The organism is Methanococcoides seepicolus (assembly GCF_023684405.1).
In the GTDB taxonomy this organism is placed as follows: Archaea; Halobacteriota; Methanosarcinia; order Methanosarcinales; family Methanosarcinaceae; genus Methanococcoides; species Methanococcoides seepicolus.
In genome coordinates this window covers 57672-99121 of sequence record NZ_JAGSOI010000002.1, presented here as the reverse complement: position 1 = coordinate 99121, position 41450 = coordinate 57672, and the positions used below count along the sequence as shown (strand labels likewise).

The following is a 41450-nucleotide window of genomic DNA, read 5'->3' as shown; positions in this document are numbered from 1 at the left end:
AGAATCAAAACCACTTTTTATTTCAGATGGATTAAGATTCTATCCTGAAGCTCTTTTGAAAAAATATGGAAAAAGGAAAGAGTTTCCAAGAACAGGAATAAGAGGAAGACCTAAAATCCCAAAACTTATCCCTGATAATAATCTCAGATATGCTCAGGTTATCAAAAAAAGAGAAGGTGGGAAGCTCCAGAAGGTTGAGAAAAAGATAATCTTTGGAATGAATATAGATCAAAAAGAGATATCAACGAGCTTACTTGAAAGACAGAATCTAACCTTTAGACAGGACAACAATAGAATTTCAAGAAAGACTATAGGATTTTCAAAGAAACTTGGGTGGTTACATAACCAAATAAGATTCTACTGCACCTATTTCAACTTCTGTAGAGGACATGGTGGACTAATGCAAAAAAATAAAAAAGGTGTAAACTATAAAAGAACACCTGCTCAAGAATGCGGGATTGTTGAAGATAAGTGGACATTGAGAGAATTATTGATATTTAACTGTTCAAAAACATCAACCGTTTAATACTGGACTACCACTTTTATAGTAATAATTATAAATCAATATTTGGAATTTGTTATTCTATATTCAAACGCTGTAGCATTTGAGAGGTAATTATCATGACCAATGCTTTAGATACAAATGAAGAAACGATTTTAAAAGTTCTGGAAGATTCCGAAGAGCCATTAAGACCTGGCGATGTTGCAGAAGCTACTGGCATCGATAGTAAGATGGTCAGTAAATCACTCGCCAGTCTCAAGAAAAAAGGTCTTGTATGTTCTCCAAAAAGATGCTATTATGATATTACAAATTAAATAAGATTAATGTTACACGATCATTTGTGTAACATTTTTAACTTTATTCTTTCCTATTTTTGCTGGTTTTGTTGGAATTGCAAAAGTAAATGTACTTCCTTTCTCTAGTTTACTTTTTACCCCAAGGCAACCGCCATGTAATTCTGCAAACTTCTTAATAAGATATAGTCCCACTCCCAATCCACTGTAAATGCGTGTGGATGAAGGATCCAGCTGACTGAATGGCTTGAATAATTTATCTATGTCCTCTTCTGAAATTCCGATCCCTTTATCTGTGACCTTGAATGCTACCATTTCATCGACATACTCTATACGTACTTTTACTGTATTGGTTTTGTCTGAGAATTTAATAGCATTCTCTATCAGATGAAATACGGACTTTTCGACCTTCCTTGTATCAGCTATAATATAGCTTATGTCTGTTAGTATTTCAAAAGATACCATCTCAGCCTGATCAGGCAGGTATTCTTCAATATCCTCTTTAATTTCCTCGACCAGGTCTTCAATACTGCTGGTCTGATATTCCATCTCAAGACTTCCTGATTCTATCTTCGATATCTCGAGTATTGAATTGATAATTTCCAGAAGTTTCTTTCCACTTGTGGAGATATTTCTCAGATACTGATCCTGTTTCTCATTCACATCCCCGAACTTTCTTTCAATAAGGACCTCTGAAAACCCTATCACTGCGTTAAGGGGAGTCCTAAGTTCATGGCTCATATTTGCAATGAATTCGCTCTTTGTCCGACTTGCATCTTCCGCCATATACTTAGCTTTTAAAAGAGCCTCTTCTGCTTCTTTCCGCTCAGTGATATCCTCTCCGGCCAGTATGCAACCTGTATTGTGTCCGTTCTCATCCTTCAATTGTGTACATTTCCAGGAACATAATCGGATTAGATCTTCTTTTGTATTTATAGCACACTCGAATGGAGTTGATGCAATATCTCCGTAACAGGAAAGCATAAATGATTGGGTGACAGATTCACGTATCATTTCTGGAATGATCATCTCAAACCAGTTCGTATTGAACAACTCATGCTCTTTATATCCCAGAAGCTCGCAGGCTTTCTTATTCACCAGTGATATCCTGAAATCATTGTTAATGACGATTATCGCAACTCCGGCCACATCCAGATAGTGCTGAGCTTTTTCCTTCTCTTTCATAAGCTCGAACTCTATCCTCTTAAGTTGGGCAATATTGACCATTATGCCATTGATACCAACTACCTTTCCATCCTTCACAATGCCTTTTGATGAGGTATGGACATAGGTGATACTGCCTGTTTTCGACACTATCCTTAACATATATGGCTTGTGTTCACCCTCAAGCGTGAGGTCAATATCCTGAAGCAGACCTGGAAGATCCTCTGGGTGGATGTACTGCATAAAAGAAGTGCCCATTACTTCTTCGGGGCTATATCCGGTAAAATTTTCAATAGCAGGGCTGATGTATGTGAAATTGCCTTGTTCATTGATGCTGAATATAACATCATTGAGGTTTTCAATGTGTAATTTACAGAACTCTTCTATCTCTTCTATTTTTTCGTTAGCAAGCTTGAGTTTTGTCCTGAGTTCTTCACCTTCATTCTCAAGTTCTGTTATCTCTGAGATATCCATAATATTTACCGCGATTTACTTTAACCTATTATCGTTCTTTCATTGATACTAATGCACATAGATCTCTCAAACTGATAATAATGCATCATGTTCAATTAATACAATTCTATATTAATATGTTCTTTATCATACTATTATATTAATGAACTAATATTGGGTTAGTAAGCTATTCCTTGATGAATTAAATCCATATGGGTCTACTTGTTTCATCTTTATAAATGTGCTGTTATAGAAAACCCGCAGTTTCAAAAAAAATTGATGCATTTTCGTTCAGATCATGCCTCATCTAAACCTATTAGTTAATATAGTTAATTTCACATAATCTAAATCCATTCAAGTGGGCCCGTAGTGTAGTGGATATCACTTTAGCCTCCGGAGCTTAGAACCCGGGTTCGATTCCCGGCGGGCCCGTCATCCATCCTTTTTCTTCCGGAATTTATAATTTATAAAGCTTTTCAAGATAACTTCTGATCCTGCAGTAGATGAAGTTCCTGTATCCTGCACTATCAGGGATATCGAATGTGACTATTCCTTCCACATTCCAGAATACATTTTTGACTATCTTCCTCTCTTCCATATCATCCACAAAGAACCTAACTTTGCTAAAATCATGTACCGCCTGTCTCCAGTCCCCTGCTCTCATTTTAGACGGGTCTTTACTGCAAAGCACTTCAAATTGCTGCAATCCGAACGCATAGGTCTCAAACCATTGTCTGTCTTCCTTTGTCAGTGCAATGATCCCCTGCTTTGCATCATCTGACATCTGTTTAACAAGTAGGTCTATATCCTTACTCGTAAACTCATTCTTGTCAAGTTTCTCAAAGAACACATGTAATTTTTCCACAATTTTTCCCCCTATAGTAAATATTTATGTTCCCTATCAGTAGATAAACATTCCCTTTATTTTTTCACAGATTTATTGGCATCACATATTCTCAAGCTGGTGGTATTATCCAGGTAGATGACAAAACTGGAATTAGAAGAATACGCATTATCTCTAGTTGTCCTTATGTTACCGCTTGGTTGGACGTACATCCACACAGGAACGATTCAGATAGTTATGTGTGGATAAACCAAGGCAATAAAAAAAGGGCAACACATGCAATATATGGGCTGTCTTATGATCCTTAGAAGATTGGCTAAAAGTGCAGGTATAAATAAAAGAATTCATCCACATCTTTTCAGGCATTCAAGAGCTACCGAATTAGCAAACCATTTAACCCAAGCTCAAATGGAATCTCATTTAGGATGGATACACGGTTCGATGATGCCAGCAACCTATATTCATTTATCCGGGGTGCAGGTAGATGATGCCCTTTTGAAAATGCATGGATTAAAACAAGATGATCCAGTTCCTATATTGTCCTATCAGGTATGTGTACGATGTAAACATAAGAATGGTGCAACCTCCGATTTCTGTGCTCAATGTGGTGCAGCTCTCCGGGTAGAAACTGCAATTTCTACTGATGAGAGGCGAGAGGAACTTATGCTTAAGTTGATGGGGCTTGTGGAGAATGATCAGAGTATTGCTAGGATATTGAATGGAATTGAATAATCATCGATACAACTAAATATTTGAATCATATTAAAAATATAGAAATATATAATAAATTATTATGCAGTTTTTTTTCATTTGCATTAAACTAAAATTATGGGGTTACTATGGTAGAACACGAATTTGCATATAGGGATGGATTTATTGTTTCGGCGGAAGATGCAGACAAAGGAGTTGATCATCGTTGTCCTGGTTGCAATGACATTTTGAGGCCTCGTTCCGGTCCAAAAACAACACCTCATTTTTATCATCTAAAAACTAAAGAATGTACTGCTAGCAAAGAATCGATTTTGCACAGCAATAGTAAATATTTGCTATACTTACGACTTCAGAAATATTTACAGAATGGAAAGAACCTGAAGTGCTTTTTAAAATGTATTAGTGATGGAATAGAATATGATTATATTAAATATGGAATTGGTGGAAGTAACGGAGAATATGCACTAAATACACTTGTTCCTAAAAACTTGAAAAAGGAAATTCTTCTTTTAGATAATGTAGATGATATTGAATTAGAAAAAAAGCACGATAATTTAATTCCAGATATTTCATTGCTAAAAAACAAAAATCTTGTAAAATCAATAGAAATTGTGCATACGCATGATGACGACGACTCGAAGAAAGAAGAATATCGAAAAAAGGGAATTGATGTTTTATATGTGTACATAGAGAATAATTTAGATTATGAAATTTTAAAAGAATGTGTAACTTCAATAGATGAATCAATATCAAAATACGTTTTAAATTATGGAAAAGGGTGTGGATATACAGTTGTTACTACTATAGAAATGTTAAATTCAAATTTTGATAAAAAGCAGATAGCTAAATATCGAGAAAATATAAAAAGACAATTAGAAAGTAATAGAGATTTGGAATATAAACAAAAATACCAGGAAATAACAAAGAAAAAGTCGAAATTGAACGAATATACAAACAATTCCTTTTCAATAACTGAACTCCAAAATCGCTATATTGGTCCAAGTTTAACCGATAATTTAAAAAAATACAAATATTTGTTGGACGAAATTGAAAATAATAGTTATGACCATTTTTGGACAATATCTGGAATTGCAAGACAATGTGACATTGGAGGATTTAATGAAAAGGTTACGATTTTAGAGTACTTTATTGATAATGGGCTAATAGCTATAATAAATCATAAATATGTTATTCATAAAAAATTAATTCACAAAATGTTACTATAACCCTGATGGATCCTTAAGTTATTGTCTGGGCGCCGCTAAAGCGGGCGGCGCCTTAAATCGCTTGCCTTTAGCTAAGCGCCCGAAACGACAAATTAAGTTAAAGAATCAAGTTCTTCGGTGGTGTCATAAAAGTCCAGGATCTTTGAGCTTTTCAGAGATCGATACGGACATGCCAGGTAAGCGGATACGCTCACCCACCTGTCTAATGTTGTATTTATTGAAGTCGGACATTTTTTTAAACCTCAAATTCAAGGTTCATTTTGTATCACTTAAACATATAAAATTATTAAAAAAAGTAGGAAGGAAACTTCAACATAAAAGTATACTTTTTTGGGAGCCGGTCAATTGACCGACTAAATTCCTGTGTTTCTCGTTCCTGCGATACTCGGAAATTAGCCTATATTCTACGGCTGGGGCATAATTGCGTGATCTTTGATCACTTAATAATGCCATGTAGAGATCCTTTGCAATAGTGCAACGTGGACGACGGCTGGATTGGACAGCACACAGTTTGCTTTGCTATTGTTCTCCGGGTAAAACCTGCATGCGACCTAATCAAACCTATTGGATTATAGGGATGGTTGCGTGTGGGGTTTCCCGTCTGGTATGATCTCCCTGATGATTATGGGTAAACCCTTGATTTCGCTTGGAGTTTTCAAGGTCAAAAATAGAGGTATTTCAAACCGAATGTCTCAATAGTGAGACATAGTCCTTAAGAGTGTGCCTAAGGGGACGGGGTAAAAAAGCCACATGCGGTACTTTGTACTGCAAACTTTGCTGCAGGCAAGCGGCGAAAATTTAAGATTATTGTATGAATCGATAACAAGGGGTATAATAACATAGTTTGATAAGCGTATTATTATTACAGTTGTTTTAAATAGTTCCACTAGAAGTTAAACTAGATGTCAGTGTATAAAAAAGAAATATGTATATAGTAATCCCTTATTATCATCTCAAAAAGGAAAAGGTGTATTCATGTCTAATAATGTTTTAAATCTCTATCCAATAGATTATCCATTTGAATCTTTAGTTCAAAGAGTTGACAAAAACAAATTAAAATTAGATCCTCATTTTCAACGAGTATATAAATGGAATAAAGATGGTGAAGTAAAAACTTCTAGATTTATTGAATCAGCATTAATGAGGATACCTCTTCCTGCATGTTATTTTGCTGAGGATGATGAGAACAATCACTTAGTAATTGATGGTGTACAAAGAATAACTACAATAGTACGTTTTTTTAAAGATGAATTTGCTCTGAAGGGTTTAACTGCGTATAAAGAATTAAATGGCAAAAAGTTCAGTGAGTTGGGCAAATATAAAAATGAATTAGAAAGTTATACTATCCGTTGTATTATATTGAGAAATGATAATAAACAACAACTAGTTCAAGATATTTTTGCAAGACTCAATCAAGGGGGAGTATCGTTAACACCCCAAGAAATCAGGCATGCTCTTTATCCAGGAAATTTAGATTCATTGTTGTCCAAATTAGCTCAAAATACAAATATTTCAAAGTTTGGACTTGGTAAAAATGGTTCCCGAAAAAAAGATGGTTTACAAAATGAAGAACAAGTTTTAAGATTTTTTGCAATGAAAGGGGATTTGTCTGATTATAATGGAATAATGGACAAATATTTAGATGTTTTTATGATTAATAATCAACACATTAGTGATTCTGATACAGCTTTGTTACAACAACGTTTTTGTGAAACATTAGAAAAATGTATTTTTGTATTTAAGGATGATGTTTTTGTAGATATAAATAAAGAAAAACGCAGGCAGAGTATGGCATATTATGATTTATTAATGTGGAGTTTTGAAAAGCTAGATTTTGAATTTATAAAAAATCACTCTGATGAAATTGTAGAAGCTTTTAATTCAATGTGTTTAATAGAAGACTTCCAAAAAACGGTTTATTCAGGTGTTCAGAAAAAATATGCCATAATAAAGAGAAGGAAAATTTGGGAAGAAAAATTGAGTGGTATCAATGAATGATCATACAATTTTAGAAGAGCATTTAGAATTGTACAATGATTTGTTAACATTTACCCAAAATGCGAATGATAAATTAGTAGCTGGCGATGATGAGTTTATTACTTTAAATATGAACTTTTTTACAAAATCATTAATGGTAATTAGCTGTGCTTACTTGGAGTCATATTTAAAAAAAGCTTCTAATCTTATGATTGATACATTTAATTTAAGGATAAATAATGCTAAAGTTCCACATAATTTGGTTGATTGGTCTTTGAACAAAAAGAAAAGTAAACCAAATGATGAAGTCAGACAATTCTCTTTTGAAATTACTGATGATGATATCGATAGTGAATTATCAGGAAATGTGTATTTAACTTTAGCGTTTTTCAAAAAATTAGGCATTAATTTAGATGCTAATCCTGATTTTTTTGATTGTAAGGATAGGGTTGGATCACTTGTTGATAAAAGAAATAATATTGTTCATCAAAATGACGATGCTTCTGATATTAGTCCACTTGATATAATGGATAACATCACGTTTTTGATGGATTACATTGGTATAATCGATGAAGAAGTTGTAAATAAATTGGCTTTAGAAGAAAATTAAATTGTTTGATTCTCTATAGCTACCGCTCAACCAACAATACCTCATCGTATTGTGAGTAGACAGAACAGAAGCACGCTTGTTAATTCCAAGCTCCTTGAATTCCTTATTCAGCTTTTCAGCTTCCCGTATAGTCTCAACAACTATCTTTTCAAACTTTGGAGTTCTTGATTCTTTTTTCTTTATCGGTTTCAGGTTCTTAGCCCTGTCACGATAACGTCGAATCATTCCGGAATCAATAAATAATTCTCCATAGATCTTCTTAAGACCTATATCCAGAGCTGTGACTATTGCAAGCAATGGGTCCCGGAGATGTTCCCATGCTGAACGTTTCTTGAAGAATACGCACGTATGGTCACTTCTGTTTATGCCTATCAATCCCTGTGTTCTTAGGGAACTGATGTAACGCCAGAGTGTACTTTTGGAAATGTCAAGGTTATCTAAAAGGTCCTGGAAGTCTGCACATCCTTCGGATTGTAATCCGATGTATGCAAGGAGCTTCAAGGCTCTGAATGGATTATCTTCCTGGGCTTTAAACTTGACAAACAAAGTCTATTTATGGGTTTGTTGTTTATCTACCCACTATACTTCATTAGTAAATCAATTCCACTTCAAAGGAGACCAAAATACATGGCAATCCATCCTATCGAATACCGTTATGGTACTGACGAAATGAAATATGTCTGGAGCGAGGCAAACCGCCTTGAAAAGCTCTTAAAGACCGAAGCAGCCCTCTCAAATGCCGAAGCAAAGATCGGTATGGTGCCTGCTGAAGCTGCAGCAGAAATTGAGAAAAGCATAGCTCATGTAAAGATCGAGAGAGTTGCTGAGATCGAGGATGAGATACACCATGACATGATGGCCATTGTTATTGCTATCTCTGAGCAATGCACAGATGACGCTGCCAAGTGGGTGCACTTTGGTGCAACTTCCAACGATATCCTGGACACAGCTACCGCTCTTCAGATGATGGATGCTGTCGCGATCCTTGAGGAAAAGACAAGGACACTTCTCGATGTATTGCTCACAAAGGCGGAAGAGCACAAGAACACTGTTTGTGCCGGCAGGACACACGGTCAGATCGGTGTACCGACCACATATGGCTTGAGATTTGCTATCTGGGCAAGTGAGGTCGCAAGGCATCTCGAACGTCTGGCACAGCTTACACCACGTCTTCTGGTAGGTCAGATGACAGGTGCTGTGGGCACACAGGCAGCATTCGGTAAAGATGGAATAGAGATCCAGGCATATGCAATGGAATATCTCGGTCTTGGCAGTGTTGATGTTTCAAACCAGATCATCCAGCGTGACCGCCACGCAGAATTCGTCATGTGGATGGCAAACACAGTAACCACCCTTGACAAGATCGCCGTTGAGATACGCACCCTCCAGAGAAGCGAGATCGCAGAAGTGGAGGAGAGCTTCCGCAAGAACCAGGTAGGTTCATCCACAATGCCTCACAAGAGGAACCCTATCAAATCAGAACAGATAAGTGGCTTAGCACGTATCGTTCGTTCAATGGTCGAGCCGGAACTTCTGAACAACACTCTCTGGGATGAACGTGACCTCACGAACTCCTCATGTGAAAGGATCGTTTTCCCCGAAAGCTGTGTCCTCACAGACCATCTCTTAAAGCTCGCAATAGGCGTCATCGAGAATCTGAGATTCTATCCTGAGAATATCCGCAAGAACCTCGACCTCTTACGTGGTCTTAACATGGGTGAAGCTATCATGATCGATCTGGCAAAACGTGGTGTTGGCAGGCAGGAAGCCCATGAGATCGTCCGCAGTTCCGCAATGGAAGCTCACGAATCAGGAATGCATCTCAAGGATGTCCTACTCGGTAGACCGGACGTTACAAAGTATTTGACCGAATCCGAGATCAGCGATCTTCTAAATCCTGACAGGTACATCGGTACCGCAGTAGCGCAGGTCGAGAACGTTGTGGCAAAGCTCAGAGCTCAGTTCTAAGGTGGTATAATGGATCTGGAAGACGCAATAGAGTTCCACGGTCACCTTTGTCCGGGAATTGTCATCGGTTACAGAGTAGGCACTTATGCTGCTGAGCAGTTCAAGGACCGTTCAGAGGATGAGGAACTTGTAGTTGTCGTAGAGAACAAATCATGCAGTGTCGATGCTATACAGGTCATAAATGGTTGTACTTTCGGAAAGGGCAATCTTGTCTTTAAAGACCTTGGTAAGCATGTCTACACTTTCTTCAAGAGAGGAGACCGCAATGCTCTGCGAATATCCGTAAATCCCCGCAAAAGGGGCAATGATGAAAAGTACAATGAACTTTTCCCAAAGGTAAGAAATGGGACTGCTACTGTCGAGGAGCTTGAGGAGTTCAGAAAAAGACATGCTGAAAAAGCCTATGCTATCCTTGACATTCCTGATGAGGATTTGTTCACCGTTACGAACGTTGAAACCGAACCGCCCGAAAAAGCAATGGTCTATCGTTCCATCGCCTGTGCGGAATGTGGTGAGGAAGCCATGGAAACACGTTTGCGTGTAAAGGAAGGTAAAATGGTTTGCCTTCCCTGTTTTGAAGGACACGATATCTGACCCGTGGGTCAGATATCAATTAAACTTCATTCTTTTCTTTTTTCTCATTATTTCTTGAGTGCTTTTTTCAGGAATTCTCCGGTATAGGAGCCTTTGACCTTCGAGACCTTCTCAGGCGTTCCCTTTGCGATAACTTTGCCACCACGTTCTCCTCCTTCGGGTCCAAGATCTATGATCCAGTCAGCGGTCTTTATAACGTCAAGATTGTGCTCGATCACAATAACAGTGTTCCCTGTTTCCACTAATCTTTGAAGCACGTCAAGCAGTTTGTTCACGTCATCAAAATGAAGTCCTGTGGTCGGTTCATCAAGGATAAATACTGTTTTTCCGGTGGAACGGCGACTAAGTTCGGTCGCAAGCTTTACACGTTGGGCTTCTCCACCCGATAACGTTGTTGAAGATTGTCCCAGTTTTATATATCCCAGCCCGACATCGAAAAGGGTTTGCAGTTTATTCCTGATCTTCGGTACGTTCTCAAAGAATCCCAGGGCTTCCTCAACGGTCATATCAAGGACATCAGCGATATTTTTATCCTTGTAATTTACTTCCAGTGTCTCATGGTTGTACCTTTTTCCATGACAGACCTCACAAGGCACGTAAACGTCAGGCAAAAAGTGCATCTCAATTGTTATGGTTCCGTCACCTGAACATGTCTCGCATCTGCCGCCACGAACATTGAAGCTGAACCTTCCGGGCTTGTAGCCACGTGTCTTCGCCATCTTTGTCTGTGAGAACAGTTCTCGTATGGGTGTGAACAGATTGGTATATGTGGCGGGGTTTGAGCGTGGTGTTCGTCCTATTGGCGACTGGTCGATGGTGATGACTTTATCCACCAGTTCAAGACCTTTTATATCTTTATATTTGCCCGGTCTCTCACGTGAACGATGCAACTTCTGTGACAGGACCTTGTTCAATGTCTCGTTGATAAGTGTACTTTTTCCGGAACCTGATACTCCGGTCACACAGGCCATCACTCCAAGGGGGAATTCAACATCTATCCCCTTGAGATTGTTCTGTGAAGCCCCCATAATAACAAGTTTCCCTGTGGGTTTACGTCTTTTTTCCGGTATGGCGATCTCCAGTTTACCACTCATGTATTGTCCGGTACGTGAATCCGGATGGGCCATTATCTCTTCGGGAGTTCCTTCTGCGACTATCTCTCCGCCGTGTATGCCTGCTCCTGGTCCCATATCAACAACATGATCGGAGTTCATGATGGTCTCTTCATCATGCTCAACCACTATAACGGTATTTCCAATATCTCTCAGATGCTTTAACGTGTTAATGAGCCTGAGATTATCTCTCTGATGCAGACCGATACTCGGCTCGTCAAGGATGTACAGCACGCCCATAAGGCTGGACCCGATCTGTGTAGCAAGTCTGATCCTTTGGGCTTCTCCGCCAGACAGGGTTGCTGCTGAACGGCTCAGGGTAAGATAATCAAGTCCGACATCCATCAGGAATCCCAGTCTTGCTTTTATTTCCTTGAGTATGAGTCTCGCAATGGAATATTCGCGTGGTGTGAGCTTTGTTTCAAGTTCTTCGAAGAACAACAGTGTACTCTCCACGGACATCCGAGTGACCTTGATAATGTTCTGTTCATTAATGGTAACTGCAAGACTTGCGGGCTTTAGTCTGTCTCCATTGCAGGATGTACAGGGTTTGGTGGTGATGTACTTTTTCAGGGTATCTTTTCTGTTCTCGGATTCTGTGCTATTATATATCTTTGAGATATTGGCGATGACTCCATTGAACTTACCCTTGTGTTTCCACATCCCGCCGTTCTTACCGATGTGCACATAATCGATCAGTCCACTGGCACCGTTAAAGATGATGTCCTTGTGTTCAGGTGCCAGTTCCTCAAAAGGCACATCCATGGAGAAACCATAGCGGTCCGCAACGGATTTCAGTGACTGCATGTAGTACCCATCTTTCTTGCCCCAATGTTCAATGGCTCCTTCATGCAATGAAAGGGTGGTGTCGGGTACGATAAGTTCAGGATCGAACTCCATGGAAGTTCCAAGACCATGGCATTCCTCGCATGCTCCCTGAGGGCTGTTGAATGAGAAAGCTGATGGTTCCATGTCCTCAAAACCAATTTCACAATCAGGGCATGCCAGATTTTCACTGAAGACTATTTCCTCTTTGTCAAGCACATGAACTATCAGTGTGCCACCACTTTTCTCCAGTGCGGTCTCAACGGCATCTGTCACTCTTTCCCGAATGTCGTCCTTTATTACGATCCTGTCCACTACGGCTTCGATATTGTGTTTGTTATAACGTCCCAGCTCAATTGTCTCTGCATCCTCAAGGGCTATTATCTCGCCATCGACCCTTGCACGTGCAAACCCTTCTGTACGAAGGTCGGTGAGTAATTTCTTATATTCTCCCTTGCGCTCCCGCACAAGCGGTGCAAGGATGTGTATCTTAGAACCTTCTTTTATCTTCAATATACTATCGACTATCTGGTCAACGCTCTGGGGTTCAATGGCCTTGCCGCATTTTGGACAGTGCCGTATTCCTATCCTCGCATAGAGCAATCTCAGGTAATCATATATCTCTGTGACAGTACCGACCGTAGAACGCGGGTTCTTGCTGGTTGTTTTCTGTTCAATGGAAATTGCGGGGGAAAGTCCTTCGATGTATTCAACATCCGGCTTTTCCATAAGCCCCAGAAATTGTCTTGCATAAGCTGACAACGATTCCACGTATCGTCTCTGACCTTCCGCATATATTGTATCAAAAGCAAGGGAAGATTTTCCAGACCCGCTGAGTCCGGTTATGACTATCAGTTTATCACGCGGGAATGTAACGTCTACATTCTTGAGATTGTGCTCCTTAGCACCTTTGACAATTATATTTTTCAGGGACATATTTTTGTGGGTATTTTTAGATTAAGTCGAATATAAGATATTTGAGTGAGAGGATTAAAGGTTTGCTGTCGGGTTGAAATGTGATCGGAATTTAATCCGTACTTACGTACTTGAACATGTTCTCGCTTTGCAGTATATCATGTAGCACGCCTTTAAGGTTGCTTTTTCCGATTTATCCCGAGATTCAGTTTCCATAAATTGTTAATAAAAGTCCTTTTCATACTTTTTTGCAAGAAATGCAAATATAAGTCATATAGGAATTAAGAGCCAATATGAGGCAAATCATGTAATTCTAATTAGGGTTATGCTGCATTATTGATGATAATATTAACCTGCTTTAGCATCTCGGGAACAGTCCTCAAATTCATATTTTGGCACATTATTACCCAATGTGATTACTCACATAATCAAAAATTATAAATCAATTGGATATGTTTTTTTAGTTAATTAATCAAATAAATTCTGAAGATGATCCCATGGATGAAAATGAAAAACAAATATACGTCCTTGCATCGCCATGTGAGCAAGGAAAAACTTCAACAGCGCTTCTGCTTGAAAATCATTTTAAATCGAAGGGCCTGAAAGTGGCATGCCTGCAAACTATGAAGGGACAATATGATGTTGGAACTTTTCTACAAAATAGTTGTTATCATTATACCATCCCAATAGAGGCTGCCAAAAGTAAAGAAACACTCGAACAATGGATCCCTGAAGGATATGACAGGTATATCCTTGAAGTGACACTTCCACATGGGCCAATTGGTGCTGCATACATTGACCTGTTTAACAACATCAATGAAGTCATTTCCTATAAAGCAAAAGATGACTGGAAAAACTTTGTTTTAGATATAAGTCCTACTTTTTCAGCATTCTGGGATCAAATTAATGAGGAGAATGTCCAACGGATTATCACAAAAGTTCCTTCAAAAATTGATTCCCCCTGTGTTGACACCTCTTTCAATCTCCATCATGCAGAAGAAATTGTATTTGACACAATTAACCCAAAAATGGCACTTCCAAAGAGTGATAAAAAAGTAATTGCTGTCGGTGCTTTTCCAGCTGAATTCTGGGATATCTTCCCAAACCTGAAATGGTACGGTTATGAGTATCTCAGATTTATGGAAGATTACAGGAAAGAACAATATGATCTTGCAATTGTTGGTTCCTGTCTTGATGAAAGTTTGGAATTGCTTTACAAACCAGCTAAAACTCCTGTGATATGTTACCAGCCATCATGTTATCTGGGAAAAGCAACCAAATTTTGTGAAGATCCGCATAGTAATGCATGTATGAAAAGTGATCCACACACCATATACCGAAAAATAAAGAAAGAACCTGTTGGAACTCCTATAGGGGAAAAGGGTTGTTTGTATGAAGTGTACAACAATAAATTCTGGACACCTGATTGTGACATATGGTGGGAAAATCGAAATCTTCCGATACTCAGCAAGGAAGATAACATGATATATTGCAATGGTTGGATTTTACCACAATACCTGATTAAAGAAGGATATCTGGAGGTGTAATGATGGGAGGCGGAGGCACACCTGATCTTGAAATTACATTGAGAAGCTCGGAATCACCGGTTAACTATGCTGGTGAATCAAGAACATTCAAAGTAACTGTTAACCTGAATAGTGATGTTCTAAGGTGGAAGCTAGATGGTGTTGTGGTTCAAACAAACAATAATCCAACGGCAAATACTTATTATACCTACACCGATGATGCTGTATTTGGAAGCCATGAATTAAAAGTGGAGGCAGAGAAAGATGGTGTTGTAGTGTCAAAGTCGTGGACTTGGAATGTTGATAGAGTTGTTAACAATTGTTCAAATTCCTATCTAAGTATGAGTGGAGAAATTTACATCGAGATCGAAAGTGCGATCCTATATGAAAGACCAAATGGAACATACTATGTTCATGTCGATTGGTTTGTGCATGGATGTCAAACTACTAATCAAAGAGCTGCTAATGGTGAAATTGTACTACCTTTAGATGGCCCATGCTGTCAAATGATTGTAAAGACAGGTGTGAGTTGGGATTATCTTGGCATACCTGGAGAACCATCACCATATCCACCTGAGCAAGTTCAAGAAATTGATTTATGCTCAGGAGATGGATCAAATACATTTGAAGTACAAAGTAGGGAATGTCGTGTTTTTGTCGAATTACATACTGAATGTTTTGCTTATCCAATTGTTGGAGGAGTCGTAATCCCACTCAGAACAGTGGTGGCAGAAGAAAGTGGCTCGTGTTATTGTTCTTTATGAAGCGAGTGGAAAAAGGAGTTAAATATGAAAACAAAAACTTTCTTTTTTATTTTTATTTCTCTGTTCATCCTCGCACCAGCAGCTGCAGACGAGATAGTACAGTTGACAGATGACACTGGATCGGTTATTAGTCCTCAATGGTCCCCTGATGGGGAAAAAATTGTTTATGTCACATCGCATAGCTGGTATCAGGTAGAAATCTGGATCATAGACAATGATGGGAACAATAAGCAGCAGATTACTACCGGTGTAAGTGGATTTGGATTTAACAAACCATGGTCTCCAGATGGTACAAAATTGGTCTACTCGTCATTGGAATACGGCTTAATCCCAGGTATTTGGATATATGATGTCCATACAGAAGAAAAACATAAGATAAATGGAATAAAGAACATAAGCTCTTATCAATGGGTGTTCAATGGATCAAATTTGTTTATTGTCGAGGAAGAAGATAATACACAAAAACTCTGGCTGGTCGATTCGGACGGTAAAAACAAAACATTACTCTCTACCATAAGTGGCGAAAATACCAGATTTTTATGGCAGCCTAATGGAGACCAGATTCTCTACATTTCAAACGGATCGGGTAACTACGATATATGGATAATGAACCCAGATGGTTCTGGAAAGAAGCAATTGACTTCCACTCCCGAAAATGAATATGCAATGGGAATAGATTTTTCACCTGATGGAAATAAAATCGTATACACCTCAAGGAATTCCTTCGATAGAACAAACCTTTCTGCGTTTAAAGGATTTTCCACTACAATCTGGACAATGGATGCAGACGGTGCTAATAAAAAACAATTGGTGGCTGCAAATGAAAGTTTGGATTATTATTACCCTTCATGGTCTCCTGATGGTACTAAAATAGCCTTTGAGAACAGGAATGATGCTGGAAATAGAGTTGATGTTGTTGTCATGGATGCGGATGGATCAAATCTAACAATCCTTACTGCAAATACCAGTGGGGGCGGATTTCCCCAATGGTCTCCTAAAGGAGATAAAATTGTTTTTGTCTCATCGGAAGATGGAAAAATGGGACTCTCAGTGGTGAATCTGGATGAGAATCTTGCATCTGCACCTTCAACAACTGTGACATCAGCACTTGCAACATCCATGCCAGAATCTAGTCCTGAGGAAGCACCCGGTTTTGAAATATCTATTACAGTATTAACGCTGTTAATAGTTTTCAAAAATACAAAGAAGAAAAACTAACATTTTTTCAGAGGTCGAGCTATGAAAACAAAAATTCTTCTAATCTTCCTTTTTTGTTTGCTTGCAACTAACGCTGCGTCTGCAAGCGAGATATTACAACTTACAGACGGAACCGAATCCAACGGATTCCCTATATGGTCTCCTGATGGAGAAAAGATAGTATATTACACACTTTCTGAGGTTGGTAACATTGGGAACACAAAAACGTGGGTGATGGACAGCGATGGAAGTAATAAAACACAACTTACATCCGGCAAATCATTAGGACCTCTTTTTTTAATCTCTGGTTTTAGTCCAACTGACAATCCATGGTTCCCAGAAGGGAACAAACTCCTTTATGGCTCTCTGTTGGGAGTGGAAATTATTGGAGATATTCCAATTTTTCTAAAAACCGACATACGGATTATGAATGCTAACGGCACAAGCAAAAAAAAGGTTAAAGGTAGCTCAGACGTAGAGTACTATGAGTGGGCTCAAAATGGAACAAAAATATTCATGGTCGATAAATCCAAAAACTTATGGCTTCTTAATCCGGATGGAACGAATAAAGTGCTGCTTGCTCAGGGAGCTGAAAATGATTCACTGTTTTTGTGGCAGCCTCATGGAGATAAAATAGCATATCGTTCAGATAGTGCTGGATATCCGGACATATGGGCAATGAATTCCGACGGAACCGGCAAGTTACAATTGACAAATTCCGAGGAAAAGGAATTGGATATCAAATGGTCACCTGATGGCACAAAAATTGCATATGTTTCAGCTAGCGTTCTTAATACTTCTAACATTTCCACATTCTATAATTCATCACATACAATTTGGGTGATGGACTCGGATGGAAGTAATAAAAGAAAATTAACTGGCAGCTATGATAGGTGGGATGCACGCCCGGAATTATCACCGGACGGGAAGATGATCGCATTTGATACCACGTACAAAAAAGAGTCAGATCCCCTAATCATTGTAATGGATGTGGATGGAACAAATGAAACCGTTTTAGCGGAAGGACGGAAGCCACAATGGTCCCCGATGGGAGATAAAATTGCTTTTACGGGAAAAAGTGGCAATAATTCAGTTGTTTCGGTGATTGTTCTTGACGAAGAACTCAAATCTGAACCTATGTTACCAATAGCATATGCACCTGATAATACACAAAAACCAACAGAAAAAGCACCGGGATTCGGTGCTGCTATTGCAGTATTCACTTTGTTCATGCTTGTCAATAGAATGAAGAAGAAATAAGAGTGCCCTGATGGTGAAGTTATGAAAACAAAATTACTCCTGATCTTCTTTCTTTGCTTTTTTTCAGCCAACATTGTCAATGCAAGTGAAATATTACAACTTACTGATGAAACAGAATCCATTGGATATCCCCAATGGTCTACCGATGGTGACAAAATCATTTACACATCATCAGATCTCGAAACCATAACGTCAGGAGATTGGGTTGTAGACTTTTGGATAATGGATGCTGATGGAAGTAACAAAATTCAACTCGCTTCTGGAGATAGTATGCTCGGACTTGGATCTAATAGTCCTTTATCTCCTGATGGAACAAAACTCCTATTCGTTTCAAATGCAACAGGTAATCATGAACTTTGGATCATGAATGTCGATGGTTCAGATAAAAGACAATTAACTCATGGAGCACACCTTGAAAACAATCTGCTTGGTTTGGCGGGTAGATGGGGTATTTCGTGGAGTCCTGACGGTTCACAGATCGTTTATGTGTCAGCATCTTCTGAAAACAGGAATGTTTGGGAAACTGTAGAAATAAATGGCAAAGAAGAACTAATGTTCAACATCTCTAAAGTTTGTAAGGATTATGACATATGGGTAATCGATTACGATGGTGGCAATAATCTAAAGCTCACCACCAGTAGAAAAGATAACATCGGGGCAACATGGAGATCAGATGGAGAAAAAATAGCTTTTGTATCAAATGAATCCGGCAATGGTGGAATCTGGATAATGAACAAAGACGGATCCGATAAAATACAATTTGTAGACGGATCTGCTTACAATATTGACTGGTCCCCTGATGGTACAAAAATAGTTTATGTAAAGGGAGATCATGAAAATTACACATCCAGCATATGGGTAATGGATGCTGATGGTAGTAATAAAAAACCTCTTACCAATAATTCCAAGTATTTTGTATCACAGTCTTATCCAGACTGGTCGCCTGATGGAAGTAAAATTGTTTTCAATTCCGGGAACATTGGAGAATATGAAATCTGGATCATGAACAGTGATGGAACTGACCAGATTAGAATTGGTGAAGGTTTGATGCCTCAGTGGTCACCCAAAGGGGATAAAATTGTAACTATGGCAATCAATGGTGACAAAATGGCAATATCAGTGATCAACCTTGATGAAGAACTTGCATCTGCACCTTCAACAACTATGAAGTCTGAACCTGTATCTACTCCTGAGGATACACCCGGTTTTAGCACATCTATTGCAGTTCTCTCGATGTTCATGATTTTCAGAAATATGAAGAAAAGGATTTGAGATTTCGTAAAGGTGAATCTATGAAAACAAAAATACTCCTGATAATCTTTCTTTGCTTTTTTACAGAGAATATCAAATTAGCTCATAAATCCTCCCATTCTAATTTGATGACATTCACCTCATACATAATTTGCAAATGAGTTAGTTTCTTTAACCTCATTTTGCAAATTTGTAGCTACAAGCAATTGATATGTAACGAAATTCATAATTGAATACAGTTTCTTACTACCATTTTTCATTCCTCTGATATCGAACTTTACAGTCCATTTAATATGCTTGTGTACTCGTTCACATTCACTCCTATGCGAATAATCTTCATCGAATCTATCATCTTCGATGTTCTTGTTTCGCAAGTGCATCCCTACCTGTTTTTCTCTTCCATTTTCATAGAGGAAATGAAGTTTTTCTTCATATTTCATATGAATGGATCCACCAAGTTTCCACATCTTATTGACCCAGTGACCAATTCTTCCCATCGTCCCCTCATACTGAATTTTAGAATCCGAAGAGTATGCAATCACTGGTTTTGCATTCAATTTATACCAGATATCTGCATGATTCCTGAATGAATCATAACCTCCATCCAATGCATAAGTGTCAATGTCAACTCCCATTTCTACCAATGCATCAATATGTTTCTTCAATTCAGGAGAATCGTGAGAAGCACCTTTTGTATGAGTCATGTAGATTGGAAGTGTTCCAATCATGGTGATGTGAGCTTTGTCCATCTTACAATTATAATGCGGATTGTAATCCGCATACTTGTCATATCTTGATGCTTCAAGTGGAGTTGAATCAGTTTTCGCATCCCTTATCTTTGTATTTTTGGAGATCTTCTTTCCAATTTTGAACATTACTTCCTCGAGCCCGTTTTCTCCAAATCTGTATTTTACAAAATGATGAAGTGTTGCAGGAGATGGAAGATTCATAATGTCGTTATTGTCTTCAAAAGAAAGAAGTTGCGCTTCTTCTTTTGTTAAAGTAGATATTGTTTTCTCAAATGAGAGATTTCTATAACATTTCACAACGATGAGCTTTATCATTGACGAAACCTTATACCTAAAGTGCCAGTCCTTATCGGCATAATAGCTACTTTCAACATAAGAAGCAATGTCATCGATATCTAAGAAATACAAAAATTGGCATATTGATACGTTACCTGTGTTCAGATAGTTAGCAATTGAATCTATGGTACAGATTCCGTCCGAAACATCGTAATAATATTTCATGTACTGGCACATTTTCTGCCATATAAATGCAATGCATAAGCTATGCCCAGAGTGGTGCCAGTAGTCTTGAAAAAAGAGTTACGCTTTTAAATCGAAAAGCTAATTTGATGATCTCCTATAATTGAAATTATATCATTAGTATCCTAATGTACAATCAGAAAATTGTTCTTGGATCATCACTGTCATGAATAAGTTTTATTCCTTTTGAATCCATCTCAAATTCAAATTTTTTGAAAATTGGATTTTCAATCTCAAGGTTGTCTTGTGAACTGTACCTTAAATCTGTAATTATGTCAAACCTTTTGCAATCGGTAGGAAGATTGCTGTACTCATATACCCCATATCCAGTTAGAGCTTTAGTGATATCAAATAAACTATACAATTTGTCGTCAAGGGTTATTTTTTTAGTTTCATTTGATTCAATGAAACTTATTGATTTTAAAGTTGAATTTTGTGGTTTTTTCCTTATTAAAAAATCATATTGATGGTTTAAGAACCATTTCATAAGTACGAAATATCGATCTTCAGGTATAGGATACACTATATGAAAAGCAACTTTCACATTTTTGACTGGATATCTACTATTATTTACTATGAGGAATGTATAACTTGCATCTTCTTTTTTAGTTTTAATTGTTATATTTGGCATTCGCTGATATTTAAAGATGGAGGAATTATTCTGTAAATTTTTGAACGTCAGGTAGGCATAAAATATTGAACCAATAACAACCATTTTTCCATCACTTAATACAATATTAATGTAAGGAACAGAAAATCCAAAAACCCAAAAACCAATTGCAAGAAAAAACGTTAAAACAATCAAACCGTCTCGCAATAATATCTGATTTGTTTTATGTATATTAGGAAGAAACAAAGAAATTATAAATAAAGGAAAGAACGCTGATAATACTGTTTCTAAAGATATATATTTGAAATAAAAGAAAGCTAATATTATGCCAACAATTATTAAAAATATAGCTTCAAAAATATTAGTTTCTTTCTTTTTAAGAATGTAATAATTTACCATAATATACACAATAGCATTTTCTTTTATAAAAAGTTACTAAGTATCTTTGATATGCTGCAAAGGTGTACATTAACAAATTACTATCATTATGATTTGATTATAAATAGTAGTTTCATTTCATTCACTCAAACAATTTTAAAATATGAAATATTAAAAATCGGTTCATTCCAATACATTGATAATTATATAGAAGAGTTCGGTTTTTCAACGTTACCTATATCCCCGACTTGTTGTGCGAGGGCTCAGATTTGAACCTCTCATACTCCTCGCACATTGATCGTTCTCCCATCTACCCATATCATGGTATACATCCCTCTTCGAAAACAGTGCAATTAATCTTTCAATTTTTGCATAAGGAATGTGCTGATGAAATTGTTTTGGTGATAAACAATGACGGATGAATCGGATTTTCAGATATTTCTTGAGAATACAATCTGGGCCAGAACATGGGAAGAGGAAGAAGACGAGGACGGAGAACTCCTATCCTATGAAGTTATGACATTTGAGGAAACAGGGATCTTGTCTAATCATAATGGCTTGGTTGTAATTGCTCCTGACAGGTCGTTGAACGATCTACTTTTACAATTCGATCTCCACCTCATATACCTCTTCTACATTCTCCTTATGTATTTTCCAGAATGGTTCTTCCCCATGCTCTTCTACAAGTTTCAGTGTCCTTCGAGGAATCGTTTTAGGTCCAAGTACAGCTCCCGGCCTTTGAGGATCATCGATATAATCGGTTTCCATCATGAATCGAGTACCCTGCTCAAGAGCTTCTTCTATGGCTCCTTTTCCTGCCAATACACCCGGAAAGATGCCAAGCCTTTCGCAGACATTAACAAGGGGTGGGGCATAATGCTTGACAACCTTATTGAGTGGAATGCCGGTCTTCTTTGCTCTTTCAGTGATGTCGATAAGTTCCGGTTCCCCAACACTTTCAGTATGTAACTGGATGGCGCAACCGGCATCTTTCGCCAGTGTGAACCCATGTTCCATGATATGATTGGAAGCATCCCATATCTCTTCAGACACCGGGTAGTGCGGTCTTCCACTTTTAAGCCCCACTGCAACCCCTTCTTCAACGTACTCCGAAGCTATCTCAAGCCCGCTTTTCATAAGCTCCACTGCCTTTTCAAGTTCCATGCGTGCGTTCAGTTTGTTGATCTCCGCAGGATGGACTCCAAGGACCGGAAATGCTGTGACGCCGGTCTCGTTGATCTGGTTGGCAAGGTCAACGGTCTCATCAAAGACAATTTTGTAATCTTCCGGTCTTGTAACTTCCACTCCTATAGTCCACGTTGGCTTCGTTACAAGGATGATGTGTGTGCCGCCTGCATTCTGGAACTCTTTAACAGCTTTGAGTCCCTTTGCACGCGGGTCGATGTGCATGTGTTCATCGGTTATGGGGATCTTTGGAGAGGTGTTCATGTAGTAGTTGATGTATTGGGGGTTGAATAATGTTATTGTTCGTTCTGATTTTATTCAGCAATCTCATTTCTTAATTCTTTTTTTATTGCTAAAGTTAACAAAAAGTTCCAAGGGGAGCCGGAAGAAAAAGTCCAAGCAAAGAAATGTTGACTCAAGGGTATAAAGAAAAAAGGGAGAGAAAGAAGCTCAGTTCTTTCTCTTGTTGAACACGTAAGCACAACCCAGAAGCATCAGTGATAAAACCCCTGAAATTCCCGGTGTACTCTTTGGTTCAGTAACAGGTTCATCATCAATTGGTGTTTCTGCTTCAGCATCAGATTCTGCATATTTTGGATCAACATCCTTTATGATCGACGTATCATCCTCTTCTGTATTCGCTGAAATGGCAAATGGCGAGAATCCGGGAGTTTCGGCTTCAAAATGGATGTATGAATCATCTTCCCCTATCTTTATGGTATTCAAATTGTTCCATTTACCTTCACTATGGCGATACAATGCAATAGCATCTTCATTGATCTCATTCTCTGTGAGCCACGCTTTGGGTACACTAAAACCTATCGCAGGATGTGCAATGTTATCTTCTGTGGCGAATCCTACTTTACCAACCCATATGTTAAGGTTGCTATATACAAGTCCGGGAGCACTTTCATCGACCATTGCAGACTTATCTTTAAGGACTTCGATAGTCGTTGAAACCTCTCCATAATTCTTCAGTGCGGAGAATTTGATGTAATCAATGGCATTCTGTTCCTCATCGAAAGTGTAGCTAATTACGGCACCACCGATGATGTTCTTCGCTTTCACATCTTTAAATGCGATATTCTCAAAGGCCTCACCGGATGCTCCACTTCCACCAGCACTGCTTCCGGAGGAACTGCTACCACCACTACTTGAGGTCTTTGTTTCCTCAATGATGGTCGATGTTGCATCTTCGACATCCATCTCTGTTTCACAGTCAATTGGCTGGACCCCAGGAGCTGCTATTGCTAGGTCGAACACTCCCTCAAATGTGTATGTTCCCAGTGCTGCATCTCCAGGGATCGTGACATCATAGGTCAACTGTGCAACACCTGGTGCTGCGTTGGTATTAATCCAGCTTACCTTCTCTGGATTAACTGGATTAACGATAAATCCATCATCAGATGGATTGCTTACTACCCATCCTGTAGGCGCATTGTCCTCTATGACGGTCTTATCTGCGCCATCAAGTGTGATGTTCAATATCACGGTTATTGTGTCACCCGGGTTTGCACTTACCGGAAGTTCTCTGCAGACATTTGGCTCTTCCGCCGATGCTGCACCGGTGCTTACAAGCAACAGCAAAAGTAATGCTAAACCAATGATACTGAAAGATCTCCGATTGAAATCGAATATTTTACTAACGTTGCCAATGAACCGGGAATCTACATTTAATGTTTTAATAATATCACCCACCACAAAAATATTAACTACAAAAATACCAACCACCATTGGTAATTAAAAATATATAATTATGCCATATAAATGTTTCGAGCTTCTATTTTGCAAATCTATTTTTAAATATGTAATAGTTCGGCTCTGTAGAGAGATCCTCAAATAAACTAAGATCACATATATTAATGTTAAGCATCAAACATAGATTGCAATGTATTGATCATTGAATACGTCCAATCATTCGGAGGTAGTTACAAATGAAGAAAATAGCAGTCATAGGATCAGGTAACGTTGGCTCTACTACTGTTCAGCGTCTTGCAGAACTTGAGCTCGGGAACATTGTTATGACCGATGTTGTTGAAGGTCTGCCTGAAGGGAAAGCACTTGATATAATACAGGCTGCCCCTGTTCTTGGATACAATGTGGACATATTGGGCACGACCAATTACGCTGACATTGCGGATTCTGATGTTGTTATCATTACCGCAGGAATTGCCCGGAAAAAGGGAATGATGCGTGACGACCTGATGAAGATAAATGCAAATATCATAAGAGATGTATCTGAAAACATCTCGGAATATGCACCTGAAGCCATAGTTATCACGGTCTCCAATCCACTTGACGTAATGACCTATGCAACACAGAAATATACAGGACTGGAACCTGACCGGGTATTTGGAATGAGTGGAGTACTTGATTCAAGTCGTTTTGCAGCATTCATTGCAATGGAACTTGGAATTTCAGTACAGGATGTATCTGCACTCGTACTTGGAGGGCATGGTGATTCCCTCGTAGCATTGCCACAATATACCACAGTATCAGGAGTTCCGATCTCAAAAATGCTTCCTGAAGAAACGATCGATAGGCTGATACAGCGCACCATCAACGCCGGAACTGAAATTGTTGAATATCTTAAGACAGGCAGTGCTTTCTATGCCCCGGCAGCATCCATTGCCACCATGGTAGAATCCGTGATAAAAGATCAAAAACGAGTTCTTCCTGCAGCCGCTTATTTGCAAGGGGAATATAACGAGAACGACTTATATCTGGGAGTGCCTGTGATATTAGGTAAGAATGGCGTGGAAGAGGTCCTCGAACTTGAATTGACAGAAAGCCAGCAACAGGCATTTTCAATATCTGCTAAGTCTGTGCGTGATGGGATCGCAAAGTTGCAACTGTGATGTAGAGGGATATAAATTACATATCTTTCAATCCCTTTCAATCTAATGTCAGTAATTATATTATATTATATTATATTATATTATATTGCCTACGCAATATAATAATTATTCATTCACTTAAAACATTCAACTACTAATCTTACTTTTTGCTTCCTTCTAACTCATTCCGCAATCAAATGAATGAACCGATCAAACCTAAACAGATTACATTCAATAGTTTGCGGTCTTTTTTTTACTTTCATAAAATGCATTCTTTGTACCGATGCCCATGCATTTTTGAAAAGAAAAGAAACTAAAGCATAGAAATATCGTATCATAGAATCTTTAGAAGCTGTCTCTCAACTTCTTATTAATTTTCATAAATTAAACAATCATTGCAAGTATATATCAGGATTTTGATACTCCATATCTTATATCTTTTTAGTATTTACCTACTTATTATTACGTGTGGTACTGTCCTTTACCTTCTATCCAGATTCTCATGTAGATTTCTTGTGCTTATCGTTCTTTGGATGAGGGATATTAGAGTATGGGACTTTATTTTAAGCATTATTCAATGTACATATTTTGTATTAGAACCAGTCAGATAATCCTTTTTGAGGTTCCTTAATTTGTATTTCATCTGTGATTTCAACCGTTTTCATTGAGTGTTCAGTAGACTGTTTGAAAGAACGAGGATTATCTAAAGAGTAGCTGAAACCAATCGTTTGCAACTGCCCTTGAACTTCTATTAACTTTTCACCAAAATGAGCGTTACCGGCTTTTACATAGTCCTTGGCATTTAAGTCTAAACTAATCTTTATCGGTTTATTATTATGCAACGTTTCAATTTTAATTGTATGTGGTGATTTTTCAGATTTTGTTTCATAAATTGCATCAGCCTTCAATTCGATCACTTTTCCGATTATAAGCACTTGTTCATGATCATGTGGCATCAACTGCTCTTTAATAAAATTCAACAATTCAACATCGTTTCTTCCAAGGGAAACTGGATATTTATATATTGAATCCTCTGAAATATTATAATTTTTCGACCAATCTACAGAATATTCAACATCAATTTTTAAATCATCAACAATTTCTAGTAGTGCTTCACACATGTTGGCATTAAGACCATCTGTTACATTTTTAAATATAGTTTCCTTATCCATAGATCCTGTTTTAACATCATTTAGACCTTTTATGATCCTAATAATGATTTTACGAGTTAAAGGAGTAGATAAATCATTTGAAAACTCAGAAAGAAAATTATTTATTGGATATTCAGGACATTCAATAGTGAAACCAAAACTTCCATGGAATGTGTGCCCTAATTGACAATTCTTTATAAAGGAGTTTCCTCTTGCCAATGGTTTCGCAAAATATCCTCTTGGGTCTTGCTCAGAGGATGCAGAGTATTGCATTAATTTTTTGATTGAACTCATTATTTTCAGAGCGTCGTTGTAGCTAATAGAATCTATCGAAGAACCTTTCCATAATCGAACATTAAATATGTCTTTATTCAATTTGAGGATTGATTTAATAACCGCTGATTCTTCCCTATTTTCGACAGAAGAAATAATATTAATAGCATCTGCAATCCTTTCATTGTAATCGATAATTTGTTCATCTTTTGGGATAACAAATTTTACAATTTGCTCATTGATTGAATAAGAACACAAAAATATATTTGGATTAGGATGTTCATCCAATTCCCATCCAGAGAGTTTAAGGTACTCAAGCAAACGAGACAAATTAAGAGAGTGTTCACTGAGAATATTTTGGATAGCTATACTCATATTTCCTCACCCCTTTCAAGCTTTTCCAATAGTTCTTTTATTATTCCTGGCTCAAATAAGTTATTGCATGGTATGCGAATTGTGATTTTTTCTTTATTTTCAGTCATTGGACCCTTAATCATATGCCAATAACAACATTTAGTCATTACTAATTGATCTTCAGAAATGCTTACCCACTTATCCTTTTCTTTAGGTAAACAAAGTAATATTAAAATTAAAGGACTTGCATAGCTTGCTGAATGTCGAGAAGCCATATCATTGTATGTTTTTACTTCAAGATTATATATGACATAGTCATCTTTGAGAGTCCAATTTACAGTTGATTTTGCTTGGAAATCAACTGAAAAAGAAGAATCTAATATTCTAGTTCCATATGGGTTTGTAAGAGCTCTGAATGAACCATCTACACCATGATCCCTGAACTTCATTTCTGCTTTCGCTCCTGCAATAGATGTAATCGCATTAATGTGTGAAGCGCTTAAATATTCTTTAATATCATTGTCAGGAAGCATAGTATTAATCAACACTCTTTACTAATATTTTGATATTTTGTAAAACATTATGTTATAATATATAAATGTTACTAAGTGATATCAAAAAGGACTTGCACCTATAAGTTATGTGTCTATTGATATTAAGCTATATTCTCATACTCCCATGCACCAATCTCATTACATACCTCTACCTCCAAATTCATCATAACTAATATTCCAAAGTTTACATTAGGAATGTCTCGAATAAATTGTTTCGGTGATAAACTATGACTACCGAATCTGATTTTAAGACATTTCTTGAGGATGCAATATGGAACAAAACATGGGAAGATGAAGACGATGAGGGAGGGGAAATCCTATCCTATGAAGTACTGACACTTGAAGAAGCAGGAGTCCTGTCGGATGCCAAACGTATAGGCGTCATTGCAGGAACAATATCTAATGATAGTGGCTTTGTTGTTATAGCACCTGACAGATCAACCTTTGTTGTAGCAATCCATAGAGAGATGTGATAGTATGGATGATATTTTTGGTGAAGTTGTCTATACTTACACGTCAGAGCAAGCTGTTGAAGATGGTATCCTTTTCGATATCATTCAAGTCAATCCTGAATGAGACTGTAGCATATTACCTATTGCTAGTAAGAAAGGGGTTATGTAGGTTACTTGCACAACCAGCTTTAAACATCTAAGAAAAGGTAACATTGATTTTTTGTACGCTCGGTCAACATGGGTAAAAAGGGATGGGGTCTTTTTATATAGAATAAAGGCTTCGCTTCGATAAAATGTTATTAATTTACAGAGAAAAGGATTAACATGGCACAGAAATCGACAATCATTTATACGAAAACCGATGAAGCTCCGGCTTTGGCAACCAGTTCGCTCCTGCCTATTGTACAGGCTTATGTGAAAAACGCCGGAATCACTATGGAAACGAGGGATATCTCCCTGGCGGGAAGAATCATTGCCCAGTTTCCCGAAAGACTGACAGAGGACCAGAAGATTTCCGATGCCCTTTCCGAATTGGTAGGGATGGTCTTAACTCCGGAAGCCAACATTATCAAACTACCCAATATCAGCGCTTCAGTTCCCCAGATTAAAGCGACAGTCGCAGAACTCCAGGCTCAGGGATATGATCTGCCCGATTATCCCGAAGATCCTTCTAATGATGAAGAAAAGGCGATCAAAGCGAAATTCGATATTAACAAGGGCAGTGCTGTTAACCCTGTATTGAGAGAAGGGAATTCTGACCGCAGAGCTCCTAAAGCTGTAAAAAATTATGCGAAAAAATATCCCCATTCCATGGGAGAATGGAAGTCCGATTCCAAATCCCATGTAGCCAGCATGACCGGCGGAGATTTTTACGGCAGTGAGAAATCTGTTGAAATTGAAGAGGCTACCAATTTCAGAATTTTCTTTACAGATGACGCTGGTAATAAAACACTATTAAAAGACAAAGCCCCTCTTCAGACCGGAGAAATCATTGATGCAGCTGTTATGAACAAAAAAGCGCTTCAGGCATTTCTGGCTGAACAGATAGAAGATGCCAAAGCTAAAGATGTCTTATTCTCCGTTCATTTGAAAGCGACAATGATGAAAGTTTCCGACCCTATTATCTTCGGTCATGTGGTTAAGGTCTTCTTTAAAGAGATATTTGATAAATATGGTGATCTGCTTTCAGAATTGGGTGTAGATCCCAACCACGGACTGGGAGATCTCTATACAAAAATCCAGAATCTGCCTGAAGACAAACAGGCTGAAATCAAAGCAGATATAGAAGCTGTGTATGCCAAGAGACCGGCATTGGCTATGGTTAACTCCGATAAGGGAATTACCAATCTCCATGTTCCCAGCGATGTTATCGTCGACGCTTCCATGCCTGCAGCAATCCGCTCATCAGGCGGCATGTGGGGACCAGACGGGAAACTGAAAGATATGAAAGCCATAATTCCAGACCGCTCTTATTCGGGAGTGTATCAGGAAACTATTGAGTTCTGTCAAAAACACGGTGCCTTTGATCCATCAAAAATGGGAAGCGTTTCCAATGTGGGGCTTATGGCGCAAAAAGCTGAAGAATATGGCTCACATGACAAGACCTTTGAGATGACTGGTACAGGAAAAGTTCAAGTTATCGATGACAACAATAATGTACTCATTGAACAGCCGGTAGAGGAAGGAGATATCTTCCGCATGTGTCAGGTGAAAGACGCACCCGTTCAGGACTGGATCAAGCTGGCCGTTAAACGAGCCAAAGCGACAGGCAATCCTGCAGTTTTCTGGCTCGATGAGAAAAGAGCTCACGATTCACAGCTCATTAAAAAAGTGACCAAATACTTGAAAGATTATGATACTGATGGCCTGGAACTATTGATCAAAGCTCCCGTTGAAGCGACCAAGTTTTCATTGGAGAGAATTAAAGAGGGCAAAGATACAATCTCTGTGACTGGAAATGCTTTGAGAGATTATCTGACAGACCTCTTTCCCATTTTGGAAGTGGGAACCAGTGCGAAAATGCTATCAATCGTTCCCCTAATGAATGGCGGTGGACTTTTCGAGACAGGTGCCGGCGGTTCGGCACCCAAACACGTACAGCAATTTGAATCGGAAGGTCACCTGCGTTGGGACTCTCTAGGAGAATTCCTGGCCTTAGCTGTTTCTCTGGAGCATCTGGGCAACAGTTTTGATAATCCTAAAGCTCTGGTTTTAGCAGAAACATTGGATAAAGCGACAGAGCTGGTTCTGGAAAACAGAAAATCACCTTCCCGAAAAGTGAATGAGATTGATAACAGAGGATCTCATTTTTATCTGGCAATGTATTGGGCTCAGGCTCTGGCTGATCAGGAGAAAGATAGCGAATTAAAAGCGATTTTTGAACCTGTAGCTAAAGCTCTGATGGAAAATGAAGAGAAGATTGCCAATGAGTTGTTAGAAGCTCAGGGCAAAGCTATGGATATCAAAGGATACTACGCTCCAGATGAGGAGTTGAAATCCCAGGCCATGAGACCTAGTGCGACTTTGAATGGGATTATCGATTCTATTTAATTTTATTGTGGAAACAAAAGGAAAGCCCCGGTTTCGGCCGGGGCTTTTTAGTATCTAAATAAGCAATGTGATTAGGGAGCTAAAGCTTCCGCTTCTGCTTGGGTTGGGAAGACAGATGCGTCTTCTATCATGAAATCGTCAGTTTTCGTGATGTGGATTCCGTCAAAGGACGTTTCCGTATAACTGACCGTATAACTGACCGTATAACTGCCGGAGTTCTCTGTCCATAAAATTTTCTGATATTTGCCGATCTCTTCCGGATCATTGTTATCAGTGCATCTCAACAGGACAAATCCCTCATCGTTGTCATAAAATAATACATCAAAGGAACCGTAATAGGTGTCTGCCGGCGTTAGATATTCATAGGTGAAGGTTGTATTCGTAAATGTTGCTTCATAGACGCCTAATCCATCATAATAACCGTAATGAGTCCCATTAATGGCCAAATCTTCAGACGTAGTCCAATTTTCAACCAACCTGTTCATGGATGTCATCAGTGAGGAATGTTCTGCACTTATCGGCAGTATCGGTCTTATCTACTCCGCAAACATCGGGGACAACTTTGCAATGTTCGAACCCGCACACGGTTCAGCACCAAAATACGCAGGTCTGGACAAGGTAAACCCTGTTGCAACCATTCTTGCAGGCGCATGGATGCTTGACTACCTTGGTGAAAGCGACAAATCTGCACAGATCTTCAAGGCAACAGAGGATGTCATTTCAGAAGGCAAGCATCTCACCTATGACCTTGGTGGAAATGCAGCTCTTAGCGAGATGACCGACGCTATCATCTCAAAGTTGTAAATTAAAAATTATACGTAAGTCCGGCTCTGGCGAGAATGGGACTTTTTCGCATAAGGCTTCACGCCTTATGCACCTTCTTTTAATTGTTCGTTCTCCGTTAACCAAATGAGATCGTTTTATTTAGTCAATATTTTCTTTCAATTTCTCAAGAAGTTTCCCCATCTCATTGTCCAGCTCTTCTGATTTAGAATCAACATACTGAAGCGTTTTAAGTTTTATAGCATCAGGAGTTTTATCATCTTCCTTTTCAAAAGTTTCTTTCATGATTTTGAATGAGTTTTCCAGTTCTACCTTTTGTTTCTCGATGGATTCCATCTCTTCTAGTTCTGTTACGAACATATCACCATTTGAGGTCGTACTGAAAAGCGATCTGAAGTCTGCAATTTTATTATCAAGACGTCCCATGGTCATATCTATCTTCTTGATAAGCTCTGCACCTATGGCTTTGTCAAATATTATGTTTTCAGTTGACATTTTCGGCACATACTCATCAGAAGGTGCAGGCACATTTTCTTTTGTATCGCATACCGGGCAGGATGGTATGAATACAGCATTTTTCTCATATACTCTCTGGTTCATGAAGGTGGGTGAAACTATCTCAATATCATCTTCATGAAGGGCATCAATAACTGCTTTTTTCAGATCGGACCTTTTTGTGATCAATCCTGATATGTCCCGAAGAAGACCTCCTACCTTGTATGTTACAGCATGATCATTTAGTTCTGTGACATGTACAAATGGACTTTCAAGGTCTGTTCTCTCTGCTGCTCTTATCAGATCCTTTTCGATATGCTTCCATGGTGTGTCGTATCCCAATGAAACGGTGGCAGAAATAATTGTTCCCGATGTGCTTATTGTGACCAGTGGATTTGAGACGAGTTTCAGGTTTGGGATGTTTATCAGATCACGGTCAATGGATTGTATCTGTGTATGAAGTATTTTTATGTTCGAGACCTTCCCAAATTCGTCTCCTATTCTTATATAGTCACCTGTTTTGAATGGTTTGATAAGGTTCAACATCATGCCTGACATGCCGTTTGCAACAAATGTTGTCGACGACAGTGCAATGGTAGCACCGAGTAGTATTCCTAAAAAGCTCAAAAGGGTTTGTTTTGAATTATCTGTTATTGGCAATGTGAGTAATATCAGAACAATTCCGAGAAGAGTGGCTACGGAAAGTATGATCTGTTTTATCATTTTGTCCCGGGTTAATATGGTGGTTTTCCGGAGAATGTAACTTAGTACTGTAAGAAGAACGAACAATGCAATTATTGTATAGGTCGTTAGTTGATATTCTCCAAATAACATGCTTTCACTCCCTGGGATCCCGAACTTACTAATTAAAGAACAAAAGTAATTTTGTAATTCTATCTATAAAAGTCTGTTCAATTACTATTGAGCTCACAATTTTGGTATGGTATAGAGGGATGAATCTAAAGCTATCACTGTTCGATCATATATCTGTGATGATCATCGAATTTTAAAAAAAGAATGTTGCTTATCCGCATATTAGCGGACAAGCTTTCAGAGGGTCTTTCTTCCCATACTTTTCTCAACGATAGGCTCGAAGAGGAAGTATTTTTCAACGTATGCCTGTATCTCTTCATCTGAGATGCATGAAACACGTTTTTCATTGTTGTAAAGGTTCTGTATATCCTTCTGTATAGCCCTGAGACGTGGATCGTTCTTTTCGACACTGATCTTGACGTCCAGAAGATCATGAAGTGTATCCTCTACCTTGAATCGCAGAACTTCAATACCTGATGAATCGCCTATAAGGAAAGCCCTCTTTCCTCCAACGGCTTCCGGTGGATAGGGTTCATAGGTGAATGGGTTCTTGATGACGCCTGCTGTGTGGATACCGGATTCGTGTGCAAAGACATTGTTCCCTACAACGGATTTGTTCCTTGGGATCCTGATACCTATCTCTCTTTCCATGAATTTAGCAAATTCGAAAAGGGATTCGAGATTGTACTTATCAAAGCCTTCTACCCTTCTTCCAAGGAACAGCAGCAACTTCTCCAATTCAGCATTACCTGCACGTTCGCCGATGCCGAGGAAAGTCACATTTGACCAGTTGGCACCGTGCCAGTATCCAGCAATGGAATTTGCTACAGCAAGACCGAAATCATCGTGACAATGGGTTTCGATATTGACAGCTTTTAGTTCTTCCTTGACATGTCTGACCATCTCGGGTATGCCGAATGGTTCTTCAACATCTGCAAATGGAACCCCGAATCCAATGGTGTCACAAAGACGGATGGTGCATTTTGGATCGATCTCAAGGATCTTCTTGATCAATGGATAAACAAAATTAATGTTATCAGCACGTGTCATATCTTCAATATGTGCACGTGTCCTAAGCCCGTGGTCTACTGCATATTGTAATGCATCAAGGTATTTTTCCTCGGCAGCTTCCCTGCTTGGCAGTCCCATCTTGTCAAAAATGTGTACATCTGAGACGGACATCAATATTCCCGTCTCTTCGATAGCACCGATATCCAGTACCAGATCAATGTCGTTGGTGGCAGCCCTTGCCCAACCGGTGACCTCTGGGAACTCATAACCTCTGTCCAACATCATGCTAATGGCGTTTCTGTCACGGTCATTATACACAAATGTCTCAAGTTTTTCAATTCCGATGTTGTGCAGATACTCATAGATCTTTACTTTGTGATCTGCCTTTAATACAATACCGGGCATCTGAGCTCCATCACGTAGGGTACTATCACTTATGCTTACTTCCTGTCCCTTTAGGAGCTTAATCTTTGGAAGATCTTCATAAGTTTTGTATAATTTCATAAATTACCTCCTTGAATGTGTACGACTGTGAAACTTTGTAGTTTAAGGCATCACAGGTCCTTTATATTTCTTGGTGACAAAACGGTTTAAGAACAGTCCGTTTTTTTGAATAGGAACCTGTCTGTAAAAAACATCATATCTAATTGAGTTTTCTTTTTGATTTAACACCTGTAATACTTTATCCTTAAAATGTCTTTCTTTTTCAAGCCGCCTGGGTTGTGCCGCATCACTTAGTTTATTCTTCGAAAGTTTACACTGTTACCCGGCGGTTATTCAGATGTGATATGCCCTTCTCTTTTTATTTATCTTTTTAAAGTTTACGATGTTACTGTTTATTTGTCATTGCAAATTTGATATGGGGTAGCTTCAATTAACAACTATTACCCAACATGTATACAAATGTTATCAAACGGTAAACTATATATATATGATTCTATTTTACAGCCTGTAACACAAAACATAGTATGAATGTTATGATGTTTGAAATATCAGGATGTTTGAGTTAAAATATAGGTGAGAATATATGAATTTTAATAAAATATTTGGAATTGCAATAATAGCACTTGTCCTAATGGTAGCAAGCGTATTGCCTGCATCCGCTCACGGGGATGCGAATATGGCTATCGATGAGGTTATTGAGCACGCAGAAGAACTTGTTGAGATGTCCGCAACAATTCACGACCAGACCATGTTAATTGCCGATGATGAAGGTCTGGATGATGACCTCAGGGCTGCAGGAGAATCTATCCATCTTTCTTCCCATGATATCGAACATATCGGAGCGCACATTAAGGAACATGCAGAGGAGCTTAAAGTACTCGCTGCTGACCCTGAAGCAAATGAAGAGGAGATCATGATCGCCCTTGGTGAGATCAACGAACATGCTGATGAAGCACTTGAGCTTATCGACAGCAAGGACGCAGACCTTCAGAAGATGCTTTCTGATGCACCTGAATCACACCAGCAGTATGCAGCAGATATCAAAAACTCTGTAACCGAAGCAGGTTCAATTGCAGATCACATCAAGACCCACGCTGCAGAAGTAGAGGAAGACCTTGGTTTTGCAGAAGCTGTAGTACTTGAAGGCGATGCTGGAATACACGTAACAGCTATGGAAGGAATTGCAAACGATATGCTTGATGATTCTACCACCATACTTCTTGAGACTAAGTGTTTAGTCAAAGATGAGTCACTTGATCAGCAATGGAGGGACTATGCCAAGCAAGTACACCTTGCGTCCCATACCACAGAACATGCATCAAAGGAAATTCTCGAGGACATCGATGAGCTAAAGACCCTCGCTGCAGAGCCGGCTGCAAATGAAGCTGCTGTCAAGGCCATGATCGGTGAGATCAATGACCACGCACAGGTGGTCATGGACGAGCTTCTGGCCCAAAATGAGGCTGTTCACAAAATTCTTGAGCTTGAGGAACCATACCTTACCCATGCATCTGCATCACACGACGCTGTCCACAAGGTAGAGTATGAAGCAAAACAGCTCCAGAAAAAGTCCGAGAAACTTGAAGCTGCCCTCTATCCTGCAGCAGCACCTGAAGCAGTTGCAGCAGAACCTTCCGAAGTCTCAACAGAAGCTGAAGGTAATAGCACACCAGGATTTGGATTCCCAATTGCAATTGCAGGTATCCTTGGTGCAATCTGTCTTTTTAGAAGGAAATAAGTAACTAATATTGAAAGGGGGTTCCAAATCCCCTTTCATTCTATTTTATTTTCAAGGAGTGATATATAATGCATATTTCAGACGGGGTACTATCTCCAGCTGTTATAGCGTTTGGCTGGATCGTTTCAATAATTTTTATTGCATTTGCTTTCAAGATGGCTCAAAAACAGGGCAGCATTGCAGAACAGATCCCCAAACTATCCGTATTCACAGCAGCTTTTTTTGTTGCTTCACTTATTCACATAAACGTACCACCTACAAGTGTACATCTTATCCTGAATGGATTACTGGGTGTTGTCCTTGGCGCACTTGCATATCCTGCAATGTTCATTGGTCTGGTACTTCAGGCATTGTTGTTCCAGCACGGGGGCATAACCACGATAGGAATAAACAGTTTCAATGTGGGTGTACCTGCTTTGATCTGTTATGCAGTATTCAGGAAAGGTTCGGGTATGGGACTTTCAAAGCCTGCTATTGGCGGTATTTGTGGAGGTCTTGCAATACTTCTGACCACGGTCTTCCTGGCTATAACACTTATTACAGCAGGAGAGCAATTCGAAATGATGGCAAAGCTTGTAGTGATCCCACACATGCTCATAATGGTAATTGAAACAATAGTAACAGCATCAGTAGTAGCTTACCTTGCAAAGGTAAAGCCAGAACTTCTTCCACTTAACAAGGAGGACAAAAAATGAGATCCACCAAAATTTTCACTATAACAATATTATTAATTCTGTGTATGTCACTTATACCAACTGCATCTGCACATAGGTGTTTCGTAGAACAGTTCAGTGGCGATGAGATCATTGTAAAGGCTTTCTATGAAGGCGATGCACCAATGGGATTGGCAGAGTACCAGATACTTAATGCAGATACCGAAGAGCTCCTTTATGAAGGAGAGACCGATGAAGATGGTTTCTTAAGTTTTGCACCGGTTGAAGGTGTTACACAATACCATGTGGTCGTTGATCAGTTTGGTCACAAAGGTGATGCTATAGTAAATGCCACAGGTGGCAACAACAAGCCAGTTGAACTTCCTCTTTTCATGAGGATCTTCACCGGATTTGGATACCTTATGGGACTTGCAGGAATTGCAATGGTCTATACCTCAAAGAAAGGAAATAATTAATTGGTGGAGTAATTGAAATGAAATACCCTGAGATTGATAAATATGCAGAACTTGATTCTCTTATTCATCGATTTGACCCAAGGGCAAAAATAATTACTTTTACCCTTCTTATTTTTTCTTTTGTTTTTATAGAAGATATAAGGATCGCATTTGTAAGCCTGCTTTTTTCATTCTTCATTTTACTTGTATCAAGAATTCCTTTTGGATTTATCTTCAATAGGATGAAACCAGGCTTGATCTTTGTTATGCCATTTCTGATAGTAATGCCTTTTGCATTAGATGGAAATGTCCTTTATTCCTATAACGGAATTAGTATCAGTTATGATGGTCTTTATTATGGCAGCCTTGTAGTTATAAGGGCAGCAACATCGATCATGCTTACTCTGATCATGCTTGGGACAACGAAAATGGATACTACGATGAAGTCACTTCATTCACTTAAGGTACCTTCTCCTTTTGTCCAGACGCTGATGTTCTCTTATAGGTACATTTTTGTTTTTATTGATGAGTTCCTTAGCATGTGGACATCAATGAAAGCCAAAGGTTTTAAGGTAAAAGCAAACAAGCATTCCCTTTCCATCATAGGCAATATAGTTGGCATGATCCTTGTCAGGAGCTATGAAAGAGCTGAAAGGGTCTATCATTCTATGGCCTCAAAAGGTTACACCGGAGAGTCCAGGACAATTGTTAAATTTAAAATGCAGACTGCAGATTACGGATTGGCAGCGATCTTAATTGGTACTGTTTTGATATTTATAATATATGGGATGTCCTTATCATGAAAACGGCTATAAGTATAACAGATCTGAACTATTCTTATCCTGATGGTACAAAAGCACTGGATAATGTAAATATTGAGATCGAACAGGGTGAAAAGATCGTCATAATGGGGCCAAATGGGGCCGGGAAGACCACTCTTTTCCTTCATCTTAATGGTGTCATCCGCGCTGAGCAGGACAATGTGAAAATATTTGGCAACAATATCGGGAGCATGAAGACCGAAGACAGGATCAGGGAGGTCGGAGTTGTCTTTGCTGAACCTGACGACCAGTTGTTCATGTCTACGGTCTATGATGATATTGCATTCGGACCCCTTAACATGGGACTTAGTGAAGAAGAGGTGGACAGAAGGGTAAAAAAAGCACTTGCAACCGTCGGTCTTGAAGGATTCGAGGACAAAGTACCTCATCACATGAGCTTTGGCCAGAAGAAAAAGGCGGCTCTTGCAGCAGTTCTTTCCATGGAGCCAAGGGTCCTGGTACTCGATGAGCCTACAGCGAACCTTGATCCTAAAAGCAGGGCAGATCTAATAAGAGTGATCAATGACCTGAACAAGAACCATGGTATCACCACTGTAATAGCAATGCACGATATCAATGCTCTCTCTGAGCTGGCAGACAGGGTCTACGTCCTGAACAGGTCTATAGTGGCAGAGGGGCCAACAAGGGATATATTTTCAGATCATGTGCTTGTAAAAGAAAACAATCTGGATGCCCCTGATATATTTAAGTTTTTCAAGATCCTGAAATGTTTTGGGGGGGATTGTGATCAAACTCCTATGTCAATAGATGAATCTGTTAAAGAACTGACACAAGCAATTGAAGCGCTTGAAGGGAAAATGAGCCTTCATATACATGAAAGCACCCATGAAATGGTCAATGATGTAATATCAAGCTACAGGCACTGATTCCTGTTCAAAAAAGTGCATACATTGAGACCTGTTCAAGAAATGCATACATTACATATATTTGAGGCAGCAAATATATGCCATTTTCGTTTTAAAATAATCGGGAAGATCTTTTTGTTCAAAGGGCTGATATTGATCTGATTTTTTTGTGTCAGGACCCATGAACGGAATATTTATTTCTTTATTTCTTTTTTAGTATGGATTAGAGCTTAAATCTTTATAATTTGGGAAACAAGATGGTAATCATGTGGAGCACAGTACTCAAGAAGTTCGAAAAACACCCTGCACAGCAGAAGGTAATTAAGTTACTCTTCGAACGTGGGTTTCAGGTAAATGGCGATAGAAAGGTAACATCAGGCTCGATAGAGATCCCTCACACTCAGCTTGCAAAAGAGGCAGGTGTGGATCGCAGGGTCGTAGATGCAACTACTGAAACCATACTCTCGGATGAACTATTGAAGAATATCTTCCAGAACGTCACGTCCATACCTTTCCTTCGTGATGTAGCTCCCGCTCTTGGTCTTGGTGTGATAATAATTACTCCTGATGATGCTGCGAACGTTGGTATCCTGTACAGCGTTTCAAAGTTGATCTTTTCCTACAACATCAGTATCAGGCAGGCGGTATCAGATGATCCTTATTTCAACAACGAAGCAAAGTTGACCATAATCACTGATTCCAAAGTACCGGGAGATCTTGTCAGTGATATCTTACAGCTTCCCGGCGTAAAAGGCGTAAGTATCTATTGATGCTTTCACAGAACAGCTTTTGCAAATGCTCTGAAAACCCCTATCAAATGACGTGAGTTCATAGGGTTCAGTAGCTTTTTGATAAGTATGGACGGATGGTCCATATCTCCGTATTTTGTGATAAGCTCGAGGAGCGCATTATTGTTCATTGAACCGATAAGGTCATCCAGTTCTTTGTCGGTCAGCCCGCCCATGAAATCGTGTATCCTCATTCCTGTTCTAAGTTCACGACCAAGAGCTGCTTTCCATCTGCTTTCATATTCTTTCAGTCTGTTTGCCGAAAAGTTCTCCTCACTAACAGCTTCGGCTGCAACTTGTCCAGCTATCTTTGCACAAACCGCACCGGTATAAACCCCTCCTCCTGAAGTGGGTTTAACCTGTCCAGCGGCATCGCCTGCAATGAGGACGCCATCTGAATATGTCCTCTTAAGCGGACCGATCGGTATTCCTCCGACAACAAGGTCAAGCATGTTGCTGGTGTAGTTACCTGCAAGATGTTCGTTCTTATTCACAATGTTCCGCAGGTAGTTCATTGCGTTGTGTTCATTTCCGGGTTCTACTGCCAGTCCTATCCTTGATATTCTTTCATTGACAGGTACTGTCCAGGCAAAGAACCCAGGTGCCTGTGAACCAACGAACAGTTCCACAAAATCAGTGTCACTTGAGCTGTAAAGTGCTTCGGTCTGTACTCCTGAAAGGATCCTGTCAACCTTTCCAAGCCCTGTATATCTGGCAACGTTGCTCTTGACACCATCTGCACCGATGATGATTTTCGATCTGACGGTTATCATCTTTCCCATGTGGATGACCGAAAGGAGTTGTATCCCGTTTTTTTGTTGTATCCCTGTGACCCTGCCCTTAAGCATGAGCTCTGCTCCGGTATCAACTGCAAGCGAGACAAGATGGCGGTCAAATATCTTTCTGGAAACGACATAGGCCTTTGTCCGTTTTCCATCAATGGGCAGGCAGGATCCGTTAGGGGAATGCACGAAAGCCCCGCGAACACTGTTCAATACGAAATCATCTTCAGGACGTACATCACATTCCGAAACAGCACGTGTGCTCAGCAATCCTGTGCATTCCACAGGAGTCCCGATGGAAGCATGCTCTTCGATAATGAGCACTTTCGCACCGGCCATTGCTGCGTAACGCGCTGCTGTAGAGCCAGTTGGTCCTGCGCCGACAACCACTACATCGTATATCATGGGAAGCTGACCTGAAGAAAATATGTCTTCTTCGTCACTGTTCGCTTAGGATCACATCCGCTCCGATAGAACGCATTGAATCGAAGAAGTTCGGATATGAGATAAAGATAGCTTCTGCATTATCGATGGTCGTATTACCGGCTATCATTCCGGCAAGTGTCAGCGACATCACTATGCGGTGGTCGTGCCAGCCATGGACATCTGCACCTTTAAGCTCTCCTCCTTTTATGGTGAGCTTGTCCTTTTCCTCACTTGTGGAGATTCCCATTTTATTAAGTTCTACAGCCATTGCATGAAGCCTGTCGGTTTCCTTGTATCTGACGTGTTCGGCATTGGTAATGACCGTCTCACCTTCTGCAACTGCACCGAGGACCGCGACTGTAGGTACGAGGTCAGGTGTTGCACCGGCATCCATTGTGATGCCGTGAAGTTTGCCTCCATTCACTTCCACGGTTCCTTCCTCTTTGTTCCAGTAGATATTGGCACCCATTTCCTTGAGGATATCAATGATGGCAATATCTCCCTGCATGGATGGATACAGATTATTGACCTTGATCTTCGTATCGGTCATTGCAGCCGCTGCAAGAAGATA

36 protein-coding genes, 1 tRNA gene and 3 pseudogenes (1 of these 40 only partly in view) are annotated in these 41450 nt (G+C 39.2%); 24 read left to right on the top strand and 16 right to left on the bottom strand.

Going from position 1 to position 41450, the window contains the following annotated elements; genetic code table 11:
- A pseudogene (locus tag KDK67_RS01080) lies at positions 1 to 526 on the top strand (IS1 family transposase); the annotation flags it as partial.
- A gap of 95 nt (positions 527 to 621) precedes the next feature.
- On the top strand, positions 622 to 816 hold the full coding sequence (locus KDK67_RS01075; RefSeq protein WP_250866995.1) for a helix-turn-helix domain-containing protein: 195 nt from the start codon (positions 622 to 624) through the stop codon (positions 814 to 816).
- Between the two features lie 12 nt (positions 817 to 828).
- On the opposite strand, the gene KDK67_RS01070 is transcribed toward KDK67_RS01075, so the two are convergent.
- Positions 829 to 2433 carry a sensor histidine kinase gene (locus KDK67_RS01070; RefSeq protein WP_250866994.1) on the bottom strand — a complete coding sequence of 535 codons (1605 nt, stop codon included), beginning with the start codon at positions 2431 to 2433 and terminating at the stop codon, positions 829 to 831.
- Between the two features lie 339 nt (positions 2434 to 2772).
- On the opposite strand from KDK67_RS01070, the gene KDK67_RS01065 reads away from it, so the two are divergent.
- Positions 2773 to 2844 (top strand) — tRNA-Arg (locus KDK67_RS01065).
- 25 nt (positions 2845 to 2869) lie between these two features.
- On the opposite strand, the gene KDK67_RS01060 is transcribed toward KDK67_RS01065, so the two are convergent.
- On the bottom strand, positions 2870 to 3277 hold the full coding sequence (locus tag KDK67_RS01060) for a hypothetical protein (protein ID WP_250866993.1): 408 nt from the start codon (positions 3275 to 3277) through the stop codon (positions 2870 to 2872).
- A 237-nt stretch (positions 3278 to 3514) separates the two neighbouring features.
- Here KDK67_RS01060 and KDK67_RS01055 point away from each other — a divergent pair, with 237 nt between their 5' ends.
- The 4 genes from KDK67_RS01055 (at position 3515) to KDK67_RS01040 (ending at position 7780) form a co-directional block, all read left to right on the top strand.
- Positions 3515 to 3988 carry a tyrosine-type recombinase/integrase gene (locus KDK67_RS01055; RefSeq protein ID WP_338101219.1) on the top strand — a complete coding sequence of 158 codons (474 nt, stop codon included), beginning with the start codon at positions 3515 to 3517 and terminating at the stop codon, positions 3986 to 3988.
- Between the two features lie 107 nt (positions 3989 to 4095).
- Entirely contained in the window at positions 4096 to 5193 is a 1098-nt protein-coding gene (locus KDK67_RS01050) for a competence protein CoiA family protein (RefSeq protein ID WP_250866991.1), read from the top strand.
- Positions 5194 to 6168: 975 nt separating this feature from the next.
- A complete protein-coding gene (locus tag KDK67_RS01045) occupies positions 6169 to 7191 on the top strand; it encodes a DUF262 domain-containing protein (protein WP_250866990.1) in 1023 nt (340 codons plus the stop codon).
- A complete protein-coding gene (locus KDK67_RS01040) occupies positions 7184 to 7780 on the top strand; it encodes a HEPN domain-containing protein (RefSeq protein WP_250866989.1) in 597 nt (198 codons plus the stop codon). Before KDK67_RS01045 ends, KDK67_RS01040 begins: the two co-directional genes overlap by 8 nt.
- Here KDK67_RS01040 and KDK67_RS01035 read toward each other — a convergent pair.
- Positions 7766 to 8281, bottom strand: a complete 516-nt coding sequence (locus KDK67_RS01035; protein WP_250866988.1) for a hypothetical protein — start codon at positions 8279 to 8281, stop codon at positions 7766 to 7768. The genes KDK67_RS01040 and KDK67_RS01035 overlap by 15 nt on opposite strands.
- 126 nt (positions 8282 to 8407) lie before the next feature.
- Here KDK67_RS01035 and purB point away from each other — a divergent pair, with 126 nt between their 5' ends.
- A complete protein-coding gene (purB, locus tag KDK67_RS01030; RefSeq protein ID WP_250866987.1) occupies positions 8408 to 9748 on the top strand; it encodes an adenylosuccinate lyase in 1341 nt (446 codons plus the stop codon).
- 9 nt (positions 9749 to 9757) lie between these two features.
- On the top strand, positions 9758 to 10342 hold the full coding sequence (locus KDK67_RS01025; protein WP_250866986.1) for an FmdE family protein: 585 nt from the start codon (positions 9758 to 9760) through the stop codon (positions 10340 to 10342).
- 47 nt (positions 10343 to 10389) lie between these two features.
- Here the strand turns inward: KDK67_RS01025 and uvrA are convergent, their stop codons facing one another.
- Complete coding sequence (gene uvrA / locus KDK67_RS01020; RefSeq protein ID WP_250866985.1) at positions 10390 to 13215, bottom strand: excinuclease ABC subunit UvrA; 2826 nt, start codon at positions 13213 to 13215, stop codon at positions 10390 to 10392.
- A 476-nt stretch (positions 13216 to 13691) separates the two neighbouring features.
- Between uvrA and KDK67_RS01015 the strand changes: the two genes are divergently transcribed.
- The 5 genes from KDK67_RS01015 to KDK67_RS00995 are packed head-to-tail and all read left to right on the top strand — an operon-like array spanning position 13692 to position 19213.
- A complete protein-coding gene (locus KDK67_RS01015) occupies positions 13692 to 14741 on the top strand; it encodes a hypothetical protein (RefSeq protein ID WP_250866984.1) in 1050 nt (349 codons plus the stop codon).
- On the top strand, positions 14741 to 15484 hold the full coding sequence (locus KDK67_RS01010; RefSeq protein ID WP_250866983.1) for a hypothetical protein: 744 nt from the start codon (positions 14741 to 14743) through the stop codon (positions 15482 to 15484). The genes KDK67_RS01015 and KDK67_RS01010 overlap by 1 nt, the downstream gene beginning before the upstream one ends.
- Positions 15485 to 15508: 24 nt before the next feature.
- Complete coding sequence (locus KDK67_RS01005) at positions 15509 to 16702, top strand: TolB family protein (protein ID WP_250866982.1); 1194 nt, start codon at positions 15509 to 15511, stop codon at positions 16700 to 16702.
- Positions 16703 to 16723: 21 nt separating this feature from the next.
- The gene (locus tag KDK67_RS01000; protein WP_250866981.1) at positions 16724 to 17941 is read left to right on the top strand and encodes a TolB-like translocation protein; all 1218 of its coding nucleotides are present in this window, start codon (positions 16724 to 16726) and stop codon (positions 17939 to 17941) included.
- 21 nt (positions 17942 to 17962) lie between these two features.
- On the top strand, positions 17963 to 19213 hold the full coding sequence (locus KDK67_RS00995) for a hypothetical protein (protein WP_250866980.1): 1251 nt from the start codon (positions 17963 to 17965) through the stop codon (positions 19211 to 19213).
- Between the two features lie 119 nt (positions 19214 to 19332).
- Here KDK67_RS00995 and KDK67_RS00990 read toward each other — a convergent pair whose 3' ends face one another.
- From KDK67_RS00990 to KDK67_RS00975, 4 genes are all read right to left on the bottom strand, one after another.
- The gene (locus KDK67_RS00990; RefSeq protein WP_250866979.1) at positions 19333 to 20454 is read right to left on the bottom strand and encodes a transposase; all 1122 of its coding nucleotides are present in this window, start codon (positions 20452 to 20454) and stop codon (positions 19333 to 19335) included.
- A gap of 142 nt (positions 20455 to 20596) precedes the next feature.
- Entirely contained in the window at positions 20597 to 21469 is an 873-nt protein-coding gene (locus KDK67_RS00985; protein ID WP_250866978.1) for a hypothetical protein, read from the bottom strand.
- A gap of 579 nt (positions 21470 to 22048) precedes the next feature.
- Positions 22049 to 22897, bottom strand: a complete 849-nt coding sequence (locus KDK67_RS00980; protein ID WP_250866977.1) for a TatD family hydrolase — start codon at positions 22895 to 22897, stop codon at positions 22049 to 22051.
- Positions 22898 to 23083: 186 nt separating this feature from the next.
- The gene (locus KDK67_RS00975; protein ID WP_250866976.1) at positions 23084 to 24367 is read right to left on the bottom strand and encodes a PGF-pre-PGF domain-containing protein; all 1284 of its coding nucleotides are present in this window, start codon (positions 24365 to 24367) and stop codon (positions 23084 to 23086) included.
- Between the two features lie 200 nt (positions 24368 to 24567).
- Between KDK67_RS00975 and mdh the strand changes: the two genes are divergently transcribed.
- The gene (gene mdh / locus KDK67_RS00970; protein ID WP_250866975.1) at positions 24568 to 25491 is read left to right on the top strand and encodes a malate dehydrogenase; all 924 of its coding nucleotides are present in this window, start codon (positions 24568 to 24570) and stop codon (positions 25489 to 25491) included.
- 161 nt (positions 25492 to 25652) lie between these two features.
- On the opposite strand, the pseudogene KDK67_RS00965 reads toward mdh, so the two are convergent.
- From KDK67_RS00965 to KDK67_RS00955, 3 genes and pseudogenes are all read right to left on the bottom strand, one after another.
- Positions 25653 to 25829: pseudogene (locus KDK67_RS00965) on the bottom strand (ISH3 family transposase); the annotation flags it as partial.
- Positions 25830 to 26063: 234 nt separating this feature from the next.
- Positions 26064 to 27269 (bottom strand): hypothetical protein, encoded by a 1206-nt coding sequence (locus KDK67_RS00960; protein WP_250866974.1) that lies wholly within the window; start codon positions 27267 to 27269, stop codon positions 26064 to 26066.
- A complete protein-coding gene (locus tag KDK67_RS00955) occupies positions 27266 to 27781 on the bottom strand; it encodes a DUF4365 domain-containing protein (protein WP_250866973.1) in 516 nt (171 codons plus the stop codon). Before KDK67_RS00955 ends, KDK67_RS00960 begins: the two co-directional genes overlap by 4 nt.
- 248 nt (positions 27782 to 28029) lie before the next feature.
- On the opposite strand from KDK67_RS00955, the gene KDK67_RS00950 reads away from it, so the two are divergent.
- Complete coding sequence (locus KDK67_RS00950) at positions 28030 to 28275, top strand: hypothetical protein (protein ID WP_250866972.1); 246 nt, start codon at positions 28030 to 28032, stop codon at positions 28273 to 28275.
- 303 nt (positions 28276 to 28578) lie between these two features.
- A complete protein-coding gene (locus KDK67_RS00945) occupies positions 28579 to 30804 on the top strand; it encodes an NADP-dependent isocitrate dehydrogenase (RefSeq protein ID WP_250866971.1) in 2226 nt (741 codons plus the stop codon).
- A gap of 71 nt (positions 30805 to 30875) precedes the next feature.
- Here KDK67_RS00945 and KDK67_RS00940 read toward each other — a convergent pair whose 3' ends face one another.
- Complete coding sequence (locus KDK67_RS00940) at positions 30876 to 31250, bottom strand: hypothetical protein (protein WP_250866970.1); 375 nt, start codon at positions 31248 to 31250, stop codon at positions 30876 to 30878.
- A 13-nt stretch (positions 31251 to 31263) separates the two neighbouring features.
- On the opposite strand from KDK67_RS00940, the pseudogene KDK67_RS00935 reads away from it, so the two are divergent.
- Positions 31264 to 31608, top strand: a pseudogene (locus KDK67_RS00935) (isocitrate/isopropylmalate family dehydrogenase); the annotation flags it as partial.
- Between the two features lie 120 nt (positions 31609 to 31728).
- Here the strand turns inward: KDK67_RS00935 and KDK67_RS00930 are convergent.
- Complete coding sequence (locus tag KDK67_RS00930) at positions 31729 to 32916, bottom strand: mechanosensitive ion channel family protein (protein WP_250866969.1); 1188 nt, start codon at positions 32914 to 32916, stop codon at positions 31729 to 31731.
- Positions 32917 to 33132: 216 nt separating this feature from the next.
- Entirely contained in the window at positions 33133 to 34410 is a 1278-nt protein-coding gene (locus KDK67_RS00925) for a homocitrate synthase/isopropylmalate synthase family protein (RefSeq protein WP_250866968.1), read from the bottom strand.
- Positions 34411 to 34933: 523 nt separating this feature from the next.
- Here KDK67_RS00925 and KDK67_RS00920 point away from each other — a divergent pair.
- The 6 genes from KDK67_RS00920 to KDK67_RS00895 all read left to right on the top strand — a co-directional run bounded on the left by KDK67_RS00920 (position 34934) and on the right by KDK67_RS00895 (position 39653).
- Positions 34934 to 36088, top strand: coding sequence for a PGF-CTERM sorting domain-containing protein (locus KDK67_RS00920; protein WP_250866967.1), 1155 nt, complete (start codon positions 34934 to 34936; stop codon positions 36086 to 36088).
- 68 nt (positions 36089 to 36156) lie between these two features.
- A complete protein-coding gene (gene cbiM / locus KDK67_RS00915) occupies positions 36157 to 36783 on the top strand; it encodes a cobalt transporter CbiM (RefSeq protein ID WP_250866966.1) in 627 nt (208 codons plus the stop codon).
- Positions 36780 to 37217 carry a hypothetical protein gene (locus KDK67_RS00910; RefSeq protein ID WP_250866965.1) on the top strand — a complete coding sequence of 146 codons (438 nt, stop codon included), beginning with the start codon at positions 36780 to 36782 and terminating at the stop codon, positions 37215 to 37217. Before cbiM ends, KDK67_RS00910 begins: the two co-directional genes overlap by 4 nt.
- A gap of 17 nt (positions 37218 to 37234) precedes the next feature.
- The gene (gene cbiQ, locus KDK67_RS00905) at positions 37235 to 37999 is read left to right on the top strand and encodes a cobalt ECF transporter T component CbiQ (protein ID WP_250866964.1); all 765 of its coding nucleotides are present in this window, start codon (positions 37235 to 37237) and stop codon (positions 37997 to 37999) included.
- A complete protein-coding gene (locus tag KDK67_RS00900) occupies positions 37996 to 38904 on the top strand; it encodes an energy-coupling factor ABC transporter ATP-binding protein (RefSeq protein ID WP_250866963.1) in 909 nt (302 codons plus the stop codon). Before cbiQ ends, KDK67_RS00900 begins: the two co-directional genes overlap by 4 nt.
- Positions 38905 to 39149: 245 nt before the next feature.
- The gene (locus tag KDK67_RS00895; protein WP_250866962.1) at positions 39150 to 39653 is read left to right on the top strand and encodes a TrpY family transcription regulator; all 504 of its coding nucleotides are present in this window, start codon (positions 39150 to 39152) and stop codon (positions 39651 to 39653) included.
- Positions 39654 to 39658: 5 nt separating this feature from the next.
- On the opposite strand, the gene KDK67_RS00890 is transcribed toward KDK67_RS00895, so the two are convergent.
- Complete coding sequence (locus KDK67_RS00890; RefSeq protein ID WP_250866961.1) at positions 39659 to 40858, bottom strand: geranylgeranyl reductase family protein; 1200 nt, start codon at positions 40856 to 40858, stop codon at positions 39659 to 39661.
- Positions 40859 to 40892: 34 nt separating this feature from the next.
- Positions 40893 to 41450, bottom strand: the end of a protein-coding gene (gene aroA, locus KDK67_RS00885; protein ID WP_250866960.1) for a 3-phosphoshikimate 1-carboxyvinyltransferase. The gene runs 726 nt beyond the window's last position; 558 of the gene's 1284 nt are visible here — the last part of the coding sequence; the start codon falls outside the window, past its right edge — the gene reads right to left on this strand; the stop codon is at positions 40893 to 40895.

Excerpts from the sequence above, each read along its gene's own strand:
- KDK67_RS00995 (WP_250866980.1), top strand. The coding sequence starts at position 17,963 with ATGAAAACAAAATTACTCCTGATCTTCTTTCTTTGCTTTTTTTCAGCC.
- KDK67_RS00890 (WP_250866961.1), bottom strand. The coding sequence starts at position 40,858 with ATGATATACGATGTAGTGGTTGTCGGCGCAGGACCAACTGGCTCTACA.
- KDK67_RS00945 (WP_250866971.1), top strand. The coding sequence starts at position 28,579 with ATGGCACAGAAATCGACAATCATTTATACGAAAACCGATGAAGCTCCG.
- KDK67_RS01075 (WP_250866995.1), top strand. The coding sequence starts at position 622 with ATGACCAATGCTTTAGATACAAATGAAGAAACGATTTTAAAAGTTCTG.
- cbiQ (WP_250866964.1), top strand. The coding sequence starts at position 37,235 with ATGAAATACCCTGAGATTGATAAATATGCAGAACTTGATTCTCTTATT.
- KDK67_RS00895 (WP_250866962.1), top strand. The coding sequence starts at position 39,150 with ATGTGGAGCACAGTACTCAAGAAGTTCGAAAAACACCCTGCACAGCAG.
- KDK67_RS01050 (WP_250866991.1), top strand. The coding sequence starts at position 4,096 with ATGGTAGAACACGAATTTGCATATAGGGATGGATTTATTGTTTCGGCG.
- KDK67_RS01025 (WP_250866986.1), top strand. The coding sequence starts at position 9,758 with ATGGATCTGGAAGACGCAATAGAGTTCCACGGTCACCTTTGTCCGGGA.
- KDK67_RS01010 (WP_250866983.1), top strand. The coding sequence starts at position 14,741 with ATGATGGGAGGCGGAGGCACACCTGATCTTGAAATTACATTGAGAAGC.
- KDK67_RS00960 (WP_250866974.1), bottom strand. The coding sequence starts at position 27,269 with ATGAGTATAGCTATCCAAAATATTCTCAGTGAACACTCTCTTAATTTG.
- KDK67_RS00985 (WP_250866978.1), bottom strand. The coding sequence starts at position 21,469 with ATGGTAAATTATTACATTCTTAAAAAGAAAGAAACTAATATTTTTGAA.
- mdh (WP_250866975.1), top strand. The coding sequence starts at position 24,568 with ATGAAGAAAATAGCAGTCATAGGATCAGGTAACGTTGGCTCTACTACT.
- KDK67_RS00990 (WP_250866979.1), bottom strand. The coding sequence starts at position 20,454 with ATGTGCCAGTACATGAAATATTATTACGATGTTTCGGACGGAATCTGT.
- KDK67_RS00975 (WP_250866976.1), bottom strand. The coding sequence starts at position 24,367 with ATGGTGGTTGGTATTTTTGTAGTTAATATTTTTGTGGTGGGTGATATT.
- purB (WP_250866987.1), top strand. The coding sequence starts at position 8,408 with ATGGCAATCCATCCTATCGAATACCGTTATGGTACTGACGAAATGAAA.
- uvrA (WP_250866985.1), bottom strand. The coding sequence starts at position 13,215 with ATGTCCCTGAAAAATATAATTGTCAAAGGTGCTAAGGAGCACAATCTC.
- KDK67_RS00910 (WP_250866965.1), top strand. The coding sequence starts at position 36,780 with ATGAGATCCACCAAAATTTTCACTATAACAATATTATTAATTCTGTGT.
- KDK67_RS01045 (WP_250866990.1), top strand. The coding sequence starts at position 6,169 with ATGTCTAATAATGTTTTAAATCTCTATCCAATAGATTATCCATTTGAA.
- KDK67_RS01005 (WP_250866982.1), top strand. The coding sequence starts at position 15,509 with ATGAAAACAAAAACTTTCTTTTTTATTTTTATTTCTCTGTTCATCCTC.
- cbiM (WP_250866966.1), top strand. The coding sequence starts at position 36,157 with ATGCATATTTCAGACGGGGTACTATCTCCAGCTGTTATAGCGTTTGGC.
- KDK67_RS00930 (WP_250866969.1), bottom strand. The coding sequence starts at position 32,916 with ATGTTATTTGGAGAATATCAACTAACGACCTATACAATAATTGCATTG.
- KDK67_RS00980 (WP_250866977.1), bottom strand. The coding sequence starts at position 22,897 with ATGAACACCTCTCCAAAGATCCCCATAACCGATGAACACATGCACATC.
- KDK67_RS01040 (WP_250866989.1), top strand. The coding sequence starts at position 7,184 with ATGAATGATCATACAATTTTAGAAGAGCATTTAGAATTGTACAATGAT.
- KDK67_RS01070 (WP_250866994.1), bottom strand. The coding sequence starts at position 2,433 with ATGGATATCTCAGAGATAACAGAACTTGAGAATGAAGGTGAAGAACTC.
- KDK67_RS01015 (WP_250866984.1), top strand. The coding sequence starts at position 13,692 with ATGGATGAAAATGAAAAACAAATATACGTCCTTGCATCGCCATGTGAG.
- KDK67_RS00950 (WP_250866972.1), top strand. The coding sequence starts at position 28,030 with ATGACTACCGAATCTGATTTTAAGACATTTCTTGAGGATGCAATATGG.
- KDK67_RS00900 (WP_250866963.1), top strand. The coding sequence starts at position 37,996 with ATGAAAACGGCTATAAGTATAACAGATCTGAACTATTCTTATCCTGAT.
- KDK67_RS00955 (WP_250866973.1), bottom strand. The coding sequence starts at position 27,781 with ATGCTTCCTGACAATGATATTAAAGAATATTTAAGCGCTTCACACATT.
- KDK67_RS01000 (WP_250866981.1), top strand. The coding sequence starts at position 16,724 with ATGAAAACAAAAATTCTTCTAATCTTCCTTTTTTGTTTGCTTGCAACT.
- KDK67_RS00925 (WP_250866968.1), bottom strand. The coding sequence starts at position 34,410 with ATGAAATTATACAAAACTTATGAAGATCTTCCAAAGATTAAGCTCCTA.
- KDK67_RS00920 (WP_250866967.1), top strand. The coding sequence starts at position 34,934 with ATGAATTTTAATAAAATATTTGGAATTGCAATAATAGCACTTGTCCTA.